Consider the following 55873-nt stretch of genomic DNA (forward strand, 5'->3'; position numbering starts at 1 on the left):
CAGGGGCAGGCGGCAGGGGCAGGTGGCAGGCGGGAGGGGTGCGGGGTGAGGTGGTTAGGAGGCGGCGGTGAGGACGGCCTTTTCGATTTCGGCGGGGTCGAAGTTGCCGGTGAGGTAGAAGGCATCGACCACGTCGGCGCCGAGGGTGGAAACGCGGGCCAGGCGGACGTCGACGCCGAGGGCGGCCAGCGCGGAGGCGACCCGGTAGAGCAGACCGGGGGCATCGGAGGCGCGCAGCTCTAACAGGTCGGTGGCGGCCCAGATGACGCGAGGGGGCACAGTGGCGGGACGGCGCGCGCCAATGCCCAGGCGCGGGGAGACCGCGAACTGGTTGAGCGCGACCCGGCGCAGGTCGGCGGCGAGCAGCTGGCGGTCGAGGGAAGCGCCGAAACGGGACGTGACAGCGCATTCGATAACGGCACGGTCGTCGAGCGAGACGCTGTTGACGGCCACGATCTCGAGGCGGTGGGTGGCTAGGCAGCCGGCCATTCCGGCGAGCAGACCGACCCTGTCCGGGGCGGCCATGGCCACCCAGTCGTCGGCGACCTGAATCACCGGCAGCGCGCCATTGGTGAGCGCGTCGGAGGGATCGTTGCGCATCTCGGGCGCGGTGCCGCCGAGGGCGGACCGGATCCGCTTCACGAGCTGATCGATGAGCCTGCCCTTCCACGACGACCAGGCCGCCGGGCCGGTCGCGGCGGCGTCCGCGCGGGCGAGCATGTGCAGGATCTCCAAAGTCGCGACACTGCCAATGTTGCGCGCGGCGTCGGCGATGACGAAGGGGTCATCGAGGTCGCGTCTGGTGGCCACCTCGGGCAGCAGGAGGTGATTGCGCACCACCGAGGAGATGGTGGCGGCATCGGCCGGCGGCAGACCGATGTCGGTGGCTATGGCGGCGGCGATAGGCGCGCCCACCACGCTGTGATCACCGGGCAGACCCTTGCCGACGTCGTGCAGAAGCGCCCCCAGCACCAGCAGATCGGGACGCGACACCTCACGGGTCCAGCGGGCCGCGTTCGCCGCGGCCTGTACCAGATGTCTGTCCAACGTGTACTGATGGACCGGGTGGTGCTGCGGGGTGCCGCGCAGCCGGGTCCACTGCGGGAGCCATTGCCCGGTCAGGCCGAACCGGTCGCAGGACTCCCAAGTGGCCACGAGCGCAGGCCCGGAACCCACCAGGGAAAGGAAAGCGTTACGCGCCGAGGAAGGCCACGGCACAGGCAACGGCTGGCCAAAACGCACCAGCCACTCCAGCGTGGAACGGGCGATCGGCATCTGCGCCTGAGCGGCCGCCGCCGCAACCCGAAGCGACAGTGAGGGATCGGGCCGCGGCCCGATGGCGGCGCGGGCGAGGACGACCTCCCCGTCCAGCGCGACCACGTCCCGGGCCAGCGGATGCCGCTTGGGGGCGGCCTTGCCGACCCGCAGCTGAGAACGCCAGCGCTGCACGGAACGCCACGAGTCGGTGAGGGTCCAGGAAATGGTGCGCGCGTCAAGACCGATGCGGCGCAACAGGGTGTCGCCGTCGGGCAGGCCGAGCAGGGTCGCCACCGGATCGCGTTCCTGGGCGCGCAACCGATCGGCGCGCCGGCCAACGCTGACATGGAGGGCATCGCGGCAATCGAACAGGCGGGAAGCAGCGGCCCGCACCGCGGGCGGCATCGCCTCGGCCACCCCGGCCAGGCCTATCCCGCGCAGCACGGCCACATCCCGAAGTCCGCCTTCGGCTTCCTTCAAATCGCCTTCGAGCAGATAGGCGAGCTCGCCATGCGCCCGATGCCGCTCCTCGCACAGCTCGCGCAGCTTGCTGAGCTGACGCGGGCCGGTGCGGCGCCACATGTCGTGCGCGGCCCGGGCCAGCTGCTCGGCCAAGAGCCGGTCTCCGGCGATCGGGCGGGCATCGAGCAGACCGAGGGCCACCTTGACGTCGTCGTGTGCCGCGTCGAGGGACTCGGCGATGGTGCGCGTGGAGTGGTCCAGGCCGAGTTTGGCGTCCCAGATCGGGTACCAGAGAGCGGCCGCCAGCTCGTCCACCCCGGTCACCCCGTTATGGAGCAGGATCAGGTCGAGGTCACCGAAGGGCGAACATTCGCGGCGGCCCAGCCCGCCCACGGCCACCAGCGCGATGCCGGGCCGGGTGGGAAACAGGCCGGACAGCCAAGCGTCGAGCGCGGCGGCCCGGGAAGCCCGTGCCGCCGCACCGATGTTCGCTTCAGAGCGCGTCGAGGCCGCGCTCGCCTGTGCGAACACGAATCACCTCAGACACCTCGGTGACCCACACCTTGCCATCACCGATCTTGCCCGTCCGGGCGGCGGTAACGATGGAGTCGACGACCTTCTCCACGTCCAGCTCGTCCGTGACAACCTCGATGCGGATCTTCGGCAGGAATTCCACCGTGTACTCGGCGCCCCGGTACACCTCGGTGTGGCCCTTCTGCCTTCCGTATCCCTGGACCTCGCTCACGGTCATCCCGGCAACACCCATGGCGTGCAGGGCTTCCTTGACCGCGTCCAACTGATACGGCTTTACCACTGCGGTTACCAGCTTCATTGAAAGCCCTTCCATTCGTGGACTCTAACCGCTGACCTTTGCCGGCTCTGCTTCTTCTTCGGTCTCGGCGGGCGCGGCGGCTTTGCTGCCACCGATCCCGGCTAGGGCGAAGGCGCCCTGGCTGCCACTGCTTCCGGTCGCCGGCGAGTAGTCGTAGGCGCTCTCAGCGTGTTCCGCGACATCGATGCCCTCGATCTCGGCCTGCGCCGAGGTACGGAACCCGATCGTCCACTTGATAAGCAGGGCCAGTATTGCGGCGATCGCGAACGAGTAGACCGAAACTATGCCGCTGCCCATCGCCTGGCGGCCAAGCTGCGTAACTCCGCCACCATAGAACAGACCGTTGCTTGCCCCAAGGATGGCGGGGTCGGTGATCCACGAGTTCACCGCGTCGGTGGCGAACAAGCCGATCGACAGGGACCCGATCCACCCACCTACGAAGTGAACGCCGACGACGTCGAGCGAGTCGTCGTAGCCGAGCTTGTACTTCAGGCTGACGGCGAGGGCACAGAGCCCACCCGCGACGAAGCCGATGAGCACCGATGCCAGCGGCGAGACGAAGCCACAAGCCGGCGTGATGGCGACCAGACCGGCAACCGCACCGGAGGAGGCGCCCACCAGGGTCGGCTTGCCGTCGCGGATCTTCTCGATGAGGATCCAGCCGAGCAGCGCGGCGGCCGTGGCGACCTGGGTGTTCACGAAGACCACACCGGTCAGGGCGTCAGCGGTCAGCTCCGAACCGGCGTTGAAACCGAACCAGCCGAACCAGAGCAGGGCCGCGCCGAGCGCGACGAACGGAACGTTGTGCGGCTTGAAGGTCTCCTTCGGCCAGCCAAGCCGTTTGCCGACCACGATGGCGACAGCGAGCGCTGCGGCACCCGCGTTGATGTGCACCGCGGTTCCACCTGCGAAGTCCAGCGCGTGGATCTTCGCGCCGATGAAGCCACCGCCCCATACCCAGTGCGCGACCGGTACGTAGACCAGCGTGAACCAGCCGGTCGCGAAGACGAGCCAGCCGGCGAACTTCGCCCGGTCGGAGAGCGCACCGCTGATGAGCGCCACGGTGATGATGGCGAACATCATCTGGAACACCAGGAACACATAGGTCGGGATTCCGGTCGACGCGCCTCCGGCGAACCAGAACTCGCCCGGGAATGTCTTGGTCCCGAGGTATTGGGTGAAGCTGCCGATGTAACTCTGCAGCGTCGCATCCTCGTTCACCCCGAACGCGAACGAGAAGCCATAGAGCAGCCACAGCACCGAGACGAGACCGATGGTGGCGAAGCTCATCATCATCATGTTCAGCACGCTCTTGGACCGGTTGAGGCCGCCATAGAAGAAGGCCAGACCGGGCGTCATCAACAGCACGAGCGCGGACGATACGAGCAGCCAGGTGGTGTTCCCGGTGTCGACCGTTAGAGGCTCATCAAGGAGCAGCACGCTGCCCTCCCTCAATTCCTATGAGACGGAATACCAGCTGCGCTGCTGGTTGAAGTGGGAGCATTCATGTCCGGTGTTTCGCGCAATGGTCCTGCCCGGTTTCAGCCGCGTCACGATCTGTTTCAGACATGTGAACAAACCTTCACCACGGGTGAACTTCTCGGGCCTAGATCGACACATTACGATGTGTAGATGAGAATCACACGTCTAGTCGGGCGCGCCATCGTAGCGCTCGCCATGACCTCGACCGCTGTTGCTATCAGCACCAGCGCGTCGGCGGCTGGAGACCCCCAGATCCTCTCGGCGGGCGGCCCCACGGCCGTCGCAAACAGTTACCTCGTCGTCCTGAAGGACACCCGGACTCCGGTACGCGAAACCGCGCAGCGACTGGCCCCCGGCAAGATCGGGTCAGTCTGGGAGCACGCCGTGCGGGGCTTCTCGGTGACCGCGAGCCAGACCCAGGCGTTGCAGATCGCCGCCGATCCGGCCGTCGCGTTCGTCGAGCAGAACCACACCGTGCACCTGACAGACACGCAGCCCAACCCGCCATCATGGGGTCTGGACCGCATCGACCAGCGCAACCTGCCGCTGGACCAGTCGTACACCTACCCGAACACAGCCAGCAACGTGCACGCCTACATCATCGACACCGGCATCCGAATTACGCACACCAACTTCGGCGGCCGGGCCAGCTATGGCGCAGATTTCATCGACAACGATGCGATCGCCGATGACTGCCACGGGCACGGCACCCACGTCGCCGGTACCACCGGCGGCAGCACCTTCGGCGTGGCCAAGGGCGTCCAGCTGGTCGCCGTCCGCGTGCTCGACTGTGCCGGCAGCGGCACCTTCCAGCAGGTCATCGACGGCGTGAACTGGGTGACGGCCAACGCGGTCAAGCCGGCCGTGGCCAACATGAGCCTCGGCGGCGCGGGCACCAACGCCACCCTCGAGGCAGCGGTGACCGCGTCCATCAACTCGGGCGTGGTCTTCGCGCTCGCGGCGGGCAACTCCAGCAGCGACGCGTGCAACTTCACCCCGGCGCGTACCCCGGCCGCGATCACCGTCGGCGCTACCGACATCACCGACACCCGCGCTTCGTTCTCCAACTTCGGCGCGTGTCTGGACCTCTTCGGGCCCGGCGTCAACATCACCTCGTCGTGGAACCTCAGCGACACCGCCACCAACACGATCAGCGGCACCTCCATGGCCTCCCCGCACGTAGCGGGGGCCGCCGCGCTGATCCTGGGGGCGAACCCGACCTTCACCGCACAACAGGTACGCGACGCGATGGTCGCCGCCGCCACCCCGGCCAAGGTCATCAACCCCGGCGCGGGCTCGCCGAACCTGCTCCTCTTCGTCGGCGCGGGCGGCCCTCCGCCGACCTGCACCCCGGTCACCAACGGCACCGACGTGGCCATCCCCGACAACAACGTCTGGGTCACCAGCAGCATCACCATCAGCAGCTGCCCCGGCAACGCGAAAGCGGCGTCCACCGTCGAGGTGCACATCGCGCACCTGAACCGCGGTGACCTCGCCATCCAGTTGCAGGCGCCGGACGGGACCCGCTACCAGCTCAAGTCCCGCAGCAACGACACCGGCGACAACCTGGACACCACCTACACGGTGAACCTCAGCAGCGAGGTCGCCAACGGCACCTGGATCCTCCGAGTCCGCGACCGCCGAGCCAACGGCATCGCCGGCACCCTGACCTCCTGGACGTTGGGGGTCTAACGCAAAGCGTGCTCGAAGGTGTATCGCTCGTAATCGATTAGCCGTAAGTCGCGGAGGGGTCGGCGTAGGTGTCCTTTTTGGACGATGCGCACGAACGCCGGCTCCCCCGCGTTGGCCAGCCTTCTGATGCCCTCGACGTGATCCACTATCCGCTTCCGGATGGTACGGACCAGGCGATGCCGGTCACGCGGGATCAAGCCGTAGGCGTCGGCGAACAGGCGCAGCCGTCGCGGCCTGTCCGGCCGGTGCCAACCCAGGGTTATCGAGTCTCGGTCGCTGAATATGGGTACCCACGTCCAAGCGGCATAAGCCACGTCATAGATCCTCGATCCGGGCGAGGCGAGATCAAAGTCGATCATCGCCAGCGTGCCATCGGGTCGCCAGATCACGTTGTGCGGGGCCGCGTCGTGATGACAAATGATCTCCGAGTCGGGCGGCGGCGGGCCGAACGACCGCCAGACCGCACCCGGTGGCGTCCGGAAGCCGGCCTGGGCGTCGTGATACATCCGCAGCATCGTGGCGACCGTGACCAGGGCTTCGTCGGTGACCCAGTGCGCGGCCAGCGGGTACTCGCCGCACTCGCCCGGAACGAAGGAAAGCACTTCCCGCCCGCGCTCGTCCATCCCGAGCGCCTTGGGCGAGCCGGTGAAACCGCTGTACTCCAGGTGACGCAGCAACGCGTGCACGGTCGGGGTCCACGGGCCCGCGTTTCGGCGAACCGTCTCCCCGACCCTGACGACGGTGCTGACGTTCCCGCCGCGCAGCGGGATCTCCTGATGCACTGTCACTCGTCACCCAGAAGGGCGTTGACGAACGCGTGAACGTCAAAGGGAGCCAAGTCGTCGGGGCCCTCCCCGAGACCGACCAGCTTCACCGGGATTCCCAGCGCCTGCTGCACCGCGATGACGATACCGCCTTTGGCCGTTCCGTCCAATTTGGTGAGAACTACACCGGTCACGTTCGCCACCTCGGTGAAGACCTTGGCCTGCGAAAGCCCGTTTTGTCCCGCGGTCGCGTCGAGGATGAGCAGCGTTTCGGAGATCGGCCCGTGCTTCTCCACCACGCGCTTGATCTTGCCTAGCTCGTCCATGAGCCCGACCTTGTTCTGCAACCGGCCGGCGGTGTCTACCAGAACCGTATCCACACCGCTCTCGATACCCTTCTTCACGGCATCGAACGCGACCGCGGCCGGATCCGCTCCCTCGGCTCCGCGCACCACTTCGGCGCCGACCCGGCTCGCCCAGGTGGACAGCTGCTCGGCGGCGGCGGCGCGGAAGGTGTCGGCCGCGCCGAAGACGACACTGTGGCCATCCGCGATGAGCACGCGGCCGATCTTGCCGCAGGTGGTGGTCTTGCCCGCGCCGTTCACGCCCACGATCAGGATCACCGCGGGTTTGCCGTCGACCGGGCTCGCCTTGAGCGATCGGTCCAGCGACGGATCCAGCGCGGTGGTCAGCTCCTCGGACAGCAGGGCGCGCAGCTGCTTGGTGGTCCCGGTGCCCAGGACCCGGGTGCGCTCGCGGAGCTTGGCCACGATGTCAGCCGTCGCCTTCACCCCGACGTCGGCGCCGATCAGGCTCTCCTCCACCTCGTCCCACGCGTCGTCATCGAGCTTGTCGCGGGAGAGAACGGCGAGCAGACCCTTGCCGAAGACGTTCTGCGACCGGGCCAGGCGGGCGCGCAACCGTACCAGCCGCCCCGCGGTCGGGGCCGGCTGCTCAACCTCCGGCTCAACCGGCACCTCAACCGGCGGCGCGACCTTCTCCACCGGCGGAACAACCGGCGGGGCCTTCGGCGCGGCAGGCGGCGCCTTCTCGACCGGAGGAACAACCGGCGGAGCCTTCTCCACCGGAGGTGCAGCCTTCTCCACCGGCTTGGCGGGCGGCGCTTTCTCAACCGGAGGAACAACCGGCGGAGCCTTCTCCACCGGAGGTGCAGCCTTTTCGACCGGCGGAACGGCCGGTGGGGCCTTCTCGACCGGCTTGGTGGGCGGGGCCTTCACCGCCGGTTTGGTCGGCGGCGCCTTTTTCACCGGCGGGGCACTGGGTGGCGCCTTCTCGACCGGCTTGGCGGGTGGGGCTTTGCGCACCTGCGGCGGCTTGGTCTGCGTCGTCTTCTCCGCGGGGGGTGGCGGCAGCTGCTGACGCCTGGTTCGCTGCGCGACAACGAAGCCCACGCCTCCGAGCACCAGCACCGCGAGAATCGAGAGAATGACGACCAGTGGTTCCATGCCTCGCATCCTCTCAAACCGAGACCCCGTCGCATCGCCTCCTACCCATAGCGCAGGATGTGCATGTGGCGAAGCTCATCCTTGGTCCGCTGCTCCGCAGGGTCACCGACCACCAGGCAGTTCTCTGGATGACCACCGACGAGCCGGCTACGGTCACCGTTTACGCCGGTTCGGCTTCGGTCACCTCGCCAACCTTCGAGGTCGAGGGTTCACATGTGGCGCACTTGGTGCTGACAGATCTGCCCGAAAGGCCGACCCCCTATCAGGTTCAGGTCGACGGGGTGGAGGTTTGGCCCGAGCCGGGCTGGCCGCCCTCGATGATCACAGCTGGGCAGAGAGCTGATGCCACACTCGCCTTCGGCTCCTGCCGCGAGCAGCGCCCGTTCGGGGTGGACGCGCTGGAGGCCTACGCCCGTCGCGCGCTGAAGGGTGCGCCGTTGCCCGATCTGCTTGCCCTCATCGGTGATCAGATCTACGCCGACGAGCTGCCCGAGGAAACCCAGCGCTGGCTCGCCGCGCGGGACAGGCCCGGCCACTACCCACCCGACCAGGTGGTCCGCTTCCCCGAGTACGCCCACCTGTATCGGAAGGCGTGGTCGCAGCCGCAGGTGCGGTGGCTGCTGTCCACGGTGCCGACCGTAATGATCTTCGATGATCACGAGATCATGGATGACTGGAACTCGTCGGCGAGCTGGCTGGCCGACATCCAGACCCGGCCGTGGTGGGAGGAGCGGATCCGGGCCGGGCTCACCTCCTACTGGATCTATCAGCACCTCGGCAACATGACCCCGCAGGAGCTTGCGGCCGATCCCGTTTGGCAGCGCCTGCAAAGCGACGGCAAGGTCGAGATCCCGCCCGGCTATCGGTGGAGCTATCGGCTCGACCTGGGCCGTACCCGCATGATCGTTTTGGATTGCCGGGCAAACAGGGTGCTGGACGAACCGGTGCGGCGCATGTTCCCGCAGAGCGAGTGGGACTGGCTGGCGCAGGAGGCGGACGCCGACTGCGATCATCTGGTGCTGGCGTGCTCGCTGCCGTGGCTGCTGGCGCCGGCGATCCATCACGCCCAGGCGGTGATGGAGGTGGCTTCGCGCCGATACGGTGGCGTGGTCGAGAAGCTGCGCCGGCGCATCGATCTGGAGCACTGGTCGGCGGTGGGCCACTCCTTCGGCGAGCTGACCACGCTCATCCAAGGCCTCCAGAAACCGCGCTCCATCAGCGTTCTCGGCGGCGACGTGCACCACTCCTACGTGGCTGAGGCGACTCTGCCCGGCCGCGACAACGTCTACCAGATCACCTGCTCGCCGCTGAACAACGACGTGAGCGGCGTGATGAAATTCGGGCTGCGGGCCGGTTGGTGGCGCGGGCTTTCCGGGCCGGGCAGCATTGTGGCGCGGCTGGCCCGAATCCCCAAGGACACCATCAAATGGAAGGTGCTCACCAAGCCGCCCTATTTCGGCAATGCCATTGCCACGCTGAGCTTTCGCGGCGACGAGGCGACGGTGTTACTCGAGTGCACCGACGCACAGGGCGACTTCAGGAAGGTGATCCAGCACCGGCTTGCATGACGGCCCGCAGGTAGGGCAGCACCGAGCGATCCGTCCAGCGGGTCGCGGCAAGCCCGGCCGCCCTGGCGCCCATCACGTTTCGATCGCTGTCGTCGACAAAGAAACATTCTCTGGCGGGTACGGACAGCGCCTCGCACGCCGCCGCGAAGAACTCGCGCATCGGCTTGTACACACCGATCTCGGCCGAGGAGAGCACGGCATCGAACTCGTGCTCCAAGCCGAACAGGGTCAGGTCGGCGCGGAAGTCGTCGGTCGCATTCGATGCCAGCCCAACGGGTTTGCCGCTCGAGCGCACCTCGCGGACGAAGGCCAGCACCTCGTCGTCGATGAACCCGCGGTACGAATCCCACTCGGTCAGCGCTTCCCGCGGCGCACCGGTCGCCTCCGCGATGGAGTCGAGCCATTGCGCCCGGGTCCACTGTCCGGTGACCGCGGGCACGTAGCGACTGTGCTCCATGCCCGCGGTGAAGAACGCCCCCGCTTCCAGGCCGTAGCGCGGCTCGACCTCATAGGGCCGGTCGTAACCCTGCACCACGCCGTTGAAGTCGATCAGAAGTGCGCGCGGCTTTACCCGCTTCACACCATCTCCTCGACGGAGTTGTTGAGCCGCTGGCTGATCACCTCGGTGACACCGCTGCGCATGGTGACGCCGTAGAGCGCGTCGGCGACCTCCATGGTGCGCTTCTGGTGCGTGATGATGATCAGCTGGCTGCGCGCCCGCAGCTCGGAGAAGAGGGTGATGAGCCGGCCCAGGTTGACGTCGTCAAGGGCCGCCTCCACCTCGTCCATGATGTAGAAGGGCGAAGGGCGGGCGCGGAAAATCGCGCACAGCATGGCCACCGCGGTCAGCGAGCGCTCGCCACCCGAAAGCAGCGACAGCCGCTTGATCTTCTTGCCCGGCGGGCGTGCCTCGACGTCGATTCCGGTGGTCAGCATGTTGTCCGGGTCGGTGAGGATCAGCTTGCCCTCGCCACCCGGGAACAGGATCGGGAAGACGATCTCGAACTCGCGCGCGGTGTCGGCGAACGCGGTCGTGAAGACCTCCAGAATCCGGTCATCCACGTCCTTGACCACCGTGAGCAGGTCCCGGCGGGTGGCCTTGAGGTCTTCGAGCTGGTCGGAGAGGAACTTGTACCTCTCCTCGAGCGCGGCGAACTCCTCCAGCGCCAGCGGGTTCACCTTGCCCAGCAGGGCGAGGTCACGCTCGGCCTTGGCGGCGCGTTTCTCCTGGATCAGGCGGTCGAACGGCTCGGACCACTCGGAGTAGTCCTCGCCGGCTTCGCCGCCCTGCACCAGGGGCACCGGAACGGTGGGGCCGTATTCGCCCAGCAGTGTCTCGACATCGAGCGAAAACTCTTCCGCCGCACGGGTTTCCAGCTGCTCGATGCGCATCCGCTGTTCCGCGCGGGCCACCTCGTCGCGGTGCACCTCGGTGGTGAGCCGGTTGAGGTCGTCGCCGAGCCGCTTGGCCCCGGCGCGCACCTCCGCCAGCTCCGCCTCGCGTTGCGTGCGCAGCGCGGCCAGCTCGTCACGGGTTTCCGCGGCCCTGTCCAGCGCGGCGGTCAGCCTGACGATGATCTGCCTTGTCCCGACCTCGACCGCTTTGGCCACGGCCGCTCCCCGCTCGCGGGCGAGCTTGCGGGCCGCGGCGCGCTCCTGCGTCGCCCGCTCCGCCGCCGCCTGGCGCACCAGGGAATCGGCGCGACCCGCGATCGAGGAGACCCGCTCTTCGGCAGTGCGCACGGCGAGGCGGACCTCGACCTCGTTCTGCCGGGCCTGGGGAACCATGGCGGCGAGCTGGTCTCTTTCCTCTGTGGACGGTTCCTCGTCCACTTCGGTCGCCTCGGCCAGTATCAACCGCTCTTCCAGCTCGGTGAGCCGGAACAGGTCTTCTTCGCGGGAGGCGTTGGCTTTGTCCCGCGCGGCCAGCAGTCGCTGCGCCTCGCCCTGGGCCGACCTCGCCGCCGCGCCCAGCTCGGCAAGCCGCCGCGCTGCCGCGTTGCGCTCGCCTTCGGCTGCACGCTTCGCCGCTGCCGCGCTGTCGACGATCCTCTTGCACCGGTCGACCTGCTGCCGCGCCTCGACGAGCTCCTCGCCCAGCGAGCCCATCATTTCCTCGGCGGCCAGCCGCTGTGCTTTGGCCTCGTCTACGGCCGCCTTGATCTCGATGAAGCTGGAGGCCTTGGCCGAGCCGCCGGAGGCGGTGAACGCGCCGATCAGATCGCCTTCGCGGGTGACCGCCCGCACCGATGGGTGCTGGCCGACCAAAGCCGTGGCGGCGTTGAGGTCTGCCACCACCACAACATCGCGCAGCGCGTGCGTCACGGCGTGCTGCAGCTGCTCCTCGCAGCGCACCACGTCGAGCGCCCACTTGGCTTCCTCGGGCAGGGCCACTTCGAGCCGCGATTGCGGCCGCGAGCTGCCCACGATCAATGAGGCGCGGCCCGCGTCCTGGATGCGCAGCATCCGCATGGCCTCAGCCGCTTCGTCCACACCGGAGACCGCGACCGCGTCGGCGAGCCCGCCCAGCGCGGCGGCCATGGCGGCCTCGTAACCGGGGGACACCCGCAGCATCGAGGCCAGGCTGCCCAGCACGCCTGGCACCTCGCCGGCCTTGGCGATCAGTGCGCCCGCGCCGTCCTTGCGCTGCAAGCCAAGCGCGAGGGCGTCCTCGCGGGCCTTCCAGCCGGTGGCCTCCTTCTCGGCCGCCCTTTCCGCGTCGGTCAGCCGGCGCAGCTCGGTGTTGGCCTCGTCGAGCTGCTCGACAGCTTCCGCGTGGGCCTCGTCGAGCTCGGCGTTGTCGCGGTCGGCCTCGGAGGTCTGCTCGGCCACCGCATCCAGCTGGATCTGGGCCGCTTCCGCCCGCTCCGCGGCGTCGCCGTAGGCGCTGGAAAGCCTCTCGATCTCCTCGGCGGCCGTCGCCACCCGCGCGTTGGCCGCGTTGACCTGGCCGGTGAGCTTGGCCAGGCCCTCGCGCCGATCGGCGATCGCTTTGACCGCGGCGACCAGCGCTTTCTCCGCACCCGCCAGCTGGCGTTCCAGCTCTTGGCGGTGTGACACGGCCTCGCCCAGGCGACCCTGGTCGGCCTCGAGGGCGGCCCGCAGCGCGGTCTCCTCCTGGCGCACGCGCTCGGCATCGGCTTCCAGCTGGGCCGGGTCACGACCCGGCCGCTCCTCCTGGATCGCCGACAGGTGGCGCTGACGCTCGGCGGCGAGCTGTGCCGTGGAGCGGAAACGCTCTTGGAGCGCGGAAAGCTTGTACCAGAGCTCCTGCGCCGCGGTGAGCGCCGGCGCGTCGAACGCGTGCTGCTCCTCGAGCTCGCGCAGGCGCTCGCTGATCTCCGCAAAGTCCCGCTCGACCTGGGTGCGGCGCTCACGCACCGCGGCCTCGTCGGCGATCTCCTTGTCGAGGGTCTCCCGCAGCGTGAACAGGTCGTCGGCCAGCAAACGCAGACGCGCGTCGCGCAGACTGGATTGGATGGTGGCCGCCCGCCTCGCCACCTCGGCCTGCTTACCCAGCGGCTTGAGCTGGCGGCGAAGCTCGGCGGTGAGGTCGGTGACGCGGTTGAGGTTGGCCTGCATCGCGTCGAGTTTGCGCAGCGCCTTTTCCTTGCGCTTGCGGTGTTTGAGCACGCCGGCAGCTTCTTCGATGAACCCGCGGCGCTCCTCGGGCTTGGCGTGCAGGATCTCGTCGAGCTTGCCCTGGCCGACGATGACGTGCATTTCGCGGCCGATGCCGGAGTCGCTGAGCAGCTCCTGAATGTCAAGAAGCCGACAGTGGTCCCCGTTGATCTCGTACTCGCTCTCACCGGAGCGGAACATCCGGCGGGTGATCGAGACTTCGGTGTAGTCGATTGGCAGCGCGCCATCAGTGTTATCGATGGTCAGAGTGACCTCGGCTCGGCCCAGCGGGGCGCGCCCCGAGGTGCCGGCGAAGATCACGTCTTCCATCTTGCCGCCGCGCAGCGCCTTGGCACCCTGTTCTCCAAGCACCCAGGCGATGGCATCGACGACGTTGGACTTGCCGGAGCCGTTCGGGCCCACCACGCAGGTGATACCGGGCTCCAGCTTCATCGTTGTCGCGGACGCAAAGGACTTGAATCCTTTGACCGTCAGGCTCTTCAGGTACACAGGTCTCCGATTGGGGGTGGGTGGTTCCGTCGAATCGGTCTACCCGCAACGTACATGAAGCATCCGAAACGCAAAGGAAGCGCGCCGCCACGGCAGTGGAGGCGCGCAATAGGTCAGGTGCTATTTAGGTGGAATTCGGACTTTAGATCACTATCAGGTCAGGGCCGGCTCGGGCAGGCGGAGGAACTCATCCACCTCACTCGCGGCTGCCGCCGCGGCCGCCAACCGATCATTGTCCGCCCGGAGACGGGTGACCTCGAATTCCAGTGCCCGCACCGTGGCACGCAACCGAGTGACCTCGTCGAGCATGCGCCGGTCCGGCGCAGCCGCAACGTGGCCGTAGAGGGCCTTCGCCATATCTTCTCCTTTTGAAGCGCAGCCGGATTACCAGCAAACGCGCGCCCACTGTCTCGTCCCGAAACCTGCTGGCCCCTACTGTCAATCGGAGCACTACAGACGTGGTCGGGCGCGACTGGCGACAGGTCCATCCTCCGCCGATTCGGTCATAACGTCAAGTTGCCTAGCAGCATTGACCTGGATAAGGTCATTTTCGTGCAAGGTAGACATCGCGCCCCCAAGCGAATGGTATTTTACGTTTTAGCCTTGGGGGGCACGCTATTTACCATGCTCGGCGCCGGCATAACGATCCTCGGCGCCAGCTCAACAGGCGTCGACCGGGGCACCACCGTGACCATTATCACGACCTCCGAGTCGCCCCTCGCCTCAGCTGCCCCTAGCGAATCGGCTGCTCCGCTTCTTCTCTCCCCAAGCGCGATCGCCTCCCCGAGTCCAGACAGGATCACCTCGATGGAGGACACCGTCACCGCGCTGATCAACAAAAAGCGGGAAGGCACCTGCAACAGTCCGCTGCGGACAGACGAGCGGCTGCGCAAGGCCGCCCGTGCCCACAGCGCGGACATGGCCAAAAAGGACTACTTCAGCCACGTGAGCCAAGACGGCAGCAGTTTTGTCGACCGGATCGCCCGGACGGGGTACCCAAGAGGCAGCGCGGCCAGCGAAAACATCGCCGTTGGCTACACCTCGGCCAAGGCCGTGGTGGACGGCTGGATGAACAGCGAAGGCCACCGCAAGAACATCATGAACTGCGCTTCCAAGGCGGTAGGGGTGGGTCTTGCCTACCGCGGCAACACGCCGTACTGGACCCAGGACTTCGGACGGTCGTAAATCCGACACTTACGCGAGTAACGAATCGATCGTTGTACAGAGCGTGACGCCGCTGCTCTCGCTGCACCATCACCCGTTCACCCACCCCGAGACCTGGGACACCATCGAGGTGGCCGGGGTCGGCTCGATCGTCCTGCTGAACATCGCCGCCGGGCCGGGCAGTGGGCTGGACCCGACCTGGACCACCGCCACCCAGCGTCTGGTACGCGCCGGGGCAGGCCTCATCGGCTACGTGGACCTGGCTTTCGGTGCCCGCGCCGTGGAGCAGGTCAAGGCCGAACTCGGCCGCTGGGCCGGCTACCCGGTCCGCGGGATCTTCTTCGACCAGGCACCGACGAGTCCATATTCGATCGGGCCGGTGGCCACCGCGGTACGCGCCGCGCGGCGCATCGGTTTCGACACTCTTCTGGTCAACCCGGGCCGGCCCACCGACTCCATCTATCGCGGACTCGGTGCCGTGCTGTGCACCTTTGAGGGGCCGTGGGAGGAGTACAAGCGGGGAACCGTTGAGGGGGTTCGGCCCGGCGATGCGCACCTGGTGCACTCGGTGCCGACAGACCAGATCGGGGTAGCGCACGAGCTGATGCGCGGCCGCGGCGCCCGCTTCGGTCTGGCCACCGTCGAGTCTTCGCTGCAGGCCATGCATCTGGCCACGGTGTGAAACTCGTCGCCTTCGCCTTCGGATTCGTGCTGGCCTCCTGCACGGTCGCGCCACCTCGCTGGTACGAGGCCACCGACTCCACGGCCCAGCGACCCGACCTGGACTGGGGCCACACCGTTCTGCTCCTGGATCCGATGACCACCGATCTATCCACAGTGGACGATCTGCACGGTCAGCGCAAACGAGCCGTGTGCAAGGTCGGTGCCGACGAACGGGACGCGATGCTGCAACTGTGCCGGGACAAGGGTTTCGACGCGGTCAGCTTCGTGCCGGACACCGCTTCCGATCAGCTGCGCAGGCGGGCCAGGCAACTGCGGCTGCCCGTGCTCACCGCTCCCGCTGGCACTTAGGGCAGAAGAAGGACGACCGGTTCATGAAGGTCGACCGTTTGATGGCCGTCCCGCACCGCGGGCACGGCTCCCCCTCCCGGCCGTAGGCGTTGAGCCCGCGCTCGAAATAGCCCGACTCGCCGTTCACGTTGACGTAGAGCGCGTCGAAACTGGTGCCACCGGCCGTAATCGCCTCACCGAGAACTTCCTTCACGTGGGCCAGCAAGCGTTGCGCGGCCGGCCGGGAAAGCTCGTCGCTGGGCCGATTGCCGTGGATTTTGGCCCGCCACAAGGCTTCGTCGGCGTAGATGTTGCCGACCCCGGAGATCAGGGTCTGGTCGAGCAGGGCGCGTTTCACCGCTGTCCTGCGGCCGCTCAGCCGGACGAGGAAATCCTTGTCCACAAACGATTCTTCCAACGGATCCTTGCCGATGTGCGCGATCTCCTGAGGCAATTCCGCGCCGCCGACGGAAACGGCGAGCCCGCCGAAGGTGCGCTGGTCGATGAAGCGCAACTGGGGACCTTTGTCGGTGAAGTCGAAGCGGATGTGCAGATGCTTCTCCAGCGGCGCGGTGACCGGCTGCACCAGCATCTGCCCCGACATGCCCAGGTGGCCGACGATCGCGTCACCGCTGTCCAGCGGGAGCCACAGGTACTTTCCCCGGCGCCGGGTGCTGATGATGGTGCGCCCGGCCAGCACGCGCTCGAAGTCCTTGGGCCCGGCCACATGGCGGCGCACGGCCCGGGGATGGCCCACCTTCACCTTCGCGATGGTTCGGCCAACGACCCATCGCTCCAGCCCCACGCGGACCGTCTCCACCTCCGGCAACTCCGGCACTGCCACCCTCCGCCTAGATCGTGAACGGCCAGATGCTGATCATGTAAGCACCGAACCAAAGCCCAAAAGCCGACCATAGCGCCAGCACGGCGATGGCTGTCCGGCGTGGGGCGGCCGCGAGGGCTCGTGCCAACGGAATGCACGCCAACAGGAGGACCGGCACCAGAAGGCGCGGTTTGGAGTGCCAATAGCCCGCCTGCCCGATCACCAGCCCCATCGCGACAAAGCCGTAGACGATCAGCGGCACCCACACCCGCTCGACGATCGCGACCAGGCACAGCACGAACGTGCCCAGGATCAGCCACGCCGTCACCATCTCCACCATGCCATTTACCCCGCGCAGCGTCTCCAGCAGGAAGGTCGCCACGCTCGCGCCGCCGTCGAAGGTGCTCCCCCAGCCGGCGGTCTGCACCTTGAACCAGGCGTCCCACTCGCCCACCCGCCAGCCCACCCAGAGCACGAAGACCGGCCCGGCGAGCAGGGTCAGCGCGGCGGCGACCCAGGCTTGCACGAGCTCGGCTCGGGTCACCCGCCCCTTGGCCGCGAAGGTCGCCTTGCGGGTGGCGATGACCTTGCTGGCCGCACCCGATCCGGTCCGCTCGGCGGCCAGGCTCAGCAGCCCGCCGACAGCGCCTTCGCCCGGCAGCCCCAGCGCCCGCCACTCGCCGGTCGGAGTCCCGAACCCGCCGCTCGGCGCCCCAAGCGTCGCGCCCGCCCCGCCCGGCCGTGCCGGACCAGCGCTGGCCCTTCCCACCGCCGACGGCGTATCAGGTGCTCCGGCACCCAGCACCCGCCATTGCCCGGTGCCACGGGTCAACGCTCCCCGAGCCACCCCGGCCACGGCTCCCCTGGCCTCGCTCGCAGACTCATCGTCATCATCATCGTCGTAGTCATCGTCATCATCGGCTCGGCCGGAGGAGCTCGCGGCGGGCGCGGACAGGCGGGAGGTGAAGGTCTCGCGGGAAAATCCAGCGGCAAGTGTCTGGCCGGAACCGCCACCCGGGCTGCCGGGTTCGGCCCCAGCCCCCGGGGCGGCCGCGGCTTGCGACCGGGTGGGGATGATGGGTGCCGCCAGCTGGGCGGGAAGCCCCTGGGCCTTTTCCATCCGCCAGAGCAGGAAGGCGGCGACGGCCAGGGCCAGGCCGACCGCGACCCCGGTGGGACGGGTCAGGCCCGCGGCCACCCCGGTGAGCGCGGCGAGCCACCACAGCCGCTGGTACGCGGCGAGCATCGTTCCCGCGACGAGCGCCAGGAAGAGCGACTCGGTGTAGCCCATGTTCAGCACCACGGCCATCGGCTGGGTGCAGACGAGCACCATGAGCATCATGCCGACCGGGCGTGACCAGATGGCCACCCCCAGCAGGTAGATCAGCAGCGCCGCCACCAGGCCGGCGACCCCCGCCACAAGCAGGGAAGCGTAACCGGGCTGGACTCCGAGCGCGATTACTCCCCGTACCAAGGCAGGAAAGAGCGGAAAGAAGGCAAAGCCGTTGCCGACACGGACACCGTCGTCGTCATAGGAGTATCCGTCGGGGTATCCGTGCATGGCGACGTTGAGGAACCAGTCGCCGTCCCAGATCAGCAGGCGATCGACCACCCGCTCGCCGTCAATGGTCAATGCGGCGACAAGCAGCAGCTGAAGGGCGCGCAACAGCACGGCCGTCAGCACGACCATCCCGGCGAAGCGCAGCCCGCCCGCGCGACGCCACAGACTCATTCTTCGCTTGCTTCCGGATGTTCAGAATCCATGGCGCGACTGGACAACGCCCGCCAAGCCTCCTCGGCTGCACGCTGCTCGGCCTCCTTTTTGGAGCGCCCCGCCGCGCCACCGAAGCGCTCGCCGCCGGCGACAGCCCAGGCGGTGAACATCTTGGCGTGATCTGGACCCTGTTCTTCGATGACGTACTCCGGCACGCCCCAGGCATGTTTGGCGGTCAGCTCCTGGAGGCTGGTCTTCCAGTCCAAGCCCGCGCCGCGCCGCGCCGACTCGGCCATCAGCGGGTCGAAAAGCTTGCGAATGACCTCGGTCACCCGCTCGATGCCGTGCTCAAGGTAGATCGCACCGAGCAGAGCCTCGAACGTGTCGGCCAGAATCGAATCCTTGTCCCGGCCCCCGGTCAGCTCCTCGCCGCGGCCGAGCAGCAGGTGCGGCCCGATGCCCCCGGAGCCCAGCGAGCGAGCCACGCCGGCCAGGGCGCGCGCGTTGACCACGCTGGCCCGCAGCTTGGCGAGCTTGCCCTCGGCCAGGGTCGGGTGGTTGTCATAGAGAGTGGCGGTGATCACCAGACCCAGCACGGCATCACCGAGAAACTCGAGACGTTCGTTGGTCGGAAGCCCACCGTGCTCATAGGCGTAGGACCGATGCGTCAAGGCCCGCTCAAGCAGGTCAGGCTTGAGAGAAACGCCGAAAGCGTCAGTCAGATCGTCGTCTTTAGACACCGCAACCACCCCTCACTGGTCGGAGGGGTGGTTGACAGGCGCGGCGCCACCGAAGTCTATGAACTAGACGGCAAGGATCTGGCGGCCGTTGTAGGTGCCACACACACCGCACGCGGCGTGGGGCAACTTGGCCGACTTGCACTGCGGGCAGGGAACGGTGGCCACAGCGGTGACCTTCCACTGTGCCCGACGGTGGCGGGTGTTGCTGCGCGACATCTTTCGCTTCGGGACAGGCACTGTTCCTACTCCTCAGTGTTCTCAGTTAACTTGCTCAGGGCCGCCCAGCGCGGGTCGACCTGCTCGTGGGTGTGCCCCTTCGGCAGCTCGTCCCAGCGCACCCCGCACTCGGGGCACAACCCTGGGCAGTCTTCGCGGCACAGCGGGTTCACCGGCAATGCCAGCACCACCGCGTCGCGCAGAGCCGGTTCCAGGTCGATCAGATCGCCCTGCATCCGGCCGACTTCGTCTTCGTCGGTGGTCTCGTCCGTGGTGCTGTTCTCGTACGCGAACAGCTCCTGGACCGGTACAGCCAACTCTTCGTTGATCGCAGTCAGGCAGCGACCGCACTCCCCAACCAGCGGACCACTGATGGTCCCGGTGACGAGCACGCCCTCCGACACCGACTGCAGCCGCAGATCGAGGCTCAGGTCAGCGCCCTGTGGAACGCCGATCATCTCCACGCCGAGGTCCTCCGGCGCCGGAACAACCCGGTTGAGCGCACGCATCGCCCCAGGGCGACGCGGGAGTTCCCGCGTGTCGAGGACCAAAGGCGCCCGTGGGTCGAGGTGTTTCATCGAGTGTTGCGGCATGGCGAAACTCCGGCGCAAGAATTTGGCCGACGAAGAAGATTACCTGAGAAAGGTGCTCCTCGTCGAACCAGGGGTAGGGCCTAGAACTGTGGCAGCGGCCGCTCGTCCTGCTCCGGGATGTAGGAACCGATCTCTCGCAAGGCATGCATCTTGTCGCGGCCACGTTCTATAGAGGCTAGCGCGCGGGTCAGGAATTGCTCGAAGTTGGCCAGGGCGGTGTCGACATACTCGTCGACCTCGTCACGCAGGCGCTGCGCTTCCGCGCGTGCCTCACCGATGATGCGAGCGCCCTCATGCTCGGACGAGACGGTGATCTCGTTCACCGAGACGAGCCGAGCGTGCTCCTGCTCACCCTCGCGGATAATCCGCTCGGCCTCGCGGCGGCCGGCGTCGAGGATCTTGTCGCGCTCCTCCAGCAGGGCGGCGGACCGGCGCAGCTCGCCGGGAAGCTCCGCGCGCAGCTGGTCAAGCGCGCCGATCACCTCACCCCGGTCGACCATGCAGTTACGCGACATCGGCACATTACGGGCAGATTCGATGACAGCAATGAGGTCGTCGATACGGTCGAGCGGATCCACCGGGTCACTCCTTGGTAGGCGTCAGATACATGATGCCTCGGCTGGGTCAGTTAGCGCGTGCGGCACGCAAGCGCTCAGCGAGCCTCTGCTCGACGAGCTCAGGCACGTAGGTTGACACGTCGCCGCCCCACTTCGCCACCTCTTTGACCAGGCTGGACGCGATGAAAGAATAGAGCGGATTCGTTGGCATGAACAAGGTTTCCACACCTGACAATCCGATGTTCATCTGCGCCATCTGCAACTCGTATTCGAAATCACCCACCACCCGGACGCCCTTGACCACGATCTGCGCTCCATGATCGCGGCAGAAGTCCACCAGCAGCCCCCGGAACGACATCACCCGGACGTTCGGGTACTCCTTGGTGACCTCGACCAGCATGTCCAGCCGTTCCTCGACGCTGAACAGGCCCTGTTTGGTCTCGTTCACGAGCACGGCGACGATCACCTCGTCAAACAGCTGTGCCGACCGCCCGATGATGTCCAGGTGTCCCCTGGTGACCGGATCAAACGACCCGGGGTAGACCGCACGCCTCATCGCGTTATCCCTTCGGGGGAATTTGCCGCCTCACAGCACTTCGGCGCGACCGTACCAAAGAGTCGACTCGCCGTAGCGGCGACCGCGCTCACCAGTGACGCCTTGCACCCAACTGGGCTCGGGGGAGCGGCTCGAGCGCTCGATCACGATCAGCGCACCATCGGTGAGCCAGGCCCCGCCGGCCAGCGCAGCGAGCATCTCCTCGATTTCGCTTTCCGTCACCTGGTACGGCGGGTCCGCGAACACGAGGTCATATCCCTGCTCCGGATTGCCCCCGGCCAGCACGCCGCCCACCTTGCCCGCCACCACCCGGGCCTGCCCCTGCGCATCCAGGGCCGCGATGTTCGCCCGGATCACCTTGACCGCCTTCGGGTCGTGCTCGACCAGCAGCGCATGAGCCGCGCCGCGCGACAGGGCCTCCAGCCCGACCGCCCCCGAGCCCGCGAACAGATCGATGACCCGCGCCCCCGAGAGGTCCATCTGGCTATCCAAAGTGGAGAACAGCGCCTCGCGTACCCGATCGGACGTGGGGCGGGTATGACGGCCCTCCGGAGCGCTCAGTCGTCGCCCTCCGTAGCGTCCGGCCACGATCCTTGTCACGCTGCGACGTTACTTCATAACGATTCCGCAACTACGCGTCTCCCCGATTTCCCAAGGATCTCTCGCCTTTCATAGGGTCAGGCGTTGCTCCATGCCGCTGACCCTCCGATCTCGATTGCTTTGGGGAGAATGCCTTGAATCGTCCCTTGAAACGGTTACTCGCCCTCACGGGTTCCGTTGTCCTCGGCACTCTTGGTGCGGTCGCGCTTGGCAGCCCCGCCCAGGCGCACCACAACACGATTACGGCCGGCGCGGTGTGCGCCAACGGGAAGATCCAGATCAACTGGACGATCCAAAACAGCGAGGGCGACAAGAACGAGCGGATCATTTGGTTCCAGCAGAACCCGAGCGATTCCATCCTCCGGGTAGCGAACAACGGAACGGTGACCAGCGACGTCATCGGCGTTCAGAGCCCGATCGGCGCGGGGGCCGCGCTCAAAGGCGTTCAGACGGTGCCCGATGGCACGCCGTTCGCCGAAATCAAGATGAAAGCCAAGTGGAGCAACAACTACGTCACGCCTGACGACAAGATCGACAGCTATAAGATCTCCCTCGCCGACCTCAACTGTGAGTCCGGCTTCAGCTCGGCGGTCGCCGGCACCGCGGAATGTGACAAGGAATCCGGCACCTGGAAGGTGACCTGGCAGGTCTCCAACCAGCACCCGAGCCGGGCCGCCAAGGTCCAGATCGTGACCGATGGCACCGTCTCGGAGCGGACAGCCGTCAGCACCGGCGGGACGTTCGTCACCCTCTCCCCCGAGAGCCTCATCACCGACCTGGCCGACAACGACCCCATCGCCGCGGCCACCACGTTGAGCGCCCACCAGACGGTCCCGGGCACGGCCGACGCGGCCCGCCTCAAGGTGGAACTGACCTGGCAGCGCGACAACTTCGCCGCCAAGCAGCACACCTCCACCGCCACCGTGAACTTCACCGGCGGCTGTGTGAAGAACGCCCCGAAGCCCGCCGCCAGGTTCGCCTCGGACTGCACCGGCCTCGTGACGGTCACCCTCTTCAACGGTGACACCGCCACCAAGGACGCCCGCTTCGTGGTCAAGGGCGCCAACGGCTGGTCGAGCGAGGAGGTCGTGGTTCCCAAGGGCGAGACGGCACTGGTCCACGTCCCCAAGGAGAACTCGGCAAGCGTCGTCGTCCTGGAGAGCGGCGAGCAGATCGAGACCTACTCGTGGCAGGACTCGACGAACTGCCACCCGATCGACATCAAGATCACTCAGAGCTGCGCCGGCGTCGAGGTCACGGTCGACAACCCCGAGAATGGCGCGGCGCACACCGTCAAGCTCGTGCCGACCAGCGGCCAGTCCATCACCAAGGTCTTCCAGCCGGGTGAGAAGGCCACGTACACCTTCGACGCCCCGAACGACACCGACGCCTTCAAGGTCGATGTGTCCATCGGCGAGCGCACCCGCACCATCACCTGGGAGCGGCCGAAGGGCTGTGAGGAGCTCGACGGCAACATCGAGCAGACCTGTACCGGCATCATCATCCACCTGACCAACCCGCAGGACGGCTCCCCCGCTGCCCTGGTGCTGACCCCGACCCCGGGCGACCCGGTGTCGTTCACGCTGAACCCGGGCGAGGACAAGGACGTGGAGTTCGTTGCCGGGCCGAGCGGTCTGACGGTCGCGGGATCCCTCAACGGCGAAACCCTGGGCGAGCCACTGGTCTGGGTGAAGCCAGAGGGATGCGTGCCGCCGCAGCTGCCTAAGACCGGTGACAACACGGCCGGCTACATCGCCTCGGGCACCGGGCTCGTCGCGCTTGGCGCGATCGTGTTCTTCCTGGCCCGCCGCCGGATGGTCAACCTGCGCCGCCTGGCCTCGTAGGTTCCTCAGAGCACCACCACATAGAAGAAAGGGCGGGTCCCGCGAGGGGCCCGCCCTTCATTTGTTGGCAGTCAGCCTTTTTGGAGGTACTCGGCCCGATCCTCGCTCACCAGGCGGCTCACCGTTTGGGCCAGCAGCGGGTGCTCGGCCAGGGTGGGGTCGCGCGCCAGCAACTCTTCGGCCTCCGCCCGCGCCTCACCGATCAGCTCGCGGTCGCGCAACAGCGACAGCAGGCGCAGATGGGTGCGGCGGCCGGATTGGGCCGCGCCCAGCACATCGCCCTCGCGCCGCTGCTCCAGATCGATCTCGGCGAGCTGGAAGCCGTCGACGGTCGACGCCACCGAGTCGAGCCGCTCCCGGGTCGGGGTGCCTTCCAGGGTCTCGGTGACGAGCAGGCACAGACCGGCGGCCGAGCCCCGGCCCACCCGGCCGCGCAGCTGATGCAGCTGGGAGATGCCGAAGCGGTCAGCATCGAGGATCATCATGACTGTCGCGTTGGGAACGTCGACGCCGACCTCGATCACGGTGGTGGCGACGAGCACGTCGAGCTTGCCTGCGGCGAAGGCGCGCATCACGGCGTCCTTCTCGTCGGCGGGCAGCTTGCCGTGCAGAATCTCCAGGCGCAGCCCGGAAAGCGGGCCCTCCTTGAGCAGGGGCGCCACTTCGAGCACAGCGATCGGGGGCCGCCGGTCGCTATCGGCCTCGGCATCCGATGGCGGCTCCTCGTCTTCGGAGGCGGCGTCGGACGAGCCGATGCGCGGGCACACGATGTAGGCCTGATGGCCCTTGCCGACCTCCTCCCGCACGCGCTGCCAAGCTCTTTCCAGGAAGGCGGGCTTTTCCGCGGCCGGGACCACGTGCGAGGCGATCGGCGATCGGCCGCCGGGAAGCTGGGTGAGGGTGGAGATTTCGAGGTCGCCGTAAACGGTCATCGCCACCGTGCGCGGAATCGGCGTGGCGGTCATCACCAGCACGTGCGGCGGCTGCTCGGCCTTGGCGCGTAAGGCGTCGCGCTGCTCGACCCCGAAGCGGTGCTGCTCATCGATGACGATCAGACCGAGATCGGCGAAGTCGACGCCGTCATAGAGCAGGGCGTGGGTGCCGATGACCAGTGAGGCGGCCCCGCTGCCGATGTCGCCCAGGATCCGGCGCTTGGCGGCGGCGCCGGTCGAGCCGGTCAGCAGCACCACCCGATGCTGTTCCTCCAGCGGAAGCAGGCCGGTGATGCCTCGAAAGTGTTGTGCCGCAAGCACTTCGGTGGGCGCGAGCAGGGCGGCCTGCCCGCCGTTGTCCATGACTTGCAGCATGGCCCGCAACGCGACGAGGGTCTTACCGGCGCCCACCTCGCCCTGCAGCAACCGGTGCATCGGGTGCGGCGTGGCCAGGTCGGCGCTGATCTGCTCGCCGACCTCCAGCTGACCCTCGGTCAGCTGGAAGGGCAAACCGGCGTCGAACGTGGTGAGCAGCCCGCCCTCGACCTGAGGCCGGGAAACCGCGGGCCACTGTGCGGCCTCCTGCTTGCGCCGCACCAGGGTCAGCTGGATGGCGAAGGCTTCGTCCCAGGCGAGCCGCTTCTTCGCCAGGGCGAGCATCTCGCCCGACGACGGCCGGTGGATCTCGCGCAGAGCGGTAGGCAGATCGATGAGCTTGCGCGCGGCCCGGATCTCCGAGGGCATCGGGTCTGGCGGCATCGGGATGGTGTCGAGCACCACGCGCACGCAGCGGGCGATGACCCAGGTCGGGATCTTCGCGGCCGAGGGGTAGACGGGAATGAACGCCCCCGCGAACGCCTCCATCTCCTCGTTCCAGTCGGCGCCGTCGAGCAGGATGTAGTCGGGCCCGTTGAGCTGGCGGCGGCCCCGGAACTCGGTCACCTTGCCGGCGAAGAGCCCCCACCTTCCGGGCAGCAGATCACGCGCACGCCAAGCCTGGTTGAAGTAGGTCAGGGTGAGCTGGCCGCCGAGACCATCACCGACGATGACCTCGAGGATGTGGCCCGCCCGCTGCCGGAACTTGCGCGGGTTGGTGCTCATCACCTGAGCCATCACCGTGACCTGCTCACCCACCTCCAGCTGGCGGATGTTGGTGTGCTCGCCGCGTTTGTCGTAGCGCCGGGGCACGTGATAGAGCAGGTCACCCGCGGTGTAGAGGTCGAGGTTGACGGCAAGCGCCTTGGCCGTCTTCTCGCCCACAATCTTGCCCAGTGGCGTGTCCATTCAGGCGAGTCTCTCACTCCACCCCGACAAGAAGCGGGTAATGCTGCTGCCCGCCTTCGTAGGCGTGAACATCGACAAGCTGCCACTTTTCGCGTACGTGTTCGGTGAGCGCCTCGGCCAGGCCGGGCGGGGCATCGGCCCCGGTCAGCAGCGTCACCAGCTCGTTGCGGCCGGTGGCCAGCATCCGGTCGAGCAGCTCGCAGCAGACCTGCAACAGGTCCTGTCCGATCACGTTGACCTCGCCCTCGACGAGCGCGATGACGTCACCGGGCACGCATCGCCCGGCCACCGTGATCGCTTCCCGGCTGGCGATGGTCACCTCGGCGGATCGGCAGGCGGCGGCCGCCTCGGCCATGGCGATCACGTCGTCCTCGAAGCGGCGCGCCGGGTCTCTCACGGCCAGCGCCGCCAAGGCCTGTACCGGGGATCGGGTCGGGATGACCCGCACCTTCACCCCCTCGCCGAAGGCCTCGTCCGCGGCGGTCTGCGCCACCGCCCGCAGGTTCGTATCGGTGGGCAGCACCGCCACCCGCCCCGCTCCGGTGGCGAGGATCGCATCGAGAATGTCCGACGTCGACGGCTTCGACCTCACCGGCACCGCGTTCTCGTTCACCAGCAGATCGGCGATGCCCTCGCCGGCGGCGGTGACGACGACGGCCCGCGCGGTCGGGTCGGGCCGGCGCGGCCCGCCCTCCGCTTTCGAGCTGGTCAGATGGGTCACCTGGATCTGATGCGGCCGCCCGGCCTCCAGCCCGGCCTCGATGGCCGCGCCGGCGTCGTCGACGTGCACGTGGACCCGCCAGGACGGCTGCCCGCCCACAATGACCAGGGAGTCGCCCAGCCTGTCCAGCACGGATCGCAGCTTGTCCACGGCCTGCGCATCGGTGTCGAGCAGGTATTGCACCTCGTAGGCGGGGCCGCGATAGCCGGACAGGGCCGCCGTCGGCGCGTGCCCGACCACCACGCTCACCTCGTGTGAGAGCTCCTCGCCGGTCAGGGTCTGCACCAGCGCGTCGAGCAGCAGCACCAGCCCCCTGCCGCCCGCGTCGACCACCCCGGCGGCGGCCAGCTCCGGCAGCTGCTCCGGCGTGCGCGCCAGGGCGACCGCTGCCGCATCGGCGCACTCGCGCAGGGTCGCGCCATCCGCCGCACGCGCCACGGTCAGGATCGTCCCCTCCACGGGGTGGGCCACGGCTTCGTAGGCGGCGACAGCGGCATCCTGAAGGGCCCGCGACCCGGTGATGCCGGCGGCGAGCCCGGCGAGCCACTGCGCGGTGATCACTCCCGAGTTGCCCCGAGCGCCCATCAGGGCGCCCCGCGCCATCGTGCGCAGGGCGTCGCCCGGGGTCTGCTCCTCCAGCACTTCGCTGAGTGCCCGCTCAGCCGCTTGCAAGGTCATCAGGAGGTTGGTCCCGGTGTCGCCGTCGGGCACAGGGTAGACATTCAGGTCGTTGAGCTCCTGCTCATGACGTCGCACGAGCGCGATCGCCTGCGAGCACCAACGCCGCACTGCATGCGCGTCCATGGCCTCCAGCACGTGCGTAAGCCTAATAGGAAATAGCGCGCAGGGGCCGATTGGGCGAAGGTGTGGTCTGTCGGGTAACCTGTCGGGGTTGCGTTCATCGCGACCGATCAAGGACGACTTCAGGAGAGATCCAGTGGCTAGCGTTTGTGACATCTGCGACAAGAAGCCGGGCTTCGGCAACAACCGGCCGTGGTCGAGGAAGGCCACCCGCCGCCGTTGGAACCCCAACATCCAGTCGGTGCGGGTCGCTGCTGGCGGAGGCACGACCAAGAAGGTGAACGCGTGCACCTCGTGCATCAAGGCGGGCAAGGTCTCCCGCGCCTGATCTGCGAGTAACTTCCAACAACAGTCATTTCGACGAAAGGCCGCTCCCTGCGAGCGGCCTTTCGTCATAGTTTCTTGGCGAAGCAGCGCACCCCGGGCTCGTTGCGGTAGTAGCCGAAGGGTTCGATCCGCTCGTATCCCAAAGACTCATACATGGCAATCGCTTCCGGCTGTCCCGTCCCCGTTTCCAGGATGATCCGGTTGCGGCCGTGCGCTCGGGCGTCGTCCTCGATAGCGGTCATGATGCGGCTGGCCATGCCGCGGCCGCGCGACTGCTGGGATACGAAGATCCGCTTCACCTCGGCCACCTCGCCCGCGTCGTCATGGCCACGCCAGGCGCCACAGCCAATCGCCTCGCCGTCAAGGTAGGCGACGAAGAAGCCGCCGTTGGGCGGGTCGAACTCGGCCGCGCGCACCGGCGTCGCGTCGGGGCCGCCGTAGCGCTCGGTCAGGTCTTCCATGAGCTCGCCGATGAGCCGCTGTGCGACGGAAGCCCCGTACCGGGTCGGCTTTATCTCAATCTGCACGCACTAGACCCTAAAGTGGTCCCACCCGGTCGCCCCCGACCAGGGTCGGCCATCGACTGTTACGTCACTTCCGGTTCCCACCTTGCCGATCACGCGCCAGCCCTCCGGCAGCGGTGCGCCCTCGGGGAAGGTCGCGGCGAGAGCGTGGTCATCGCCCCCCGCGAGCAGCCACTGGTAGGGATCCACGCCCAGGGCTAAGGCCGCGTCTCGCATTTGATCGGGTACCACAAAAGCGTCTTTAAGAACATCAATGTGCACTCGGCTGGCGTCGGCGATGTGGCCGAGGTCGGCAAGAAGCCCGTCGGAGACGTCAATCATCGACGTGGCCCCGGCCCGTCCCGCAGCCGGACCGTGGGCGTAGGGGACCTCCGGACGGCGGTAGGCGTCCACCAGTACCTTCGGGGTCCGGAACCCCCGTGACAGCACCGTGTAACCGGCTGCGGCATAGCCTGTGCGGCCCGCCATGGCGACCAGATCGCCGGGCCGGGCACCGTCGCGGCGCACCGGGGCGAGCCCGTGCAGGTCGCCCAGCGCGGTGACGGCGATCATCAGAGTCGGGCCGGAGGTCATGTCCCCGCCGACCACGCTCGCTCCGACCAGGCCGGCTTCCTCGGCCAGACCTTCGGCGAGCAGCTCGGCCCATCCGGCGTCCAAGTCGGCCGGGGCGCACAGACCTACCAGCAAAGCGGTGGCTGTGCCGCCCATCGCGGCGATATCAGCCAGATTGGCCGCTGCCGCGCGCCGGCCGATGTCCGAGGCATCGGCCCAGTCGCGCCGGAAATGCCGTCCTTCGACCAGCAGATCGGTAGATGCCACCACCCGCCCGTCGGAGGCCACCACCAGCGCCGCGTCGTCGCCCGGCCCCAGCAGCACGGCCGGACCGGGCTCGCCCAGTCGGGACACCACCCGCGAGATCAGCCCAAACTCTCCGGTCTGCCTGATACTCACTTCAAGGCCTCCAACACAGGTGAGGTATTTTCGACGCGTGGTCCACGCCTACATCTTGATTCAGACTGCGGTCGGCGGCTCCGTCGACGTGGCCGGAGCGATCCGTGCCATCGAAGGCGTGCTCCGAGTGGACGCGGTCACCGGTCCCTATGACGTCATCGCCATGGTTCAGGCCCGCAGTGTTGATGATCTGGGCAAGCTGCTGCTCTCGCAGATACAGCTCATACCCAACATCACCCGCACCCTGACGTGCCCCATCATCCACCTGTGAACAACGATCAAACGACGCGGTCCGCGAGGCGCATCGCCACAGCGATTGCCGTTCCGCTCGCTGTGGTCGCCGGATTCGTGATGTTCCAAACACTCAAACCCGCGCCCGCGCCTACGCCGACGGCGCAAGCCACCGCGAGTGCGAGCGTCGCGCCTGTCCCCACCGCACCGGTGCCCGTAGCCGCGATCGCGCTGAGCGAGCGCGAGGCGGTGGTCTGCCGCGCTTTCCTGGCAAAGTTGCCCGAGCAACTGCGCGGGCTGCCACGCCGTCAGGTCACCGGGGGGCATGAGCAGAACGCCGCCTTCGGCGATCCCGCCGTCACGCTCACCTGTGGCGGCCCCGCGCCCACCTTCGCGCCCACCGATTTCGTCTATCCGCTCAGCGGCGTTTGCTGGCATCCCAACGAGGCGGGTTCGGTCTGGACCACGGTCGACCGCGAAGTGACGATCGCGTTGGCCCTTCCGGGCGCGCTGAGCGGTGAAGGCAGCGGGCAATGGGCGGCAGCGCTTTCCGGCCCGGTCACCGCCGCTGTCCCCAGCGCACAGGTCAAACCCAGCGGATGCGGTTAGTGCAATCCTGAGCCGCGCCTCAGTGCTGTACGGATGAGGCGGGACACCAGCTTGGGATAGTCCAGGCCGCTGGCCGCCCACATGCGCGGGAACATCGACGTCGGCGTGAAGCCGGGCATGGTGTTGATTTCGTTGAGATAGATGTCCAGCTCTGGTGTGACGAAGAAGTCCACCCTGGCCAGCCCGGCGCAGTCGAGTGCGGAGAAGGTGCGCGCGGCGAGCTCCTGCACCTGAGCCGTTACGTGATGGGGCAGTGGCGCGGGGATGTCGTACTCACAGTCGTCGTCGAGGTATTTGGCTTCGAAGTCATAGAACTCATGTCCGCCTTTGACGAGCCTTACCTCGGCCAGCACGCTCGCTTCCGGCGCCGCGCCCGGCTCGCCTTCGAGGACACCGCATTCCACCTCGCGGCCGAGCATCGCGGCTTCCACCAACACCTTCGGGTCGACGGCGCGCGCCTTGGCCAGTGCCGTTTCCAGCTCGCCCCACTCCTTCACCTTGCTGATGCCCATGGACGACCCGGCACGCGCCGGCTTCACGAACACGGGCAACCCAAGACGCTCCTTGTCGGCCGCGGACAACTCCTGTCCGGCGCGCAGCACCGCGTACGGACCGATCGGAATCCCTTCTGCGGCCGCGAGTTTCTTGGCGAACTCCTTGTCCATCGCGGCGGCCGAAGCGAAGACGTTCGCTCCCACATAGGGGATGCCGGCCATCTCCAGCAGGCCCTGGATCGTGCCATCCTCGCCGTAAGCGCCGTGCAGCACCGGGAAAACTACGTCAACGCCGGCCAGCGCGGAGACGCCGTCGACCGGGTCAAGCACCACAAGCTCTTGGCGTGTCGGATCTGCCGGCAGGGCTATGGCCTGACCCGAGGTGACCTCCGGCAGCGACCGGCCTTCGATGGCGAGTGTGGCAGGGTCTGACGACGTGAGCACCCATCCTCCCGCGCGGGTTATACCGACCGGCACCACGTCGAACTCGGCCGGGTCAAGCGCGCCGATGATGCCGCCTGCGCTGACGACTGAGATCGCGTGCTCGGTGCTGCGCCCGCCGAAGACCACGGCGACGCGGATCTTTTCACTCACGGGGCCGACATTACCTTGCGTTGTGGAGATTCAGTGTGGAGCTGCTCGCACCGGTGCCCAGCTCGCCCTAGCATCACTGCCCGTGACCCCTTTGACGCGTGTCCGCATCTGGATCGTCCTCTTCGTGATCTGCCTGGTGCTCAGCGGCGTTACCGCCTTTCCCCTCCTCGCCGAGGTCCGCTGGGTTTCCACACTTGCGTTGCCGGAACCGCTGGCCGACTGGATTAACGAGGTAAAGGTAGCGCTGGAAGCCACTCCGCCGCTGATGTTCTACGGCACCGACTGGCTTGCCTTCGCCCATATCGTGATCGGGCTCGCGTTCATCGGCCCCTACCGCGATCCGGTGCGCAACATCTGGGTCATCGAGTGGGCGATGCTTTGCTGCGTCGCGATTATCCCGCTCGCCTTCATCGCCGGCCCGATCCGCGGCATTCCGTTCTGGTGGCAACTCATCGATATATCGTTCGGTATCTTCGGCCTGATTCCACTATGGATAGTCCGCCGAGAGATCCTGAAATTGGCCAATCGGTAATCCTGCTCGACGGGCTGTTCACCCCCCGGTTCCAGCCCGCCGAGCAGGGGCGACGGATCCCTATCCGCAGAGGGATCCGTTCAGGGTGAACACTTCGGGGTTGGGATTCGGGCCGCCGCCCGGATCACCAAGGAACCCGAAGGTCACCGAGCGGCCGGGCTGAATCGCCCGGTTCCACGACTCATTGGTCGCGGTAACCATGGCGCCGGCCTGGTGCAAGGTCGCACCCCAATGGGCACCGGCTCGCTGATCGCTCAGGAACGACCAGCGCAGCTGCCAGCCATTGATGGGGGTAGAGCCCGTGTTCTTGACGGTCACCACCGACAGGAACCCGCCTCGCCATTGCGCCAGCCGGGTGTAGCGCACCTGGCAGGTCGACGGCGCGGGTTGCGCCGACGAGGCAAGGAACGAGGAAACCCACGCCAGCGGCGAGTTCCAGTTGATGGTCAGCTCATTCGTCGACCACGACTCGATGTCATCTATGTAGCAGAACTGGCCCACGCAGCCGCGCAGCTTCTGCTGTGCCACCGGATCCTGGATCGACGAGTTCGGGCCGCCGGAAAGCGTGCCCTTCGGCGGGTTCGGCAGATCGGGGTTGAGCTGGTGGGAGTACCACCGGCTGTGCTGGTTATGCGAGTTGACCTCGCCATAGCCGGTGATGTACGACATGTTGAGCGCGTTGCGCCCAAGCAGATAGTCCATCCCGCTCAGCACACCCTCGGCGAAGCGCGGCGCTCCGGTCAGATCGAAGGCCGTCGCCACCACCACAAGGTTGTTGAGCACCAGGTTGTTGGAACCCCAATCGAAGATGCCGCCGTCGGGCGTGTAGGTCAGCCCGTAGCTGTGCGCGGCCTGAGCCTCCAGATAGGACTCGGCAGCCGCCACCACCGACGCCTTCACCGCCGCCCGTCCGGGCAGCGAGTTGGGCACCGTGGCCAGGTCGAGCCGGCCCAGCGGGGCCACCCACTGCCAGTCGAAACCCTTGGCGCGGAAGATGTCCGCAGTGTGCAGCGGTGACGTGAGCACCGCTTCCCGGAACGCCTTCTCCCCGGTGGTGAGGAACAGCTCCGCCGCAGCCCAGTAGAACTCGTCGGTGACGTTGGTGTCGTCGTAGGTCCCGCCGCCGTTGCCGTCCGCCGTCGAAGCGTAGATCGCCGGGTTGGCGACCGCCGCCGCCCACGCCGACCGCGCCGCCGCCAGCGACCGCGCCGCGAAGGCCGCATCGTACGGGGCGAAAAGGCGTGCCGCTTGGGCTGCCGTGGCCGCGAGGTTCAGCGTGGCCGCGGTCGAGGGCGGGTGAAGCTCGCGCACCTTCGGATCGAGGTGCGGCAGCAGCGGCAAGCCGGTCCACTCACTGTCGTGAATCTTGTGGTGGGCCATGCCCGCCAGCGGCTTGCCCGCCGGAACCTGCATGCTGAGCAGGAACTCCATCTCCCAGCGCGCCTCGTCGAGGACGTCGGGCACGCCGTTTCCACTCTCCGGAATGGACAGTTGCCCGTCGCCGAAGGCGAACCGGTTGCGCTCGAAGGCAGCCATCAGCTGATAGACCGAGATACCGCCGTTGACGACGTACTTGCCGTGATCGCCCGCGTCGTACCAGCCTCCGCGCACGTTCAGCGAGTAGTCGCAGACTCCGGGCTGGCACGGGACAAGCACGTCACCGAGGTTCGGTGCGACCCCGGCATGCCCGGCCGGACGGCCGTACCCAGGGCGTAGAGCGTTGTCGATGGCAACACCGGACCGCTGCGTGTAGTAGAACTTCAGCGCGTCATCGCGCATCTGGGCATAGAAGTTGCCCGAGATGTCGAAGGGGCGGCTCGTTTCGCCGTCGGCGCTCAGCGTGTAGGTCCCCGCCGCGTGAACGTTGCTGAACGTGATGGTGTGCACGTTCTGGCCCGAGGTGGGATCGACGCCGCGGGGCACCGTCTGTCCATTCGCGACAGTGGTGGCGCCGGACCGCAGCTCCCACGGCACCGGAGTTGTCGCCTCGGTGACCACGGTGGCCTGCTTGGGGCCGCTGGCCAGGTATCCGACCTGGTTCACCCGCACCCGGGGACCGGTGTCCGGGGTGTAGACGGGGGGCGCCGCGCCACCGCGCAGCGAAACGTTGTCCATACAGAACCGCCATGGGTCAGCGCGCCCGCCTATCTGGTACGCCAGCTGGGCGTTGGGCAGATCGACAGGTGAGGTGAACGAGCCCGAGGTGGCGGGCAGCGGGAGGGAAAGGAATTGGGTCCAGGGATCCACGGGCAGCTGGATCAGCGCCTTGCCAAAGGCGCCCGCGCTCGCGTCGTAGCCGAACTGATAGGACTCACCCGCGATAAGCGTGATGTTGTCCTGACCAATGATGACGTCCCAGGGGTTAACCGTGCCGCCAGGAATGTCGGCGCACAGCTGGCCACTGCTGGAGTCAAGGGTGATATTGCCAGTGCCCCACCAGGGGGCATGGCCTGAGTCGAAGGTGCCGTTGACTATCTGCTCAGGTTCTTCCGCCGCGGCCGGGCCGGCCGCTAGAAGACCACAGACAATCGCCAGCGACACCACGATGCGTGGGAGCGCTTCCATAGTGGGAGCATGCCGCTATCCCATGGAGGCGTCAAGAGCGGTCTCGATGTCTGCCACAAGGTCTGAAGTGTCCTCAATGCCACAGGAGAGGCGGACAAATCCCGAAGGGACGTTGTCTTCCCACTGATGCCGCCGATCAGCGGAGGAGTGCACTCCACCGAAGCTGGTGGCCGCCGCGACCAGCTTCGATGCCCCCAGAAAAGCCGCGGCCGCCGCCGCGGAATCCAACTCGAAAGAGACAATGCCGGGAGCGATCTCGGCCCACCGCACCGCCGACACCGCCGGGTGCTTACGGAGCGTGGCCACCACGGCCGCCCCGTTTGCGGCCTGCTGGCGCAGGCGCAGCGCCAATGTCGACAGCGACCTGCGGGCGAGCCAGCAGTCAAAAGCGGCCGGGATGCCGCCGGTCAGGTTGCGCCATCTCTGCATCCCCTCCAGCAGCGACTTGTCGCGGGTGGCGACGTAGCCCAGGAGCAGGTCTGAGTGGCCGGAGAGGGCCTTGGTCCCCGAGGCCACCACTAAGTCCGCCCCGAGCTCCAGCGGCCGCTGGTGCAGCGGGGTGGCGGTGGTGTTGTCGACCGCGACAAGCGCCCCGGCCTCGTGCGCCACGGCCGAGATGGCGCGGATGTCGGCCACGTCCAGCCCGGGGTTGGCCGGCGATTCGAGCAGCACCAGCCGTACGCCCTCGAAGGACGGATAAGGCCCCGCCGTCGGGGCCTCGATGACATCGATCCCCAAGTCGGCAAGGGTGGCCGCGGCGAAGACTCTGACCTGGTAATAGCCATCGGATGGAAGCACCACGGTGTCGCCGGGATGCAGCGTCGTCAGCAGCAGCGCCGTGATCGCGGCCTGGCCGCTGGCATAGACAAGACAGTCGCCGCCCTCAAGCTCACCGATGGCCGACTCGAGGATGCGCCGGGTCGGGTTGTCGGGCCGGCCGTACCCGTCGCGCCCGGTGACGTACCCCTCGGGGTCGAGGTGGTAGGCCGACGCGAGCACAGGCCCCGGTGCCACCGGTGCCCCGATCTGCGGCGCAGGCAGTCCACTGTGGACGCAGCGGGTCGAGTCTGAGTAGGTCATTCAGGCTTTGTAGCACGCGACATGAGCGTCTTGAGAGCAACTTTGGGATCTACGCCCTCATGGCACACCCGCTCCACCTGCTCGGTGATGGGCATGTCGACCCCGTGCGCGCGGGCCAGATCGCGGATGGCAAGGCAGCTCTTGACCCCCTCGGCGGTGAACCGGGTGGTGCGCTGCGCCTCCTCCAGCGACTGGCCCCGGCCCAGGGCCTCGCCGAAGGTGCGGTTGCGCGACTGCGGCGACATGCAGGTGCCCACCAGGTCGCCGAGACCGGCCAGTCCGGCGAAGGTCATCTGGTCGGCGCCGAGCGCCATGCCGAGCCTTCCGATCTCTGCCAGGCCGCGGGTGATGAGGGTCGCCTTCGTGTTGTCGCCCAAGCCCATCGAATGGGCGATGCCGAAAGCCAGCGCGATGACGTTCTTTACCGCGCCGCCCAGCTCACAGCCGATGACATCGTCGTTGGTATATGGCCGGAAGTATGAGGTGGTGATGGCGTCCTGAACCTGGGTGGCCCTTTCCATGTCCACACACGCCACCACGGTCGCCGCGGGTTGCCCGGCAGCGATCTCGTGCGCGAGGTTGGGGCCGCTGACCACGGCGACCCGGTCACCCGAAACCCCGGCGGTTTCGATGATGACCTGGCTCATCCGCATGGTGGTGCCAAGCTCGATCCCCTTCATCAACGAGACGAGGGTGGCATCAGGACCCAGATCCGGCGCCCAGTCGGCGAGGTTGGCACGCAGCGTCTGCGAAGGCACGGCGAGAACGACGATTTCGGCCCCATCGAGCGCTTCGGCCGCTGATGTCGTCGCCGTCACGTTCGAGCCCAGCCTGGTACCCAGCAAATAGTCAGGATTTTCTCGGTTGGCATTGATGGCCATGGCGATTTCGGGCCGCCTGGCCCAAAGCACCGTCTCATTGCCCGCATCGCCAAGGATTTTCGCGAACGCTGTGCCCCAGGACCCGGCACCCAGCACCACCGTTTTCATTCCGCTGATTCCTTTCCGGCGGCTGGACTCCAGATCGGTGGCGGAGATTCCTCGCGGATCTCGGCCAGCAGATCACGGATGCGCAGCATTATTGTTTCGGTCATCTCAGTCAAAGTTGCCATGCTCGGATCGGCGCCCGCCCATCGGGACAGGTCGACCTCAGGCCCGGCCCACACCGAGACCGGCGTGCGGGGCTTGAGGCGCAGCTTCTTGGTTCGCCGGTCGTAGATCTGCTCAGGCCCCCACATCGCCACCGGAATGACCGGGGCGCCGGTGAGCAGGTGCAGCCGAGCGGCACCGGTTTTGCCGCGCATAGGCCATAGGCCCGGCTCGCGGGTGATGGTGCCCTCGGGATAGATGACGACCGTGCCATTTTTCCGCAGTGCCGCGACCGCGTCATCGAGCGCTTTGGCGGCATCGACGGTGTTGCGGCGGACCGGGATCTGGCGGGCCCAGTGCAGGATTTTGCCGGCCACGGGGAGCCGGAAGAGGCTCTCCTTGCCCAGGAACTGGGGCCACCTACCGGACTCGTAGACATAGCGGGCGATCACAAAGGGATCGGCGTCGGAGATGTGGTTGACCACCACGATGCAGGCGCCCGCCGGGAAGTTTTCCCACCCGCGCCAATCGGGTTTGTTGAACAGAGCGGTCGCCGGTTTGACCAGCGACACAGCGAACCGTCCCCAGAACCCCAGCTTGCGCCGTGTCACGCCGGCCCTCCTGTCGTGTTTCAGCCAGCATCATGTCACCCCGATGGCCTTGTTCGGAAACTGTGCCTGCCAGAATCGGCAGATGTCTGCCGACCGTTTCACCCTGCTGGTGCCGCTTAAGCCGCTTGCCGCGGCGAAGAGCCGGCTGCGCGGCGCGGTGCCGGGAACACGGCACGAGGACCTGGTGCTCACCCTGGCCACCGCGACGCTTGAGGCCGCTGCCGCCAGCCCGGCCGTTGCCCGTGTCATCGTCATCAGCAATGAACCCCTGGCAGGCTTTGAGACTCTGCCCGACCCACATCAGGATCTGAACGCCGCGCTGGTCGAGGTGGCACGCCGTCTTTCCGGCCCGCTGGCGGCGATCCCGGCCGACCTGCCCGCGCTGCGCCCGGCCGAACTGACGCAGGCCTTGGAGCTATGCACCACGCGCAGCTTCGTCCCCGACGCGGAGGGCACCGGGACGGTCCTGTTGGCCGCGCCGTTCGGCGACCTCGATCCGCGGTTCGGGCCGGGCTCGGCGGACGCGCACGAAAGTTCCGGCGCGGTAAGGCTCTCCGGCGATTGGCCAACGTTGCGCAGGGATGTCGATACCTTGGCTGACTTAGCAGCCGTGAAAGCACTAGGCTGGAGCCATGCAGGGCACCATCTCAGAGTTTGACCCCGAGACCCGCACCGGGTCGTTGCTGCTCGACGATGGCACGCCGGTGACCTTCGGCCGGGCGGCCTTTGACGTGTCAGGGCTTCGCTTGCTGCGCCTCGGCCAGCGAGTCAGCCTCGAATACGGACCCGACGGCAACGTCGACAAGATCTCCATTCCCACCTTTTAAGTTCGCCTCGCGTTAACCCGGAGCTGGGTGAAAATGAGCTGGTGGCATCTCGTCGCAAGAAAGAACCTCCGCCCTTGGCCGAAGACCGCTATCTGAATCGGGAGCTGTCCTGGCTCGACTTCAACGCCAGGGTGCTGGCGCTCGCCGAAGATGAGCGGGTTCCCCTGCTCGAAAGAATCAAGTTCCTCGCCATCTTCGCAAGCAACCTCGACGAGTTCTTCATGGTGCGCATCGCGGGTCTGCATCGGCGGTTGCAGACCGGGCTTCCCGCGCGGGGCGCCGACCAGCTTCCGCCGCGCGCCCAGCTGGAAGTGATCGCCGAGCGCACGGCCGAGCTGGTGGCGAGGCAGGCTGCGCTGTTCGCAGACAAGATCCGGCCCGGTGTGGAAGAGGCCGGTATCAAGATCCTCACTTGGTCCGATTTGGACCGAGGAGACCGCGAGCAGCTGCGCGCCTACTTTCACGACCGCATCTTTCCCGTGCTCACCCCGCTAGCCGTCGACCCGGCGCACCCTTTCCCCTATATATCGAGCCTGTCGCTCAACCTGGCCGCCGTCGTCCGCGATCCCCAGTCCGGACAAGAGCTTTTCGCTCGGGTCAAAGTGCCCAACAACGTGCCGCGCTTCGTGACCCTCAGCGCCGACGGCCCCAACCTTCGCTTCCTGCCCCTGGAAGAGCTGATCGCCAACCAACTCGGGCAGCTGTTCTCCGGCATGACCGTGGTGGAGCACCACGTCTTCCGGGTCACCCGCAACGCTGACCTGGAAATCGACGAGGAACGCGACGAAGACCTCATCGAGGCGATGGAGCGGGAGCTGGCACGGCGCCGCTTCGGGCCCCCGGTGCGCCTCGAGGTGGCGGCCACCATCTCCGACCACGTGCTGCAAACCCTTGTGGAAGAGCTGGAGGTCAACAGCCACGACGTGCTGCGGGTGCCGGGGTTGCTGGACATGTCCGGGCTGTGGCAGATCCACGCCATCGACCGGCCCGAGCTCAAGGACCCCACCTTCGTACCCGCCACGCATCCCCGGTTGCTGGAAGGCGAAAAGACCCGCAGCGTCTTCAACATCCTGCGCGACGGCGACATCCTCGTGCACCACCCCTACCATTCGTTCTCCACCAGCGTGCAGCGCTTCATCGAACAGGCGGCCGCCGATCAATACGTGCTCGCCATCAAGCAGACCCTCTACCGGACCTCCGGGGACTCCCCGATCGTTGACGCCCTTGTCGCCGCCGCCGAAGCGGGCAAGCAGGTGGTGGTCCTGGTGGAGGTGAAGGCCCGCTTCGACGAGGAGGCCAACATCGGCTGGGCCCGCAAGCTGGAGCGCGCCGGATGCCATGTCGTTTATGGACTGATCGGCCTGAAGACCCATTGCAAGACCGCTTTGGTGGTACGCGAGGAAGGCGGCCAGATCAGAAGGTACTGCCACATCGGGACAGGCAACTACCACCCGAAGACGGCTCGCCTCTACGAAGATCTGGGTGTACTCACCGCCGATCCCGAGGTGGGCGCCGACCTGACCGACCTGTTCAACACCCTCACCGGATACAGCAGGCAAACCTCGTACAGGCGGTTGCTGGTGGCCCCGCACGGGATCCGTACCGGCATCATCCATCGCATCGACCGCGAGATCGAGCATGCCCGCAGGGGTGATGAAGCCCTGATCCAAATAAAGGCCAACTCGCTCGTCGACGAGCAGGTGGTCGATGCGCTCTATCGGGCCTCCCAGGCCGGTGTGAAGGTAGATCTCATCATCCGCGGCATGTGCACCCTCAAGCCCGGCGTCGCCGGGCTGTCCGAGAACATCCGCGTCCGCTCCATTCTCGGCCGGTTCCTGGAGCATTCCCGGGTCTTCCGGTTTGGAAACAACGGCTCCTCGGAGTTCTGGATCGGCTCGGCCGACCCGATGCACCGCAACCTCGATGCCCGGGTCGAAGCGCTGATTCAGGTGGTGGACAACGATGCCTGCTTGCAGCTGGACAAGCTGCTCGCGGCGGCCATGTCCGACCAGCGGGAGGCTTTCGACCTCGCCTCAGACGGAAGCTGGTCGCGACGCGTGTCGACTCCGGAGGCCCCCCTCACCGATCTGCAGCAGGCCCTGCTACAACAGGTCATTCGCGGCTAGGCTGACCCGCATGCCCAGGCGGGAAAGCAGGTACGAGGTCGACGCCCAGTTCCGGCTGAGCGACCACCTCGGCCCCGCGATGCACTCCTATAAAGAGGAGACGGCGTTGCTCCCGCTGGCGTCGTCCGGTCCGGAGGGTCCGGCGACGACGGTGGCGTTCGTGCGTTCTCGCCGATACCGGCTGCCCGGGGTGAAACTGATCGAGGTCGAGATCTCCACCGCGACCCGCCTGCTGCGCTCGATTCGCCTGGTCGGCACGGCCGCCGCGGTGTCCACTGTGGAAGGACAGCTGCTGGCCGCCGGGGCTCAGGAGGTACCGCCCGGCCGCCAGCTTGAGCGGCTGCTGGAGACCGGCGCTGCGGCCGAGGCTCTTGCCCAGGAGCAGGCGAGCCCTGTCGTGCAGGCCATCCAGAGCGGCGTGCATCGGATCCTCAGTCACGACCCGCTCGTACGCACAGGAGACCCGCTGCCCAACGGGGATACCCCGGTGCATCAGATGCGGGTGGGCTGCCGTCGTCTGCGCTCCGACCTGAAGACCTTCGGCCCGCAGCTGCGCCGGCCGTGGGCCCGGTCGCTGCGTGAGGAGCTGCGCTGGCTCGCCGGGCTCCTCGGCGGGGCACGGGATATAGAGGTGTTGCGGGCGAGGCTGACCCGCACGGCCGCCGCCGATCCGCTCACCTCGATCGACGGCGCCGCGGTGGAACGGATCGACGCCGCCCTGGCCGCGCGGCAGCGCGAGGCGATCGGAGCGCTCGCGCAGGCCATGGGGGGCAAGCGGTATCTGGATCTGGTCGGCCGGCTTACCAGCGCCGCCTTAAATCCGCCGCTCACCCACGCTACCGGGGCCGCCGCCGCGACCCCTGTCGTCCCAGCGGAACTGAACCCACCGGGTGAGCACGCGCCCGACGAGCAATGGCATGCGTGGCGTATAGAGGTCAAGCGGGTCCGGTACGCGACAGAGGCTCTGAAGGGGCGAAAGGACCCTCGGGCGCGAGAGCTGGCCCACTTTCAGGATCTGCTCGGCGAGCATCAGGATGCGGCCGTCGCCGCCGACACCTGGCTATCCTTTGCCACCGACCCAGAACTCGCGGTGACCGCGGGAAGGCTCTATGAGCGCGAACGCGCGGCCATCCGCGAGGTACGGGCGACAGTGGTCGAATTGCTACGCAACTCAGACTAGAAACGGTTGAGCGCCACGAATAGGGCAAGGCCGCCGAGAATAGCGTTGAAAAGGATCGCCGAATACTCTTTGCGGCGCACGTGGACCAGGGCCGCAAGCACCATCACCAGGGCAAGGCCACTCGCCGCCAGCGGGGTCAGCACGGGCAGGATCCCGGTGGCCCACGGCAGGATCAGCCCGAGCGCGGCCAGCAGCTCGACGGCGCCGATCAGCTTCACCGTGCCGGCCGAAAAGTCCTCGACGTAGGCCATCTTCGGCTGGAGCTCCGCTTTGGGCTTGGTGAGCTTGAGAAATCCGCCGCCCGCGAAGGCTGCCGCGAGCAACCCCTGAACTATCCATAGCGCAATGTTCATGTATCTCTCCCCTTAAGTGATGGATCTCCTCCATTTACCTGGGGCGCACGCTAACACTAAGCGGAGGTTGCCGTCCACTTCTGCTACGATCTGATCATGATGATGCGGGCGGATGCTGCTAGAAATCGGGAACTCATCCTCGATGCCGCTTGTCACGCCTTCGCCGACCGTGGGCCAGACGTGCCACTGGAGGAGATCGCGGCGGTGGCCGGAGTCGGTGTCGCGACCTTATACCGGCGCTTTCCCACCCGGGAGGACCTGCTCGAGGCGGTCGCTTCCCGCCACATCGAGCTCTACGAAAAGGCATTGCGAAAAGGGCTGGCCGACCCCGATCCCTGGCGGGGCTTCAGCGGCTTTGTCCGCGCCGCCACCGAGATCCAGGCGCGCCAGCCGGGCCTGGCCGAGGTGTTAATGGTGCCCTGTCACGGGCCTGACGAGGCGCGCAGCGCCGCCGTCTTCGAGGGCTACCTGGAGTTGGTGCACCGGGCCAAACTCGACGGGTCGCTGCGTGAAGACTATGTACCCGAAGATCTGCCCATGCTGCTGATGGCCAACGCCGGGGTCCTGCGCGGAACCTCCGCTACGGCCCCGCGCGCGTTCAAGCGTCTGGTTGAGTATCTCCTGCAGGCCTTTAGCTGCCCCAGCCGGCGGCCCCTGCCCGCGCCGCCGACGCCCGCCCAGATGCATCGGGCAATGAACAACCCCGCCGACTGAGTGCTTCCTGTCGACGGGGTTGTGCGAGTGCCGTTGGGGTTTAGCGCTTGGCGGCCTTCTTGGCCGGCGCCTTCTTCGCGGCAGTGGTGGTCTTCGTAGCGGCCTTGGCGGCCGTCTTGCGAACCGGCGCGGCCTTGGCCGTCACGGTCTTCTTGGCGGGTGCCGCCTTGGTGGCGGCCTTGGTGGCGGTCTTCTTGACGGCCGCCTTCTTCGCGGGGGCCGCCTTGGTCGCGGCCTTCTTCGCCGGCGCAGACTTCGCGGCGGTCTTCTTCGCGGGCGCAGCCGCGGTCTTCTTGGCGGCGGTCTTCTTCGCCGCAGTCGAGGTGCCGGTCTTGCCGGTCGCGACGGTCTCCTTGAAGCCGGCGCCGGGGCGGAACGCCGGGACAGTCGTCTTCTTCACCTTGACCGCTTCGCCGGTGCGAGGGTTGCGGGCCATCCGGGCCGCACGAGCGCGACGCTCGAAAACACCGAAGCCGGTGAGGGAAACCTTGTCTCCCTTGGTGACGGCGTTCTGGATTTCGGTGAGCGTGGCCTCGAGCACCGCCGCTGCCGTCTTCTTATCAGTGACGGTCGGGTGGGCGGCGATCGCATCGATGAGTTCGCTCTTGTTCATTTCTTCCTCCGGGTTGAGTCCCACTGGACTTTTTTAAGCACTCTGTGGAGCACAGTAAGCCTTATATTCTCAAGATGCCATTAGGACGATAAAAAAGCATCCTTGTGTCGCAAAAATAAACGACGGCCGCGCCCCTTGGTTCCTTTGGGACGCGACCGTTTTCTTACCCTATTTTTCAGTTCACAACCACTCCGAAGCTGGGCCGGGTTGTTTCGAAGGCCGATATGGAATCCGCGTGACGAAGCGTCAGTCCAATGTCGTCAAGGCCTTCCAGCAGCCGCCACCTGCTGAAATCGTCTAGGGCGAAAGGCCATACGAGCCCGGCGCACCTGACTTCGCGGGCGACCAAATCGATTTCGACCGCCATCGCCGGGTCGGCCTCGACGCGATCCCACAGCTGCTCGACCGCCTCCTGCGGTAGCTCAACGGTCAGCAGCCCCTGCTTCAACGAGTTACCCCGGAAGATATCGCCGTAACGGGGGGAGATGACCACCCGGAAGCCGTAGTCCAGCAACGCCCATACGGCGTGCTCCCGGGACGAGCCGGTGCCGAACTCAGGGCCTGCAACAAGAACGGTCGCCCCGGCGTAAGCCGGGTTGTTCAGGACAAACTCGGGATCCTCGCGCCAGGCGCTGAAAAGCCCGTCCTCGAAACCTGTCCGGGTCACCCGCTTAAGAAAGACCGCGGGAATGATCTGGTCGGTGTCCACGTTGGAACGCCGCAATGGCACAGCTGTTCCAATATGAGCGCTGAATTTCTCCATCTCTGGCTACCTCTTACCCTTACAGATCCGCCGGAGCGGAAAGCCGGCCCCGGACCGCGGTGGCCGCGGCGACCGCCGGCGAGACCAGATGGGTCCGCCCGCCTTTGCCCTGCCGGCCTTCGAAATTGCGGTTCGACGTGGACGCCGCCCGCTCGCCCGGCTTCAGGGTGTCCGGGTTCATGCCCAGGCACATGGAGCACCCGGCGAAGCGCCATTCGGCGCCGGCGGCCGTGAAAATCTCGTGCAGGCCTTCCTCCTCGGCTTCCGCTCGAACCTGGGCGGAGCCTGGGACCACGAGCATCCGCACGCCCTCAGCGACTTTGCGGCCGCGCAGGACGCTGGCGGCCAGCCGCAGATCCTCCATTCGCCCGTTGGTGCACGAACCGAGGAAGACCACATCCACCGCGACATCACGCAATGCGGTGCCGGGCCGCAGGTCCATGTACTCGACCGCGCGGCGGGCGGCGGCCCTTTCCGCCTCGGTGCCAAAGGACTCGGGATCGGGGACGACATCGCCCAGAGGCGCGCCCTGACCCGGGTTGGTGCCCCAGGTGACAAACGGCGTCAGCGAGCTGGCGTCGAGGTGCACCTCGGTGTCGAAGTGGGCACCCGGATCGGTCGGCAAGGTGCGCCAATAGGCGACGGCCGCATCCCATTGCGCGCCGGTCGGGGCGAATGGCCGACCCTCAAGCCAGGCAAAGGTCGTCTCGTCGGGTGCGATGAGACCGGCTTTGGCGCCCCATTCGATGGACATGTTGGAGACGGTCATCCGTCCCTCCATGCTCAGCTTCTCGATCGCGGAGCCCCGGTATTCCACCACGTAACCGCGCCCACCGCCGGTGCCCACCTTGGTGATGAGCGCCAGGATCAGGTCCTTGGCGGTGACATCGGCTGGCAGCTCTCCGGTTACCGTGACCGCCATCTGCTTCGGAACTGCCTGCTGCAGCGTCTGGGTGGCGAGCACATGTTCCACTTCGGAGGTGCCGATGCCGAACGCCAGGGCCCCGAAAGCGCCGTGGGTGGAGGTGTGCGAGTCGCCGCACACGATCGTCATGCCCGGCTGGGTAAGGCCTTGCTGCGGCCCCATCACGTGGACGACCCCCTGAATGGGATCTCCCAACGGGTGCAGCCGGACGCCGAATTCGGCGCAGTTCTTCCGCAGCGTTTCTATCTGGGTACGCGACACCGGATCGCTGATGGTCAGCAGATTGTCGGTCGGTGTGTTGTGGTCTTCAGTGGCGATGGTGAGATCCGGCCGCCGCACTTTGCGGCCCGCCAGTCGCAGCCCGTCAAAGGCCTGCGGACTGGTCACCTCATGAAGCAGATGTAAGTCGATATAGAGGAGATCGGGTTCGCCTTCTGACTTTGCTACTACGTGTGCATCCCAGACCTTCTGGGCAAGAGTCCTGCTCACTGGTGTCTCCCACCATCTGGACATCCCACAACTTGGGAGGTATGTTTCGGTGTGTGGGACACAGTATGTCTGGCGTTGGCGTGCTTGACAAGGCGGTCGTGATCCTTGCCGCCTGTGTTGATGGCGCGTCACTTGCTGAACTTGTCGAGCGCACCAAGCTGCCGCGGGCAACGGCGCACCGCCTGGCGCAAGCGCTGGAAATACACCGGATTCTGGTGCGAGACACGCATGGGCGGTGGCGCCCCGGCCCACGCCTTGGCGAGTTGGCCAACGCCGCTCCCGACGTGCTATTGACCGCGGCAGATCCCCTGCTCGCCGCATTACGGGACGCCACCGGCGAAAGCGCACAGCTCTACCTTCGGCGGGCCGATGAGCGCGTCTGTGTCGCGGCGGCGGAAAGGGCCAGCGGGCTTCGCGATACCGTTCCGGTGGGCGCGATCCTGCCCATGACGGCCGGTTCGGCGGCTCAGATCCTTTTGGCTTGGGAGCCACCGGAGGCGGTCATGCCTCTACTACCGCGCTGCCGGTTCACCGGCCGCACGCTAGCCGAGGTCCGACGCCGAGGCTGGGCCCAATCCGTGGCCGAGCGCGAGGCCGGCGTTGCCTCGGTGAGCGCGCCGATCCGTGACCGCACGGGAAGGGTCATCGCCGCGATCAGCGTCTCCGGCCCGATCGAGCGGCTGGGCCGCCGTCCCGGCGACCGGCATGCGATGGCCGTCGTCCGCGCGGGCCAACGCCTCTCCGGCCTATAGGACGAGCGCCCCTTGACGGGACAACGATCAAAGGCTTAGCCGCCTATCCTGCGATTCGTGACCGAACCCCAACCTCTGGCCGGAGCAGAACCTCTGGCCGAAGCCGCACCCGTGCTCGAAGCCGAAACCGGCACCGAGACGCTTTCCGTGCGGCGCAGCAAGACCCCGGTGATACTCGCAGGAGCGGTAGCCGTGGCACTGGTGTTAGGCGTCGGCGCCTTCATCGGCTACCGCCTCCTTTTTGGTGGCGGCCAGCCCGCGGAGCGTTTCCCCGCGTCCGCTGTCGCCTATATCTCTATAGATCTCACGCCAAGCGCTGACCAAACAGTTAAGTTGGTCAAGCTGGTCAAGAAGTTCCCCGATCACTCCGGCGACGCCGATCCCAAAGCAAGCATCGAGAAGCTGCTGGAGAAGCTCGAAATCAAGGGAATCGAGCCCAAGCGCGACATCACCAGCTGGCTCGGCTCCCGGCTGGCGCTCGGCGCGTGGTCTGACCCGCAGGGCGAAACCTATGGCCTGCTGGCCATCTCAAGCGAAGACGACAAGGCCGCCACGGCCGGGCTGACACGCATCCGGGACAAGTCGAGCCAAGGCATGGGATTCGTCGTCCGCGACGGGTACGCGCTGATTGCCGTCGGCGGCAAGCAGGCTCAGCGCGCCGCGGAAGCCGCCGACGCGGAAGCCGCCAAGAGCCCATTGTCGGCCCAGGCCGACTTCTCCACCGCACGCAAATGGCTGGCCGACGACCAGATAGTCGTGGCCTACGCCGACCTCGGTGGGCTGGGCCGGCTGGCCGACAAGTTCAGCAAAGACCTGCTCCCGGCGGGAGAAGATCTGGGTGACCTGAGCAAGACGTTCAAGGGCAGGGTGATCGGCGGCGCCCGGATAGAACAGGACGCCATCCTGGTGCGGTCACGCAGTTTTGGGGCCGAGCCCACTCAGACAGCGGCTATCGGTGACGCCATCGCCCGCCTGGGCGCGCTGCCTGCCGGGTCCGAGATCGCCGCGGTGGCAAGCCTTCCCAGCGGCCTTAGCGAGTCGCCGCTGGCCGGGATACCGCTAAGCGCGGCGCTCATCGGGGGAATGGGCCTGGGACCGAGCGGAGGCGGCCTGAGTCCCCAGGAGCAGACTGAGCTCAATGAGCTCATGAGCAAGGATCTCCAAAACAAGCTGACTCCCGCGGAGGAGGCGAGGCTCACCGAGCTGATGGACAAGACGTCTGGATTCGGCCCGGATCTCAGCCCGGCCGAGCAGAAGGAGCTGGACGCCTTGTTCAGCAAGGACGAGCTGACCGAGGCGGAGGAGAAGCGGGTCGAGGAACTGCTGGGCGGCGGCGCGACGGGCGGCGCGGGCCCGGACATCGACGCGGTCCTGCAAACCCTTTCCGGGGCCACCGTGGCGATCTCGATGACGGGTGTCGCCGACAAGCCGGCGCTGAGCATCGTGGCCGCCCTGGCGAAGGCACCTTCTGCCGACACCATCAGCTCGCTGAAGGAGATTTCCCCCGACCTGACGGTGTCGGTCGAGGGCACCACCCTCACCGCCAAGAGCGCGGGTTTCACGGCCGGCGGCAAGCTCGCCGACGATCCCCTGTTTAAGCGGGCCACCGCGGGCGCTCCCGGCAACCTGACCTTCGCCGCCTATGTCGACCTGAAGTTCGCGAAGAAGGCCGGCGGCCCGCAGACGGGCCCGCTGACCGGGCTGTGCCTCATGGCCGGCACCGACCAGGGCGATCAGGTCGCCCTGGCCCGCGTCCTGATTGGATAAAGCAGAGGTCCCGCATCACCAGGTGATGCGGGACCTCTGACCGCGTAGCCCCGAAGGGATTCGAACCCTCGCTACCGCCTTGAGAGGGCGGCGTCCTAGGCCGCTAGACGACGGGGCCCTAGGAGTTGCTCGCTAGACACTAACAAAAGTCCAGCGGGACATGCCCGCTGGGGTACCAGGACTCGAACCTAGACTAACTGAACCAGAATCAGTTGGGCTGCCAATTACCCCATACCCCATCAGCACGCCAGAACCGCGTGCCGGGGATGAACTTTACCCGACCGCACCCAGCGCACCAAATCCATACTCCACTCAGAGTGTCATGACCGGATTGTGCAGCTCACCCAGCCCGCCAATACGCACGCTGACCATGTCTCCACTGTTGAGCGGCGACACCCCGGCCGGGGTTCCGGTGAGGATCACGTCACCCGGAAGCAGGGTCATGATGTGCGACACATAGGCGATGAGGGTGGGCACATCAAAGACCATGTCCTTGGTTCGGCCCAGCTGGCGAACCTCCTCGTTGACCTCACAGCGCACCTCGACATCGCTGACGTCGACGTCCGTGGTGATCCAGGGCCCGATCGGGCAGAACGAGTCGAAGCCCTTGGCTCTCGTCCACTGGCCGTCGGAGCGCTGCAGGTCCCGGGCGGTGACATCGTTGGCGCAGGTGTAACCGAAGATCGCCGTGTGGGCGTTGGCCCGATCCACGCGCCGCGCCCCGGCCGCCCCGATCACCACCGCCAGCTCGGCCTCATGCTCCACCTGCTTGGACTGCGGAGGCAGCCTGATCACGTCGCGTGGGCCGATAACCGACGTGGACGGCTTGAGGAACAGCAGGGGCTCCTTTGGCACCTCTGAGCCGTGCTCAGCGGCGTGCTCGGCGTAGTTACGCCCGACACAGACCACCTTGCTCGGCAGGATCGGAGAGAGCAGCCGGACGTCGGCGACCGCCCATCGCTGATCCGTATGTTTGATCTCCCCGAACGGGTGGCCCTCGATGGCGACGATCGTCTCGCCCTCGACCACACCGAATGCCATACCGCCTGAATGAACGAAACGAGCTATCCGCACCCGACCAATCTACGATCCCCTCGGGGCGGCAGATGTCCTGGACTCGCCCTCCAGCGCTGTTCCGCACCCCTTGACCGATTTCATCCCCGAGGCCAGGCGGCCGGCCAGTGATCGTCCACAGTGGACGACTTTGGCACGCTGGCACGGGTCCACCCGCCGAAAGCTACCCTTGACCGGTGATTCTCCCCCGCCAGGAGTGGACGCAGCGGCGGCGCCGGCACACCGAACGTGTCGACGCTCTGGTCGGCGACCACCTGCAGCGGCGGCGCAATGGCGAGAAGCACCCGGTGGCCGACTTCCTCTTCACCTATTACTCCTACCGCCCGGGTCAGCTCAGACGCTGGCACCCCGGCCCCGGCGTCGCCTTGGCACAGGCCGACCCGGCCGAGTTCGGCCCGGAGTACACCATGGACACCGCCGGAAACCTCACCCTCGACCGGCAAGCGGTGCTGGCCAAGCGCGGGCAGGCCAGCTCCTGGATCCACGACCTGCTGGTGGCGACCGCTTCCCGGCAACCGCACTACGGCTGCTTCGGGATGCACGAGTGGGCGATGGTCTACCGCCAGGACCCGGCCCAGACACGGCACAACCGGATGCCCCTTCGGCTGGGCCCGGCCGGCACGGCCGATCTGGTGGAGGAGATAAAGGTCAGGTGCAGTCACTTTGACGCGTTCCGCTTCTTCACCCCGGCCGCCCGCCCGCTCAACCAGCTCCAGCCGACACGTGAGACCCAGGCGCAGCACGAGCAGCCGGGCTGCCTGCACGCCAACATGGACGTCTACCGCTGGGCCTACAAGCTTTCCCCGCTGGTTCCCAGCGAGCTGGTCGCCGACTGCTTCGAGCTCGCAGCGCAAATCCGGCTGCTGGACATGCGAGCCAGCCCATATGACCTGAGCTCGATGGGGGTCGAACCGCTGCCGATCGAGACCGCGGACGGGCGGGCCGAATATGTCCGGCAGCAGCGTGACTTCGCCGCCCGCGCCGGGCAGCTTCGCGCCAAGCTCATAGCCGGCTGTGCGCGCGTGCTCTAAAGCGTGATCTGGTAGACGATAAAGCCGCGGTTTAAGGCGACCTGGTCGTAAAGCCGGCGTGCGGTGGTGTTGGATTCGTGAGTCTGCCAGTAGACCCGGCTGCATTCCTGTTCGCGCGCCCATTCGGTGACCGCGGCGATCAGCGCCCGCGCCACTCCCTTGCCCCGGACGTCGGGGGCGGTGAAGAGGTCTTGCAGGTAGCAGACATCATAGGCGGAAGTGTTGGCGTGCTTGAGAAAGTGGGTTATGCCTACCAGCCTGCCATCGATCTTCGCCCCTAGCGCGTGCATCTGGGTGTCCTGCTGGAACGCCGCCCACGCCCGGTCGTACATGGCATCGGGAAGGGTGCGTTCATAGAAGTCGATATAGGCGCGGAACAGCGCTTCCCAAGCGGGCCTGTCTGCTTCAGCCAGCTTGCCGATCTCAACCACGGCGGTACCTACCTCCATTGTGGACAGTGATCACCCATGGTAGTTCATCTCACCGGCCGCGATTCGCGCGTCGAGCCAGTTTTCCCTTGGGGCTAAAGGACAAACCCAGGCATCGCTGTAAGCGCACGAGGGATTGTAGGCATAGTTGAAGTCGAGTCGGACCCGGGCCGGGCCGAGCACGGTGACGCCTCGGCCGAAGGTGCCCTTCACGGTGTCGGTGAGATAGCGGCCGCCGCCGTAACACTCCACACCGCAGGTGTTGTCGCGGAAGGGAAGGAACAGCCCGCCGCCGTAGGCCTTGACCCACCACAGGGTCAGCGGGCCCAACGGGGTCTGCACGAGGCCGGCCCGGGTGTAGCTGACGACGCCATCGGTGTCGCCGGTGTCGATTTCTATGGTTCCCTGCGCCGGATGGACCGCCGCCTCGAAGATGAGCTCGGCGGTGGGCGGGAAGTAACGCAGGCCGGTGAATCCGGCCGGGTCGACCGGAGACTGCGGGTGTGTGGCGAAGAGCTCATCCTTGGCCCGGCGAAACCCCTCCAGGTCCAGGTCGGACAGATGAATCTGGGCGACGCGCTCACGCCACAGCGCCAGCTCCAAATGATCCATTTCCTCAGGTTACCTTGTACGGATGATCGTCAAGGTTGACGCTGCGAGCGATGTCCCGGTCTACGAGCAGATCCGAACCCAGATAGCCAAGAAGATCGCGTCGGAGAAACTCCCGGCCGGCACGAAGCTGCCGACCATCCGGCAGCTCGCGGCCGATCTCGGCCTGGCCGTCAACACGGTGGCCCACGCCTATCGGGAGCTCGAGACGGCCGGGTTGGTGCAGACCAGGCCGAGGCACGGCACCACGGTGGCGCAGGGAACCGGCTCGCCTTCCCGGGAACGCCTGCGCCGCGAGGCGCACAGCTACGCGCTATTGGCCCGGGAGCTGGGACTGACCCGACGCGAGGCCAGAGACATTGTCGATGATGAATTGGACAAGGTCTTCCACTGAGGCGGTGGAGTCGATGGTCAGCACATCGAGCTCTTCCGGCCCCGGCTCCTGCAGCGCAGCGAACTGGCTGTCCAGCAGGTCGGCCTTGAAGAAGTGGCCAAACCGCCCGGTCAGCCGCTCCTGAGCCAGCTCTCGGCCAATTTTCAGGTAGACGAATTGGGCCGGGCGAAGGCGGTCGCGGTAGCCCGGTTTGAGAGCCGAACAGGCAACCACAGATGGATCATGGTCGGACATCCATGATCTGATTCGGTCGAGCCAGGGCCACCGATCGGTGTCGGAAAGCGGACGTCCGGCCGCCATTTTTTCCACGTTGGACCGAGGATGCAGATCGTCCCCATCCGCGAACGGCACCCCCATTCGTGCAGCTAACGCCGCACCGACCGTGCTTTTCCCGCTTCCCGCAACTCCCAGAACCACCAAGACCGTCACACATTGATTCTCCATGAGCCGGCGGACAAGGAGCTCACCCGGCGGCCCGCCAACACCGCGGATCCGCCAAGTGAGAGCTCCAAGTCCGGGGTAACGTGTGCCGTGATGTTGTTCCCCTCGTTGAAACTGAAGCGCGCCGCCAGGAACCATTTCGGTTGGCGCAAGCTGCGTAAGACCCAGCTGACCGCGATGAAGGCGATCCTGAAACGGCAGGACGTCCTGGTGGTGCTCCCGACCGGTGGCGGCAAATCCGCCATCTATCAGGTGCCGGCGACCCTGCTCAGCGGTCCGACCATCGTCATCTCACCGTTGCTGGCGCTGCAGCAGGATCAGATCGCCAATCTGAACGAGCGAGGGATAGGCGCTGTGCGGATCAGCTCCGCTGAAACCCCTCGCCAGCAGGACCAAGCCCTGATCGCCTTGCACGAGAAGCGCGCCCGTTACCTGTTCATCACCCCGGAGCAGCTCAGCCGCCCGGACAGGCTGGCCGCGGTCAAGGCGCTCAAGCCGGGCCTGGTCGCTGTCGACGAGGCCCACTGCATCTCGACCTGGGGACACGACTTCCGGCCCGACTATCTGTCGCTGGGCCAGTTCATCCGCGACCTGGGCCGCCCGCCCGTGGTGGCGCTGACGGCCACCGCCTCGCCGCCGGTGCGCGAGGACATCAGCCTGCGGCTCGGCTTGCGCAAACCCAAGGTTCTGGTGTCCGGCTTGGACAGACCGAACCTCTTCCTCGAGGTCGGCCACTGCCCGACCGAGGAGGTGCGCTGGCGCCGCCTGACCAGCCTGCTGCAGACCGATCCCGGCCAGGGCATCGTCTACGTGCCGACCCGGCGCAAGGCGGAAGACCTGGCCAAGAAGCTGACCGCGGCGGGGTTTAAGGCCCGTTCCTATCACGGTGGCATGTCCACCGGCCCGCGCGAGCAGCTGCACGAGGAGTTCCTCAGCGGCGACGTGCCCGTCATGGTGGCCACTTCCGCCTTCGGCATGGGGATAGACAAGCCCGACATCCGCTGGGTGGCCCACCTGGCCCTGCCCGACTCCCCCGACAGCTATCTGCAGGAGATAGGCCGGGCCGGACGCGACGGCGAGCAGTCGCGCGCGCTTCTGCTGTGGCAGCACGAGGACACCGGGCTGACCCGTTTCTTCAACGGCGGCCGCCCGGACGCCCATGAGCTGGAACGGCTGGCCACCGCGCTGCAAAGCGGGCCTGTGCGCAGTACCAAGAAAATCGCGCAGTTAATAGGTTTGCTGGAAGACATCGGGGCGTCGGGGATGAGCCCGGCCGAAGCGGCTCGCGCCGCCGTGGCCGAAGCCGACCGCCGCAGTGCCATGCAGAATTCGCGCATCGAGATGATGCTGGGCTTCGCCCAGGCGAAGGGCTGCCGCACCCGGGAATTGCTTGCCTACTTCGGCGAGCACATGGCCAGTGCCTGCAACCACTGTGACAACTGCGCCTCGGGCACCGTCGTCGAGGAGGCGGTCACCGAAGACCAGCCTTTCCCCGTGCACAGCACCGTCCGGCACCCGCAATGGGGTGCCGGAATGGTGATGTCGTATGCCGAGGACAAGATGACTATTCTCTTTGACCAGGTCGGCTATAAGACGCTGTCGGTACCGGTGGTGAAGGCCAACGGCCTGTTGGTCAGGTGATGCTGCGACGGCCGGAGAACCCGGCCACCAAAGCCACGCCGACGGCGGCGAGGGCGACCTGAATCAAAATCTCGACCCAGTCCACGCCGTCTGTGTCGGCCAGTCCTGCTCCTCTGGCGATCGCTGTGCCAAGCAGCGCCGCGACGATGCCGACGACCATCGTCAGCCAAATCGGAATGTTCTGGCGTCCCGGAAGCACCAGGCGACCGAGAGCACCGATGATGAGGCCAACGACGATGGCCGACAGAATTCCCGCAACAGTCATGTCCATGGGGTTCCCCGGCGGCCGCGTGAGTCAAACACGCCTTCTCGGGGTAAGCCTCTCAGCGACATCAAACGTCGCTGAAAGGAGACCCGTCGTGGGCATCGGCGCAAGCATCCTGCTCATCGCGGTCGGCGCAATCCTCACCTTCGCCCTGAACGTGTCGATTGGCTGGCTGGACCTGGACGTCGTCGGCTGGATCATGATGCTGGCCGGCGCGATCGGGCTGTTCATGACCACAGTGATCTGGGGGCCACGGCGTCGCACCGTGGTGACCCGCGACCACACCCCGATTGTCGACGAGCGGCCGGTGGTGACCCCGGACCGTTCCGTCGAGCGCGAACGGATCGTAGAGCGAGACACTCGAATCTAAAGTAGACAGTTTCCCCGTCAGGAAATACAGGCGCAGACAATGAGCGCGGCCCCGAAGTGGGAGGCCGCGACCACCTTCGCCGCTGGATGCGGCTCACTCTCGGCCATCAGCTCGCCGAGCTTGCCGGGGGTGAGCCAGTCCAGCAGATAGAAGGCACCCGCCATGAGCCCTATCCCGATGAGCCCGAAAAGGACAGTCGACGCCAGCCCCTTGCCGAACTCGCCGTAGCTGGTGAAGATCGCGGTGAAGACGATCGCCGCTATGCCAAGCTGGTTGGCTGCCAGGAGAAGTGCCGCGTTGGAGCTGCGGTCGATCCAGATGAGTTCGCGCAGCCGGCCCGGGGTGAGCAGGTCCACCACGACGAATCCCACCGCCATCAGGGCGATGCCGGCCATGCCGAACACCACGCTCTGCCAGGCACCCGTGATCAAGTCCTCGAACATGCCCGGCACGGTACTACAGCGCGCCCAGGTATTTCATCCGCTCGTAAGGCGTGACCTGGGGGCGGTATTCCTCCCATTCCGCCCGCTTGTTGCGCAGGAAGAAGTCGAAGACGTGCTCGCCGAGGACCTCGGCCACCAGCTCCGACCCGGCCATCACCTCGATCGCCTCGGAGAGGTTCTCCGGAAGCGCCGAATAGCCCATCGCCCGCCGCTCGGCACTGGACAGGGACCACACGTCGTCCTCGGCCCCGGGCGGCAGCTCGTAACCCTCCTCTATCCCCTTCAGCCCGGCCCCCAGCAGCACAGCGAAGGCCAGATAGGGGTTGGTGGCGGAGTCGAGCGAGCGCACCTCCACCCGCGCTGAGTTGGGTTTGCCATATGCGGGTACCCGAACCAGCGCCGACCGGTTCAGATGCCCCCAGCAGACGAAGGCCGGCGCCTCCGTGATCCGATCCGGAATCGCTTGCGGGAAAAGGCGTTTGTACGAGTTGACCCACTGGTTGGTGACCGCCGTGAACTCGCGCGCGTGCACGAGAACCCCAGCGATGAAAGCCTTCGCCGTCTTCGACAGCTTGTGCGGGTCGGCCGGATCGTGGAAGGCGTTGCGCTCGCCCTCGAACAGCGACAGGTGCGTGTGCATACCGCTGCCGGGCTGGTCGGTGAACGGCTTGGGCATGAAGGTCGCCCGCACCCCATGGGTCAGCGCCACCTCCCGCATCACATGCCGGAAGGTCATGATGTTGTCGGCCGTGGTGAGGGCGTCGGCGTAACGCAGGTCGATCTCCTGCTGGCCGGGCGCGACCTCGTGGTGGCTGAACTCCACCGAAATGCCGATGCGCTCCAGGGCCAGCACCGCCTGGCGGCGGAAATCGCGGGCCACGGCGTGGGTGGTGTGGTCGAAATAGCCGCCGGCGTCGACCGGAATCGGCACGCTGCCATCGATCGGCCCGTCCTCCAGCAGGAAGAACTCGATCTCGGGATGGGTGTAGAAGGTGAAGCCCTTGTCGGCGGCCTTCGACAGCGCGCGGCGCAGCACATGCCGCGGGTCGGCCCAGGAGGCGGTGCCGTCGGGCATGAGGATGTCGCAGAACATCCGGGCGCTTTCTCCCGAGGAACCACCCTCGAACGGGAAGACCTGGAATGTGGTGGGATCGGGCATCGCGATCATGTCGGACTCGTAGATCCGCGCGAAACCTTCGATCGCGGAACCGTCGAACCCGATGCCCTCATCGAAGGCGGCCTCAAGCTCGGCCGGCGCCACCGACACCGACTTGAGCGTGCCCAGCACATCCGTGAACCACAGTCTCACGAACCGGATGTCGCGTTCTTCGAGTGTGCGAAGGACAAACTCCTGTTGACGATCCACGGCCCCACCCTTTCAAACCGGTGTTACGCGCACGTTACGCCTCGAATGAAGTCGCGATCGGCGCAACCCGCCTCCGCCAAGCCGCGTTGGACGGTAGTGATCCCACGTCGGACGCTGGCCAACGGCACCCTGCTGGGGGTAGCGCTGCTTTCAGCGCTGACCCTCGCCGGAGTGCTCGGTGCCCGCGACACGCCCCGGCCGGCAGCCGCCGCCCCGTCGCCCGCGCCGCCGGAGCCGAACACCCGTTTCGCCACCCAGCCCGAGCTCCAGCAGGCACTGCTCAAGGTCGAAGACCTGCCCACGCCCTATGCCTCCGCCTCCAAGGCTACGGTTCACCGCGTCGCCCCGACCACCGAACGATGCGCTGGACTGCTTGATCCGGGGGCGCTGCTGCGGGAGGCGGCCGCCCGGGTGCTCTCCCACCCGGAGGCGACCGACCAGGCCACGTCGGAGATAGGCGGCCCGGCCCCGCTCACCCAGCTGCTG

The 55873-nt window shown here is 66.9% G+C and carries 58 protein-coding genes and 2 tRNA genes (1 of these 60 cut by a window edge); 22 read left to right on the top strand and 38 right to left on the bottom strand.

Annotated features, from left to right (window positions below; all coding sequences use genetic code 11):
- Positions 1–54: 54 nt before the first annotated feature.
- Genes Rhe02_RS12530 through Rhe02_RS12540 form a run of 3 tightly spaced genes read right to left on the bottom strand, consistent with a single transcriptional unit; the run spans position 55 to position 3991 of the window.
- Complete coding sequence (locus Rhe02_RS12530; RefSeq protein WP_203908342.1) at positions 55–2250, bottom strand: [protein-PII] uridylyltransferase; 2196 nt, start codon at positions 2248–2250, stop codon at positions 55–57.
- Entirely contained in the window at positions 2213–2551 is a 339-nt protein-coding gene (locus Rhe02_RS12535) for a P-II family nitrogen regulator (protein ID WP_203908501.1), read from the bottom strand. Before Rhe02_RS12535 ends, Rhe02_RS12530 begins: the two co-directional genes overlap by 38 nt.
- Before the next feature lie 24 nt (positions 2552–2575).
- The gene (locus tag Rhe02_RS12540) at positions 2576–3991 is read right to left on the bottom strand and encodes an ammonium transporter (RefSeq protein ID WP_203908343.1); all 1416 of its coding nucleotides are present in this window, start codon (positions 3989–3991) and stop codon (positions 2576–2578) included.
- A gap of 192 nt (positions 3992–4183) precedes the next feature.
- Between Rhe02_RS12540 and Rhe02_RS12545 the strand changes: the two genes are divergently transcribed.
- Positions 4184–5725, top strand: coding sequence for a S8 family peptidase (locus Rhe02_RS12545; RefSeq protein WP_203908344.1), 1542 nt, complete (start codon positions 4184–4186; stop codon positions 5723–5725).
- On the opposite strand, the gene Rhe02_RS12550 is transcribed toward Rhe02_RS12545, so the two are convergent.
- Entirely contained in the window at positions 5722–6513 is a 792-nt protein-coding gene (locus Rhe02_RS12550; protein WP_203908345.1) for an aminoglycoside phosphotransferase family protein, read from the bottom strand. The genes Rhe02_RS12545 and Rhe02_RS12550 overlap by 4 nt on opposite strands.
- Positions 6510–7955 carry a signal recognition particle-docking protein FtsY gene (gene ftsY / locus Rhe02_RS12555; protein WP_203908346.1) on the bottom strand — a complete coding sequence of 482 codons (1446 nt, stop codon included), beginning with the start codon at positions 7953–7955 and terminating at the stop codon, positions 6510–6512. The genes Rhe02_RS12550 and ftsY overlap by 4 nt, the downstream gene beginning before the upstream one ends.
- Positions 7956–8020: 65 nt before the next feature.
- Between ftsY and Rhe02_RS12560 the strand changes: the two genes are divergently transcribed.
- Positions 8021–9523, top strand: coding sequence for an alkaline phosphatase D family protein (locus tag Rhe02_RS12560; RefSeq protein WP_239123734.1), 1503 nt, complete (start codon positions 8021–8023; stop codon positions 9521–9523).
- Here the strand turns inward: Rhe02_RS12560 and Rhe02_RS12565 are convergent.
- The 3 genes from Rhe02_RS12565 to Rhe02_RS12575 form a co-directional block, all read right to left on the bottom strand.
- Positions 9492–10103: an HAD family hydrolase gene (locus Rhe02_RS12565; RefSeq protein WP_203908348.1), complete on the bottom strand. Its 612-nt coding sequence runs from the start codon at positions 10101–10103 to the stop codon at positions 9492–9494. The two genes, Rhe02_RS12560 and Rhe02_RS12565, sit on opposite strands and share 32 nt — an antisense overlap.
- Positions 10100–13654 carry a chromosome segregation protein SMC gene (smc, locus tag Rhe02_RS12570; protein ID WP_203908349.1) on the bottom strand — a complete coding sequence of 1185 codons (3555 nt, stop codon included), beginning with the start codon at positions 13652–13654 and terminating at the stop codon, positions 10100–10102. The genes Rhe02_RS12565 and smc overlap by 4 nt, the downstream gene beginning before the upstream one ends.
- A 153-nt stretch (positions 13655–13807) precedes the next feature.
- Complete coding sequence (locus Rhe02_RS12575; protein ID WP_203908350.1) at positions 13808–14011, bottom strand: hypothetical protein; 204 nt, start codon at positions 14009–14011, stop codon at positions 13808–13810.
- A gap of 450 nt (positions 14012–14461) precedes the next feature.
- Here Rhe02_RS12575 and Rhe02_RS12580 point away from each other — a divergent pair, with 450 nt between their 5' ends.
- The 3 genes from Rhe02_RS12580 to Rhe02_RS12590 are packed head-to-tail and all read left to right on the top strand — an operon-like array spanning position 14462 to position 15850.
- Positions 14462–14839, top strand: coding sequence for a CAP domain-containing protein (locus Rhe02_RS12580; RefSeq protein ID WP_203908351.1), 378 nt, complete (start codon positions 14462–14464; stop codon positions 14837–14839).
- 43 nt (positions 14840–14882) lie between these two features.
- Positions 14883–15500 carry a spherulation-specific family 4 protein gene (locus tag Rhe02_RS12585; protein ID WP_203908352.1) on the top strand — a complete coding sequence of 206 codons (618 nt, stop codon included), beginning with the start codon at positions 14883–14885 and terminating at the stop codon, positions 15498–15500.
- Positions 15497–15850, top strand: coding sequence for a hypothetical protein (locus Rhe02_RS12590; RefSeq protein ID WP_203908353.1), 354 nt, complete (start codon positions 15497–15499; stop codon positions 15848–15850). Before Rhe02_RS12585 ends, Rhe02_RS12590 begins: the two co-directional genes overlap by 4 nt.
- On the opposite strand, the gene mutM is transcribed toward Rhe02_RS12590, so the two are convergent.
- The 8 genes from mutM to rsmD form a co-directional block, all read right to left on the bottom strand.
- Complete coding sequence (gene mutM / locus Rhe02_RS12595) at positions 15828–16667, bottom strand: bifunctional DNA-formamidopyrimidine glycosylase/DNA-(apurinic or apyrimidinic site) lyase (RefSeq protein ID WP_203908354.1); 840 nt, start codon at positions 16665–16667, stop codon at positions 15828–15830. The genes Rhe02_RS12590 and mutM overlap by 23 nt on opposite strands.
- A gap of 13 nt (positions 16668–16680) precedes the next feature.
- Positions 16681–18384, bottom strand: coding sequence for a glycosyltransferase family protein (locus Rhe02_RS12600; RefSeq protein WP_203908355.1), 1704 nt, complete (start codon positions 18382–18384; stop codon positions 16681–16683).
- Positions 18381–19106, bottom strand: coding sequence for a ribonuclease III (gene rnc / locus Rhe02_RS12605; protein ID WP_203908356.1), 726 nt, complete (start codon positions 19104–19106; stop codon positions 18381–18383). Before rnc ends, Rhe02_RS12600 begins: the two co-directional genes overlap by 4 nt.
- A gap of 63 nt (positions 19107–19169) precedes the next feature.
- Positions 19170–19343, bottom strand: a complete 174-nt coding sequence (gene rpmF, locus Rhe02_RS12610; RefSeq protein ID WP_203908357.1) for a 50S ribosomal protein L32 — start codon at positions 19341–19343, stop codon at positions 19170–19172.
- A 5-nt stretch (positions 19344–19348) separates the two neighbouring features.
- A complete protein-coding gene (locus Rhe02_RS12615) occupies positions 19349–19915 on the bottom strand; it encodes a YceD family protein (RefSeq protein ID WP_203908358.1) in 567 nt (188 codons plus the stop codon).
- Between the two features lie 80 nt (positions 19916–19995).
- Positions 19996–20493, bottom strand: coding sequence for an ATP synthase subunit B family protein (locus Rhe02_RS12620; RefSeq protein WP_203908359.1), 498 nt, complete (start codon positions 20491–20493; stop codon positions 19996–19998).
- 46 nt (positions 20494–20539) lie between these two features.
- Positions 20540–21028, bottom strand: a complete 489-nt coding sequence (gene coaD / locus Rhe02_RS12625; RefSeq protein ID WP_203908360.1) for a pantetheine-phosphate adenylyltransferase — start codon at positions 21026–21028, stop codon at positions 20540–20542.
- 30 nt (positions 21029–21058) lie between these two features.
- On the bottom strand, positions 21059–21628 hold the full coding sequence (gene rsmD / locus Rhe02_RS12630; protein ID WP_203908361.1) for a 16S rRNA (guanine(966)-N(2))-methyltransferase RsmD: 570 nt from the start codon (positions 21626–21628) through the stop codon (positions 21059–21061).
- 134 nt (positions 21629–21762) lie between these two features.
- On the opposite strand from rsmD, the gene Rhe02_RS12635 reads away from it, so the two are divergent.
- Complete coding sequence (locus Rhe02_RS12635) at positions 21763–23472, top strand: LPXTG cell wall anchor domain-containing protein (protein WP_203908362.1); 1710 nt, start codon at positions 21763–21765, stop codon at positions 23470–23472.
- Positions 23473–23543: 71 nt separating this feature from the next.
- Here the strand turns inward: Rhe02_RS12635 and recG are convergent, their stop codons facing one another.
- Both recG and fakA read right to left on the bottom strand, forming a co-directional pair.
- Entirely contained in the window at positions 23544–25688 is a 2145-nt protein-coding gene (gene recG / locus Rhe02_RS12640) for an ATP-dependent DNA helicase RecG (RefSeq protein WP_203908363.1), read from the bottom strand.
- A 13-nt stretch (positions 25689–25701) separates the two neighbouring features.
- Positions 25702–27225, bottom strand: a complete 1524-nt coding sequence (gene fakA / locus Rhe02_RS12645; protein ID WP_203908364.1) for a DAK2 domain-containing protein — start codon at positions 27223–27225, stop codon at positions 25702–25704.
- A gap of 121 nt (positions 27226–27346) precedes the next feature.
- Between fakA and rpmB the strand changes: the two genes are divergently transcribed.
- The gene (gene rpmB / locus Rhe02_RS12650; protein ID WP_203908365.1) at positions 27347–27538 is read left to right on the top strand and encodes a 50S ribosomal protein L28; all 192 of its coding nucleotides are present in this window, start codon (positions 27347–27349) and stop codon (positions 27536–27538) included.
- 64 nt (positions 27539–27602) lie between these two features.
- Here the strand turns inward: rpmB and Rhe02_RS12655 are convergent, their stop codons facing one another.
- Positions 27603–28064, bottom strand: coding sequence for a GNAT family N-acetyltransferase (locus Rhe02_RS12655; protein WP_239123735.1), 462 nt, complete (start codon positions 28062–28064; stop codon positions 27603–27605).
- Between the two features lie 3 nt (positions 28065–28067).
- On the bottom strand, positions 28068–29012 hold the full coding sequence (locus Rhe02_RS12660; RefSeq protein WP_203908366.1) for a thiamine-phosphate kinase: 945 nt from the start codon (positions 29010–29012) through the stop codon (positions 28068–28070).
- Positions 29013–29049: 37 nt separating this feature from the next.
- On the opposite strand from Rhe02_RS12660, the gene Rhe02_RS12665 reads away from it, so the two are divergent.
- Both Rhe02_RS12665 and Rhe02_RS12670 read left to right on the top strand, forming a co-directional pair.
- Complete coding sequence (locus Rhe02_RS12665; protein ID WP_203908367.1) at positions 29050–29283, top strand: Lrp/AsnC family transcriptional regulator; 234 nt, start codon at positions 29050–29052, stop codon at positions 29281–29283.
- Positions 29280–29852, top strand: a complete 573-nt coding sequence (locus tag Rhe02_RS12670; protein WP_203908368.1) for a DUF3515 family protein — start codon at positions 29280–29282, stop codon at positions 29850–29852. The genes Rhe02_RS12665 and Rhe02_RS12670 overlap by 4 nt, the downstream gene beginning before the upstream one ends.
- Here Rhe02_RS12670 and Rhe02_RS12675 read toward each other — a convergent pair.
- On the bottom strand, positions 29849–30940 hold the full coding sequence (locus Rhe02_RS12675) for a D-alanine--D-alanine ligase family protein (RefSeq protein WP_203908369.1): 1092 nt from the start codon (positions 30938–30940) through the stop codon (positions 29849–29851). The two genes, Rhe02_RS12670 and Rhe02_RS12675, sit on opposite strands and share 4 nt — an antisense overlap.
- Positions 30941–31022: 82 nt before the next feature.
- Here Rhe02_RS12675 and Rhe02_RS12680 point away from each other — a divergent pair, with 82 nt between their 5' ends.
- Entirely contained in the window at positions 31023–31472 is a 450-nt protein-coding gene (locus tag Rhe02_RS12680; protein ID WP_203908370.1) for a hypothetical protein, read from the top strand.
- Between the two features lie 60 nt (positions 31473–31532).
- Here the strand turns inward: Rhe02_RS12680 and Rhe02_RS12685 are convergent, their stop codons facing one another.
- Genes Rhe02_RS12685 through Rhe02_RS12700 form a run of 4 tightly spaced genes read right to left on the bottom strand, consistent with a single transcriptional unit; the run spans position 31533 to position 36816 of the window.
- On the bottom strand, positions 31533–34037 hold the full coding sequence (locus Rhe02_RS12685; RefSeq protein ID WP_203908371.1) for a glycoside hydrolase family 9 protein: 2505 nt from the start codon (positions 34035–34037) through the stop codon (positions 31533–31535).
- Between the two features lie 15 nt (positions 34038–34052).
- On the bottom strand, positions 34053–35117 hold the full coding sequence (locus Rhe02_RS12690) for a cystathionine gamma-lyase (protein ID WP_203908372.1): 1065 nt from the start codon (positions 35115–35117) through the stop codon (positions 34053–34055).
- Positions 35114–36106, bottom strand: a complete 993-nt coding sequence (locus Rhe02_RS12695; RefSeq protein ID WP_203908373.1) for an NAD(P)H-dependent glycerol-3-phosphate dehydrogenase — start codon at positions 36104–36106, stop codon at positions 35114–35116. Before Rhe02_RS12695 ends, Rhe02_RS12690 begins: the two co-directional genes overlap by 4 nt.
- The gene (locus tag Rhe02_RS12700) at positions 36103–36816 is read right to left on the bottom strand and encodes a lysophospholipid acyltransferase family protein (RefSeq protein ID WP_203908374.1); all 714 of its coding nucleotides are present in this window, start codon (positions 36814–36816) and stop codon (positions 36103–36105) included. The genes Rhe02_RS12695 and Rhe02_RS12700 overlap by 4 nt, the downstream gene beginning before the upstream one ends.
- A gap of 82 nt (positions 36817–36898) precedes the next feature.
- On the opposite strand from Rhe02_RS12700, the gene cofC reads away from it, so the two are divergent.
- Genes cofC through Rhe02_RS12715 form a run of 4 tightly spaced genes read left to right on the top strand, consistent with a single transcriptional unit; the run spans position 36899 to position 40949 of the window.
- Positions 36899–37474 carry a 2-phospho-L-lactate guanylyltransferase gene (cofC, locus tag Rhe02_RS12705; RefSeq protein ID WP_239123736.1) on the top strand — a complete coding sequence of 192 codons (576 nt, stop codon included), beginning with the start codon at positions 36899–36901 and terminating at the stop codon, positions 37472–37474.
- Positions 37449–37643: a cold-shock protein gene (locus tag Rhe02_RS49790; protein ID WP_239123737.1), complete on the top strand. Its 195-nt coding sequence runs from the start codon at positions 37449–37451 to the stop codon at positions 37641–37643. Before cofC ends, Rhe02_RS49790 begins: the two co-directional genes overlap by 26 nt.
- 41 nt (positions 37644–37684) lie before the next feature.
- Entirely contained in the window at positions 37685–39769 is a 2085-nt protein-coding gene (locus Rhe02_RS12710; RefSeq protein ID WP_275412612.1) for an RNA degradosome polyphosphate kinase, read from the top strand.
- Between the two features lie 10 nt (positions 39770–39779).
- Positions 39780–40949 carry a CHAD domain-containing protein gene (locus Rhe02_RS12715; RefSeq protein WP_203908375.1) on the top strand — a complete coding sequence of 390 codons (1170 nt, stop codon included), beginning with the start codon at positions 39780–39782 and terminating at the stop codon, positions 40947–40949.
- Here Rhe02_RS12715 and Rhe02_RS12720 read toward each other — a convergent pair.
- Positions 40946–41302, bottom strand: a complete 357-nt coding sequence (locus Rhe02_RS12720; protein ID WP_203908376.1) for a DoxX family protein — start codon at positions 41300–41302, stop codon at positions 40946–40948. The two genes, Rhe02_RS12715 and Rhe02_RS12720, sit on opposite strands and share 4 nt — an antisense overlap.
- 96 nt (positions 41303–41398) lie before the next feature.
- Between Rhe02_RS12720 and Rhe02_RS12725 the strand changes: the two genes are divergently transcribed.
- Positions 41399–42016 (top strand): TetR/AcrR family transcriptional regulator, encoded by a 618-nt coding sequence (locus tag Rhe02_RS12725; RefSeq protein WP_203908377.1) that lies wholly within the window; start codon positions 41399–41401, stop codon positions 42014–42016.
- 40 nt (positions 42017–42056) lie between these two features.
- Here the strand turns inward: Rhe02_RS12725 and Rhe02_RS12730 are convergent, their stop codons facing one another.
- The 3 genes from Rhe02_RS12730 to leuC all read right to left on the bottom strand — a co-directional run bounded on the left by Rhe02_RS12730 (position 42057) and on the right by leuC (position 44830).
- Positions 42057–42629, bottom strand: coding sequence for an HU family DNA-binding protein (locus tag Rhe02_RS12730; protein ID WP_203908378.1), 573 nt, complete (start codon positions 42627–42629; stop codon positions 42057–42059).
- Between the two features lie 175 nt (positions 42630–42804).
- A complete protein-coding gene (gene leuD / locus Rhe02_RS12735) occupies positions 42805–43392 on the bottom strand; it encodes a 3-isopropylmalate dehydratase small subunit (protein ID WP_203908379.1) in 588 nt (195 codons plus the stop codon).
- 19 nt (positions 43393–43411) lie between these two features.
- The gene (leuC, locus tag Rhe02_RS12740) at positions 43412–44830 is read right to left on the bottom strand and encodes a 3-isopropylmalate dehydratase large subunit (RefSeq protein WP_203908380.1); all 1419 of its coding nucleotides are present in this window, start codon (positions 44828–44830) and stop codon (positions 43412–43414) included.
- Between the two features lie 41 nt (positions 44831–44871).
- Here leuC and Rhe02_RS12745 point away from each other — a divergent pair, with 41 nt between their 5' ends.
- Entirely contained in the window at positions 44872–45558 is a 687-nt protein-coding gene (locus tag Rhe02_RS12745) for an IclR family transcriptional regulator (protein WP_203908381.1), read from the top strand.
- 57 nt (positions 45559–45615) lie between these two features.
- Positions 45616–47325 (top strand): hypothetical protein, encoded by a 1710-nt coding sequence (locus Rhe02_RS12750; protein WP_203908382.1) that lies wholly within the window; start codon positions 45616–45618, stop codon positions 47323–47325.
- A gap of 45 nt (positions 47326–47370) precedes the next feature.
- Here the strand turns inward: Rhe02_RS12750 and Rhe02_RS12755 are convergent.
- The 3 genes from Rhe02_RS12755 to Rhe02_RS12765 form a co-directional block, all read right to left on the bottom strand.
- Positions 47371–47443, bottom strand: a tRNA-Glu gene (locus Rhe02_RS12755).
- A gap of 49 nt (positions 47444–47492) precedes the next feature.
- Positions 47493–47564: transfer RNA gene (locus Rhe02_RS12760), tRNA-Gln, on the bottom strand.
- Positions 47565–47637: 73 nt separating this feature from the next.
- Positions 47638–48399, bottom strand: coding sequence for a fumarylacetoacetate hydrolase family protein (locus tag Rhe02_RS12765; protein WP_203908383.1), 762 nt, complete (start codon positions 48397–48399; stop codon positions 47638–47640).
- A 176-nt stretch (positions 48400–48575) separates the two neighbouring features.
- On the opposite strand from Rhe02_RS12765, the gene Rhe02_RS12770 reads away from it, so the two are divergent.
- Positions 48576–49430 carry a 3-methyladenine DNA glycosylase gene (locus Rhe02_RS12770; protein ID WP_203908384.1) on the top strand — a complete coding sequence of 285 codons (855 nt, stop codon included), beginning with the start codon at positions 48576–48578 and terminating at the stop codon, positions 49428–49430.
- Here Rhe02_RS12770 and Rhe02_RS12775 read toward each other — a convergent pair.
- Both Rhe02_RS12775 and Rhe02_RS12780 read right to left on the bottom strand, forming a co-directional pair.
- A complete protein-coding gene (locus Rhe02_RS12775) occupies positions 49427–49861 on the bottom strand; it encodes a GNAT family N-acetyltransferase (RefSeq protein ID WP_203908385.1) in 435 nt (144 codons plus the stop codon). The two genes, Rhe02_RS12770 and Rhe02_RS12775, sit on opposite strands and share 4 nt — an antisense overlap.
- A 30-nt stretch (positions 49862–49891) precedes the next feature.
- Positions 49892–50470, bottom strand: coding sequence for a DUF1684 domain-containing protein (locus tag Rhe02_RS12780; RefSeq protein WP_203908386.1), 579 nt, complete (start codon positions 50468–50470; stop codon positions 49892–49894).
- Positions 50471–50492: 22 nt separating this feature from the next.
- On the opposite strand from Rhe02_RS12780, the gene Rhe02_RS12785 reads away from it, so the two are divergent.
- Positions 50493–50861: a GntR family transcriptional regulator gene (locus tag Rhe02_RS12785; RefSeq protein WP_203908387.1), complete on the top strand. Its 369-nt coding sequence runs from the start codon at positions 50493–50495 to the stop codon at positions 50859–50861.
- Here Rhe02_RS12785 and Rhe02_RS12790 read toward each other — a convergent pair.
- A complete protein-coding gene (locus tag Rhe02_RS12790) occupies positions 50781–51290 on the bottom strand; it encodes a gluconokinase (protein ID WP_239123738.1) in 510 nt (169 codons plus the stop codon). The two genes, Rhe02_RS12785 and Rhe02_RS12790, sit on opposite strands and share 81 nt — an antisense overlap.
- 105 nt (positions 51291–51395) lie before the next feature.
- On the opposite strand from Rhe02_RS12790, the gene Rhe02_RS12795 reads away from it, so the two are divergent.
- Complete coding sequence (locus Rhe02_RS12795) at positions 51396–52943, top strand: RecQ family ATP-dependent DNA helicase (protein WP_203908504.1); 1548 nt, start codon at positions 51396–51398, stop codon at positions 52941–52943.
- On the opposite strand, the gene Rhe02_RS12800 is transcribed toward Rhe02_RS12795, so the two are convergent.
- Positions 52936–53208, bottom strand: a complete 273-nt coding sequence (locus Rhe02_RS12800) for a GlsB/YeaQ/YmgE family stress response membrane protein (RefSeq protein WP_203908505.1) — start codon at positions 53206–53208, stop codon at positions 52936–52938. The two genes, Rhe02_RS12795 and Rhe02_RS12800, sit on opposite strands and share 8 nt — an antisense overlap.
- A 94-nt stretch (positions 53209–53302) precedes the next feature.
- On the opposite strand from Rhe02_RS12800, the gene Rhe02_RS12805 reads away from it, so the two are divergent.
- A complete protein-coding gene (locus Rhe02_RS12805; RefSeq protein WP_203908389.1) occupies positions 53303–53578 on the top strand; it encodes a DUF6458 family protein in 276 nt (91 codons plus the stop codon).
- A 17-nt stretch (positions 53579–53595) separates the two neighbouring features.
- On the opposite strand, the gene Rhe02_RS12810 is transcribed toward Rhe02_RS12805, so the two are convergent.
- Positions 53596–54021 carry a DUF350 domain-containing protein gene (locus tag Rhe02_RS12810; protein ID WP_203908390.1) on the bottom strand — a complete coding sequence of 142 codons (426 nt, stop codon included), beginning with the start codon at positions 54019–54021 and terminating at the stop codon, positions 53596–53598.
- A gap of 13 nt (positions 54022–54034) precedes the next feature.
- Positions 54035–55387 (bottom strand): type I glutamate--ammonia ligase, encoded by a 1353-nt coding sequence (glnA, locus tag Rhe02_RS12815; protein WP_203908391.1) that lies wholly within the window; start codon positions 55385–55387, stop codon positions 54035–54037.
- 96 nt (positions 55388–55483) lie between these two features.
- Here glnA and Rhe02_RS12820 point away from each other — a divergent pair, with 96 nt between their 5' ends.
- Positions 55484–55873: the 5' portion of a hypothetical protein gene (locus Rhe02_RS12820; RefSeq protein ID WP_203908392.1), read on the top strand. The gene runs 321 nt beyond the window's last position; 390 of the gene's 711 nt are visible here — the first part of the coding sequence; the start codon lies at positions 55484–55486; its stop codon lies beyond the right edge, outside the window.

The organism is Rhizocola hellebori (assembly GCF_016862955.1).
In the GTDB taxonomy this organism is placed as follows: Bacteria; Actinomycetota; Actinomycetes; order Mycobacteriales; family Micromonosporaceae; genus Rhizocola; species Rhizocola hellebori.

Bases quoted from the DNA above. Each gene is read 5' to 3' on its own strand.
- Rhe02_RS12535 (WP_203908501.1), bottom strand. From the start codon at position 2,551: ATGAAGCTGGTAACCGCAGTGGTAAAGCCGTATCAGTTGGACGCGGTC.
- Rhe02_RS12545 (WP_203908344.1), top strand. From the start codon at position 4,184: ATGAGAATCACACGTCTAGTCGGGCGCGCCATCGTAGCGCTCGCCATG.
- ftsY (WP_203908346.1), bottom strand. From the start codon at position 7,955: ATGGAACCACTGGTCGTCATTCTCTCGATTCTCGCGGTGCTGGTGCTC.
- Rhe02_RS12575 (WP_203908350.1), bottom strand. From the start codon at position 14,011: ATGGCGAAGGCCCTCTACGGCCACGTTGCGGCTGCGCCGGACCGGCGC.
- Rhe02_RS12580 (WP_203908351.1), top strand. From the start codon at position 14,462: ATGGAGGACACCGTCACCGCGCTGATCAACAAAAAGCGGGAAGGCACC.
- Rhe02_RS12600 (WP_203908355.1), bottom strand. From the start codon at position 18,384: ATGAGTCTGTGGCGTCGCGCGGGCGGGCTGCGCTTCGCCGGGATGGTC.
- Rhe02_RS12615 (WP_203908358.1), bottom strand. From the start codon at position 19,915: ATGCCGCAACACTCGATGAAACACCTCGACCCACGGGCGCCTTTGGTC.
- coaD (WP_203908360.1), bottom strand. From the start codon at position 21,028: ATGAGGCGTGCGGTCTACCCCGGGTCGTTTGATCCGGTCACCAGGGGA.
- recG (WP_203908363.1), bottom strand. From the start codon at position 25,688: ATGGACACGCCACTGGGCAAGATTGTGGGCGAGAAGACGGCCAAGGCG.
- Rhe02_RS12685 (WP_203908371.1), bottom strand. From the start codon at position 34,037: ATGGAAGCGCTCCCACGCATCGTGGTGTCGCTGGCGATTGTCTGTGGT.
- Rhe02_RS12690 (WP_203908372.1), bottom strand. From the start codon at position 35,117: ATGACCTACTCAGACTCGACCCGCTGCGTCCACAGTGGACTGCCTGCG.
- Rhe02_RS12695 (WP_203908373.1), bottom strand. From the start codon at position 36,106: ATGAAAACGGTGGTGCTGGGTGCCGGGTCCTGGGGCACAGCGTTCGCG.
- cofC (WP_239123736.1), top strand. From the start codon at position 36,899: ATGTCTGCCGACCGTTTCACCCTGCTGGTGCCGCTTAAGCCGCTTGCC.
- Rhe02_RS49790 (WP_239123737.1), top strand. From the start codon at position 37,449: ATGCAGGGCACCATCTCAGAGTTTGACCCCGAGACCCGCACCGGGTCG.
- Rhe02_RS12715 (WP_203908375.1), top strand. From the start codon at position 39,780: ATGCCCAGGCGGGAAAGCAGGTACGAGGTCGACGCCCAGTTCCGGCTG.
- Rhe02_RS12720 (WP_203908376.1), bottom strand. From the start codon at position 41,302: ATGAACATTGCGCTATGGATAGTTCAGGGGTTGCTCGCGGCAGCCTTC.
- Rhe02_RS12725 (WP_203908377.1), top strand. From the start codon at position 41,399: ATGATGATGCGGGCGGATGCTGCTAGAAATCGGGAACTCATCCTCGAT.
- Rhe02_RS12730 (WP_203908378.1), bottom strand. From the start codon at position 42,629: ATGAACAAGAGCGAACTCATCGATGCGATCGCCGCCCACCCGACCGTC.
- leuD (WP_203908379.1), bottom strand. From the start codon at position 43,392: ATGGAGAAATTCAGCGCTCATATTGGAACAGCTGTGCCATTGCGGCGT.
- leuC (WP_203908380.1), bottom strand. From the start codon at position 44,830: ATGTCCAGATGGTGGGAGACACCAGTGAGCAGGACTCTTGCCCAGAAG.
- Rhe02_RS12745 (WP_203908381.1), top strand. From the start codon at position 44,872: ATGTCTGGCGTTGGCGTGCTTGACAAGGCGGTCGTGATCCTTGCCGCC.
- Rhe02_RS12780 (WP_203908386.1), bottom strand. From the start codon at position 50,470: ATGGATCATTTGGAGCTGGCGCTGTGGCGTGAGCGCGTCGCCCAGATT.
- Rhe02_RS12785 (WP_203908387.1), top strand. From the start codon at position 50,493: ATGATCGTCAAGGTTGACGCTGCGAGCGATGTCCCGGTCTACGAGCAG.
- Rhe02_RS12795 (WP_203908504.1), top strand. From the start codon at position 51,396: ATGTTGTTCCCCTCGTTGAAACTGAAGCGCGCCGCCAGGAACCATTTC.
- Rhe02_RS12800 (WP_203908505.1), bottom strand. From the start codon at position 53,208: ATGACTGTTGCGGGAATTCTGTCGGCCATCGTCGTTGGCCTCATCATC.
- Rhe02_RS12810 (WP_203908390.1), bottom strand. From the start codon at position 54,021: ATGTTCGAGGACTTGATCACGGGTGCCTGGCAGAGCGTGGTGTTCGGC.